The sequence below is a fragment of the Corynebacterium sp. HMSC064E10 genome (assembly GCF_001812505.1).
In the GTDB taxonomy this organism is placed as follows: domain Bacteria; phylum Actinomycetota; class Actinomycetes; order Mycobacteriales; family Mycobacteriaceae; genus Corynebacterium; species Corynebacterium amycolatum.
Window position 1 is genome coordinate 627052 of record NZ_KV809173.1, and the last position, 57070, is coordinate 684121.

A 57070-nucleotide genomic window follows, 5' to 3' on the forward strand; every position below is an offset into this window, starting at 1 on the left:
CGAGCAGGGGCGTCGTCAAGCGATGCGATGCGCGGGCGTAATAGGCGCGGTAGCTGGCCAGCGTCCACGCGGCACCGACTGCGGGAAGAACCCACCGTGGAGGTCTGCGATTGGGCAGGCGTGGTGGGCGTAGCTCCGAACTAGCGGCGACACGTAGTCCGCCGACGAGGAGCATGGAACCGAAGCCTGCACCGAGGCACGCGAGCGTTTTTCTCATCAGAGCTTCCACGTTAACTGTTCTGGGACGTTGATAGTCCAGTCGACGAGCTGTTGCGGATTGTGCTTGGCCATGTGCTGAGATTCCTGCTCGGCCCACATGTCCCAGTGTTCCTCGAAGTGGTCGTCGCGAGCCATGGCGCGGGCAAAGCGAGTCTGCGTGTCCAGCTCTACCCAGACTCCCCACGCGTTGCCGTCGCCGATGGCACGGGCAGCGGCAAGATTAGCTTCAGTGACAGCGCCGCAGCCTTCGACGATGAGAGAGCAGTCCGGTGGCGTCGGCACCCACTCAGCGAATTCGCCGGCGTACCAGTCCCAACGGCGATAACCACGCTCATCGGCCGGTAGCGCGGGGTTCAAAATGGTCTCCGCGACTGCGGCCGATGCTTTGTGCAGGCCGGACCAGCCCGGATAGACATCCTCCAAGTGGATAACTGGCCAGCCGAGGATACTGTGCAACTTTGCCGAAAAGGTGGTTTTGCCACTGCCGGAACGGCCGTCGATAAGCAGAATCATCGTGATCGAAACGCCTTTACTACGCCACGCCCAGGAAGCGGAACTCCCCGGCCCACACGGAAATACCGATTGCTGCGACGGCGATGGCGAGGCAGGCAGCCATGGTGACATAGTCACGCGCGGCCAATGTCGAGGTGTGCCACCACGTACGCTTAATCGGCGCGCCAAAACCGCGGGCTTCCATGGCGGTAGCCAGCTTGGTGCCGCGGCGCAGCGCAAACACCAGCAGAGCGAACACCTGGGAAATAGTGCGGCGGATTGCGCCGTGGTCACCCAAACCGCGTGCGCGACGGGCTCGGGTCAGCGCCTGCCAATCACTGATGAACAGACCGACGAGCCGCAGACTCGCCACCGTTGCCAGCACAAACCGGCTGGGCAGCTTGAGAACCTGCGCCAGCCCATTGCCCAGATCGGTGGGATCGATATTAGCTGTCAGCACGATAACTGGAGTACCGATAGCCAGCACACGCAACATGATCGCGATGGCCAGGGAAATGGAATTATCCGTCACATGCGCAAGCAGAAAGGAGAAATACTCTTTGCCCTCCGGGTTGCCGTAGAGCGCCATCGAGATGCCCGAGATGGGCGCGGCGATGAGAAGCGGCAGGCTGCGTCCTAGAAAACGACGAAAACCCAAACCCGACAGTGGCACCAAGAAAAGCGTGCAGACAATTGCCACCACTGCGGAGACCCAGTCGATGGAAATCAGCAGCGGTGTGGTGAGCAAGAATAGGCCCAGAACTCTCGCCACCGGGTTGACCGTCGCGAGGAAAGGCTGCTTGCTCTGCTCGGCGCTCTGCGTACCTTCAGCCGTACCGGCGGAACCGACTTCAGTCACGATTTCCCTCCTACTTCGCCCTGGCCGCGCGAACCGCTATTGCTGCTAGGACCGGCCTGCTCCCCCGAACCACGCTGTCCCGGCGCCACACGGCCTGACCGCTCCGGATGAAACGCATCCATGTCGACGACGTAGTCCCCCATTGCTTGGACCACCAACGGATCGTGGGTAATCGAAATAACAGTTCGACCGTCGTCTGCAAGTTGGCGAAGCAAAGTGAGCAGCTCGGTGAATGTCCGGCGGTCTTGGCCGAAGGTCGGTTCGTCGAGAAGCACAATATCCGGCGCTGTCGCCAGCATGGTCGCCACCGACAGACGTCGCTTCTCACCGCCGGAAAGCGAGAATGGATTCGCCTTGGTCAGGGCGGTTAGTCGCAGCCGCTCAAGTAATTCCTCGATGCGCTGATCAGTGTTGACACCGACAAGCTTGGGGCCAAGCTGCAACTCTTCCAGCACTGTGCCGGTGACGAATTGATGCTCGGGGTCCTGGAATACCGTGCCAATCCGAGTAGCCAACCTCTTCGATGGCCATTTCCACGGCGCGCTACCGCTGCCTGCCACTTGGACCGTGCCCGCCATCGGCTCAAGCAGACCGCCGAGCGTCAGCGCTAACGTGGACTTGCCGCTGCCATTGTGACCAACAATGCAGGTGGAAGCTTGAGATGGGATTGAAATTGATACACCGCGAGCAATCGGTTCAACAGTTTCGCCACCGCTGAACCAGGACTTCTTCGCGCCATAGCCGATGGCCAACTCGCGGGTTTCAATCGCGATGTCACCGCTAGGGTGCCCATCCTGGTCGCAGGCAACGGAACGCGCGTCCGGCAGCGCGGGCGGCGCATTCGGAATCCACACCCCAGCATCCGTCAGAGCCTGCCCGTGGTCTTCCAAGACTCGATGAGGCGCACCATCGGCAATCACACCTTCGCGGCCCAGCACGATGATGCGGTCGACCACATCGACCCACGCATCCACTCGATGCTCGACCACGATCAGCGCCGCACCGGTTCTCTCCGCCGCGGTAATCGCCGCATCGCGCAGTACCGGCACACCGGCCGGATCGATGTTGGCCGTCGGCTCGTCCAAGCAAATGACCCGTGCGCCCATCGCCAGCACACCCGCCAATGCGAGGCGCTGTTTCTGTCCCCCGGAAAGCCGGTGCGTGGGATGGTCCAGCGGCAAATCCAGTCCCACCACATCCAGGCTGGCGCGTACTCGGTTGCCGATCTCAGCCGGGGCAACGCCAAGGTTTTCCGCACCAAAGGCAACATCGTCGCCAACGCGGGCACTAATCGTCTGCGAGTCAGGGTCTTGCAGCACTAAGCCCACCGAGCCCCGTGCGGAAGCGGGAGTACAACCTTCAATCAGGAGCTCTCCGGTGGCTTCGCCATCGGAGTCGTCGCCAAGCACGCCAGCAATAGCGGCAAGCAGCGTCGACTTCCCCACCCCCGACGCGCCGAGCAACAGCACCTTTTCACCACGCTCGACGTCCAGCGTGATGTCATTCAGTACCGCAGCTTTGCGCCCCGCGTGCCGATATCCGAACCCCCGCGCGCTCACCGCAGGGACATTTCCGCTTGACGACGGCCCCCGCGTCAACTCCTCATCTGTCATCGATTTTTCCTAGACGTCGCCGTGCCGCTCTCGCCCGATGGCAAACCGATCCAGCGCTCCAGTTGCCGCCAGTGCCTTAGCCAGGAAGTAAGCCAGCAGACCGGCGAGGACGGCACCAGACAGCGCCGTGGAGATCAGGTAGATGATGTTGAATTCGAAAGTCTTGGCCAGGTTGCCGGTGAAAAACTCATAGGTCCACGCGCCGACACCTGCCATGAGACCGGAGATAACCACGGTGGCCAGGTTGTAGCTCTTATACGCCAGAATGAGGAACACCAGCTCCGCGCCGAGCCCCTGCGCCAAACCTGAGTACACGGTAGGGATACCCCACTGGTTACCGATTAGTGCTGAAACTGTCGCTGCGATTACCTCAACGAAGATAGCGGCACCTGGCTTGCGAATGATGTACGCGCCGAGTGGCCCACCGAGGAACCACATACCCGCGACCAAACCGCCAAGGCCAGGAGTAAGCGCGTTGACTGCTTCATAGCCCGCACCGCCGATGATGTTCCAGATAACAAAAATCAGGCCAACGGCCACGCCGATAACAGCTGCAATGATGATGTCAATATTGCGCCATGAGAAGTTAGCGCGTGCTGCACTCGCCGATTGCGTCATCTCACTTGCTCCCATTTTTTCTTTAACTCGAGCGATATTGCTCAAAAGATTTTGATGTATTCATTAGCGGCATATGGGGCCTGTGCCGACACGCCCTAAGCACTAACTTTTGCCTACCCTACCGCGCCCAGCAGATGGCCTAGATAACATAAGGAACCATGACTAAAGCCGAGCGGTCATCTACTGGAGATACCCCAACTGCCCAAACCCCTCATCCGCCGACAGTCGGCGATGAGAGGACAGCCGCGGATTCCGCAGTGAAAACTGCCGAGTTCCCTGGTGCTGACAACACCGCTGAGCAGGAAAGTTCTCGCCCATACTACATGCCCTCATTGACGTGGGGCGAGAGACTTGACCTGTCTGCGAAGCAGTGGTGGCCACTCATCGGAGTTGTTATTGCGATACAGCTTGTCGCTCGCATTCTGGTTCTGACTAGCCATGGTTTTTACTGGGATGACTTCATCATCGTTGGCCACCTTTACGACACCTCGCTGCTGAGCAAGGACTACCTGCTTCAGGATCACGACGGGCACCTTGCACCACTGGCCTTCCTGGTGCAAGGCCTCTATCACCTCATTGCGCCGTGGAACTGGTGGCTGCCGGCTATCACCATGGCCGTGATGTCGGTAGCGCTGACATACGCCACCACTAAGCTCTTTGAGCTTCTCACTGGCCGCACGCTGGTGTCGCTCTTCCTCATCACGGTCGTCGCCTGGACTCCGCTGATGCTTCCGGGAGACACCTGGTGGTCGGCTGCGGCCAATTCCCAGCCGTTCCACCTGGCATTCGTGGTTTTCATGATTGTCGCTATTCGCACCACTATGCGTCGTTCTTTCGGCCCCCGCCCGTGGGAAGCCGCTGGTCTGTTTGTACTGCTGGCAGTGGCGCTGGGATTCTTTGAGAAGTCCCTGGCTATCGCACCGATTTCGATGCTGGTTGTCATCACTTTGGCTTACATGGAGCGCAGCAATATCCTGCAGGTTCTCCGTCGCGGCCTAGTCATCTGGATCCCATCGATGCTGCTGACCGGCACCTGGGCACTGTGGTACTACTTCGGCCCCGCCGAAACTACCGGCTTCATTTCTGACAAGCTACAGCCCGAACTGTTCTTCAACGGCCTCGGCCAGATTTTTGCCGGCATCATCGGCGGGCCAACAAGCTGGGAACGTTGGGCCCCGGGACAGCCGTTTGCCTCCGCTTCGTCTCAGCTGATTACTCTCGGCGGCATTATTCTGTTGATTCTGTCTGCCACCCTCATTGGCCGCGACTACCGTGGCTGGGCTCCGTGGACGCTATCGGTGGCGTACATGTTCACCACCTTGTTCGCCATCACCCTGTTCCGCTCGGGAGAGAACACCTCCGGCGTGCTGGCGCACACTTTGCACTACTACTCTGATGTCGCGCTCGTAATCGCTATCTGTGTCGCGATCTCCCTGGCGGGACTCCCGCCAAAGGACGAGGCGCCGGCTCTGCTACCGGCTCGTACGCACATTCTGATTTGGTCGCTGGGTGTCGCACTGGCTGTCACCTCCTCGATTTCCGTGGTTACCTACCGCAATGCCTGGTCTGATGACATCGCAATGGAGTGGATCGGCAACACCAAGGCGTCGCTGTCCGCGCTGCGAGAGGAGGCCGACGCCGCTGGCCCCGACAAGGCGATCGACTACAACCTCATTGACCAGCCCGTCCCCTTCGAGATTCTCGTGCCCGTCGCCGCTCCGATGAACATGTACTCGCGCGTGTTTGATGCGGTCGCCGATCGCCCACCATTTGAGCGCGTCACCGGTCACCCACGCATGTTCAATACCGACGGTTCGCTTATCGACGCCAAGGTCTCCAAGATCACCCGGGTCACCGATGGCCCTGTCGAGCAGTGTGGCCATCACATCACAGTTGGTGAGGACGGCACTGCGTCGGAGGACATCAAGCTTGAGAACATCATCAAGCTCGGTGACTGGGTGCTTGAGTTCCCGGCCACCGCCTCTGAGGACATGGATGTGCGCCTGTCGCTACCCAATCCTTTCGAGACTGAAGAGCAAACCCGCGCTGGTTCCACGGTCGTGAAGATGAACAACGATCTGCGGCCACGCTATGCGTACCTCAACGGTGGCGGAAATACTCTCCGTGTCGATGTGGAAAAGGCGACTCCGGGGGCAACGCTATGCATCGGCGCGGGGGCGATTGGCCCCTTGGTTCCCGCAAGCCGTTAAGAATCCTCTAAGATATTGCTTTAAGATAATGTGAGAAAAGTTCATTAGCCCTTGTAGCTATTGTTTTTCCGACAGAGGAGCCACATCCATGCGTAACCGCATCGCCGGCGCTATCGCCGCATCCGCCATTGCCGCAGCAGCCCTGGTCGCTTGCTCTCCCCCGAACGAGGTTGACTCGGACGTAAAGGTCGGCGACCAGGCCAACCCGTCGGAGACCTTCGAGCAGAAGGCCACCACACCGGCACCCTCCGACGAGATGACTCCTGCTGAGACCGCAGAGATGTAACTGCAGATTCAATAATTGAAACTGCGAAAACCGAGGTAGTTAGCAAACAGAAACGCAGTCACTACCCCTTGTGCCCACTCATCGATGGGGCGCGAAAGAATTACCGCCCGGCCATGGTGTCCGGGCGGTTTTGGTTCTCTGGGGGGCAGCCTAGAGCCACGATGAGAGCCTAGGAAAACTCAAATTCCACGTGGTCACCATCACGGATTACCGCGCTGGTTGCGCCATTTTCCAGGTTCAGCTCGACAATGAGCGAGGGCATCTCGCCGGAAACTCCAGCCTCACCCGAGGCCCCGGCAGCATCGTCCACGAGCGCCGCATCGGTCGCGATCACGCGGTAGCGAAGGAAACCATTGCGCAATTCATCAGTCTCCACGCGAGCGGAGTGCAGCCATGGGAATCGGCGGCGCAACGCAACGAGCTGCTGATAGGAGCGGTAGAGAGCCTCGCCGAGCGTAGAGAGTTCCTCCGGACTATCCGGGAACACTGGACGAACCTGGTCGTCACCGCCGATGCGTTCCTCTTTGAGACCGGTATAGCCCTGTTCGTCACCGTAGTAGATCAGTGGCACACCGGCCACGGTAAACAGCACCGTTGCCGCCAGCACGGCCTTGTCGGCCCCTACCTGTGTCGCAATGCGTGAAACATCGTGGTTTCCCACAAACGTCACCGGCACAAAAGACTCCGCGAAGGTGTTATGGCGCTTCAGAGTCCAGTCCAACTCGAAGAAGTTTTCCTCCTTCAGCGCCGACCAGGTCGCTTTCCACAGCTCGTATTCCGTCACCGAGTCCATGCCGGACACCGACACAATCTCCGCATAGTCGCCGTGGATGACCTCCCCGTAGATAAAAGCGTGCGGGTGCTCAGCACGCACTCGCAGCAAAACCTTGTGCCAGAACTGTGGATCCACTGCGTAGGCCGCATCCAGGCGCCAGCCATCAATCCCCCGCGCCAGCCAGTAATTCATGACGTTCACGACAAAATCAACAGTCGCGTCACTGGTGTGATCGAATTCGACCAAACTCTCATGGCCCTCAAACACCGGCGCGGTCATGTCGCCATCTGAGTGCGTAAACGCAAAGAGCTGCGCTTCTTCAGAGTCAGGGTTTTCCTTCGCGGTCTTCAGCGCGGGTGCCTCTGACCCGATGTGGTTGAAGACGCCGTCGAAAAGCACTTTGATGCCGCGCTCATGGGCAGCTTCGATGACGGCCTTCATGTCCTCTTCGGTGCCCAGGCGCGAGTCAATGCGGTAGTAGTCCTCGGTATCGTAGCCGTGACTAGTCGACTCGAATACTGGCGCCAGCTGAAGGACGTTGAGCCCGAGCTTCTGGACGTACGGAAGCCAGTCAATCAGTTTGCGAATTCGATTGACCGGCGCGGCGCCTCGATCCTTCTCACGGATGGGCGCTCCCACAAACCCCAGTGGATAGACGTGCCATCCAATCGCCCACTTCGTCCACTCAGGTGCGGCGGCAGCGAGCGTCTTATCAGGGGCGTTGGGGGTAGTGGACATTGTCCTATGCATCCTCTCTAGGTGCCTGAGGCTGATTGGAATTATCTGGTGCCGTCGCAGCCTCAGGGGTCGGTGAGGTCTCCCCCGCCGATTCGCTTGACGACGCCCGCGCCTGGCCCGCATGCGACTTCGGCGTGCCAAGGCCTGCATTCCGCGGCCGTGGAGGCACGGAACCTGCTGCGGGCATGGTCGGAGATGCGACAGGGCGCTCCGGCGGTTGGCTCTTCGACGGGTTCAGTGCATCCAGCGCGATTTGGATTTCCGTGCGCATGCCGCTGACCATGGCTCTCTCCACAATTTTAAACTTGGAGTTGTGAAGAAAGAAGGGATTACCCGCTTCCGGGCCACCGGTGCCGAGGAACATGTAACAGCCCGGCGCTTCACGGGAAAAATACGAGAAATCATCCGAAGGAGCCCACGGATCGGCAGCGAACACCTTGGACTTGCCAACCGCCTTCGTCGCCGCATGCCAAGCACGATTGACCGCAATGTCGGCGTTGACCACCATCGGGTACGGAATCTGCCAGTCGAAAGTCGCCTGTGCACCGTGAGCCTGGCAGACGCCGTTGACGACGGCCTCGATACGCTGGCAGACAATCTCCCAGTCGGCCTCATCCACCGAGCGGATGGACACTTCCAGGTTGGCCGTATCCGGAATCACGTTGCCGGCCTCACCTGAATGCAGTGAGCCGACATTGACAATGTTCATGTGCTTCGGATCCACATCGCGGGAGACAATCGTGTTCAGCATGAGAGTCACCTCGCTGGCGATGAGCACCGGGTCAATCGACAGCTGCGGGTTCGAGGAGTGCCCGCCACGGCCACGAATCGCGATGGAGACGATGCCCGACATAGTTGTCACTCGCCCAGCGCAAATCCCAACATGCCCCACCGGATGCGGCGCGACGTGGAAGGCATAGACCTCATCTAAGTCATCGGCGGCGCCCTTGTCGACCAGCTCACGAGCCCCGCCCGGCAGCATTTCTTCGGCGTGCTGGAAGATGCACAGCACCTTGCCGTGCAGCTGATCGCGCATTCCGGAAAGCACCTTCGCAGTGCCCAGCAGCATCGCCGTGTGAACATCATGACCACAGGCGTGCATCACACCCGGCGTGCGCGAGGCGTACGGCAGTCCCGTTTCCTCCTGTATCGGCAGCGCGTCAATATCCGCGCGGTAGCCGATCACACGGCCCGTGCTGGGGTCGCCTGCTGTGCCCTCGATGACGCCAATTACGGACGTCGGGGTCAACCGGTACGTCGGGATGTCCCACTGGTTGAGCAGATCCTCAATCATGTCCGAGGTCCGGTACTCCCGGAAGCTCAGCTCCGGATTCTGGTGCAGTTGGCGACGCCATGCCACCGCCTCTTCGATGGGTACTTCAAGGCGGTGCGACGGCAGGGTGTCGTTAGCATCAGTCATGGTTCATAGCATGACAGAAAATGGACTCCACGACGAGCAGCTACGGAAATTCCCTCACCCATTTTCGCTTCACGACGGCCACAGCGCCCCGACATCTCCCCTGCTAGAGGTGGCTTAAGCGCTGCCAGCGAGCTGCTAGTTTCCGGCACCCCAAAAATCCACGGTGAGTTCTGCCAACCACCATGGATCAATCGTGCCGCACATCTCACGCGCCGAGTGCATGGAGACCATCGCAGCTCCGATATCGATGGTGTCGATACCCAGTCGCGTTGCAGTGATCGGGCCGATAGTGGAGCCGCATGGCTTGTGGTTCGCAGAGACAAAATACTGCACCGGCACTTCCTGGCCAATGCGCTTAGAGGTTTCCGCTGCAATTCGGACAACCTCGGCCTGACCAGCCGCCGTGGTGGCATAGCGCTGGTTGGCATTGATCTTCAGCACTGGGCCAGCATTGAGTTCCGGCTGGTGCCCCGGCTCGTGTTCACCTGCATAGTTCGGGTGCACACCGTGTGCGCCGTCGGCAGAGAGACAGATGGAACCGCGGTAAAGCTGCTGGGTGCGTTCCAGGTCAGCGCCTGTGGCCGCTGCGATGCGGGACAGAACGTCGGCAAGCAGTGGCCCTGCAGCGCCCGTGGTGGAGGCGGACCCGACTTCCTCGTGGTCAAAAGCCACCATGACGGGGATAGTGGTTGACGTGCTCCAGTCTTGGCGGAGCAAGGCCTCGAAGGCGACCAGGGATGAGTGAACACTGAGCAGGTTGTCGAGTCGACCTGAAGCCAGGAACTCATCGTGAGCACCGAAGGTGCGCGGCTGCTGAGTGTCGAAGGAAATGAGGTCCCAGGCGACGATGTCGTCGATAGACAGTCCCGCAGCATCGGCGATGACCTGGTGCACATCGGTGCCGAAGGTATCCATTCCGATAATCGGTGCAGTGTGATTCTGCTTGTGGAGCTTCAACCCCTCTTCGTTAACCGCACGATTGAGGTGGATAGCCAACTGCGGAATACGCGCGACCGGGCCGGTGCGAGCAAGGTGCTCATTGCCATTTTTATCAATTACACGACCGGCGAACTCAATTTCGCGGTCGGTCCAGCTCCCCAACAGCGCGCCGCCATAGACTTCGACGGCGACCTGTGCATAGCCTGCGGCGGAGGTGCGCGCGTTGGGCTTCACACGAAAACCGGGCGAATCCGTGTGGGAACCCACAATACGGAAACCGGTCAAATCGGCAGCCGGTGCCTCCGGGACGATCCAAGCAACGGCAGCGCCATCGCGACGCAGGACGTAGGCACCGGGTTCGCTTGGCCACTGTTCGTGCTCGTCGACGACCGTGGCACCGGCTGCACTCAGACGGTCAACGACCTGTTGTGCCGCATGAAATGAGCTTGGCGACGCAGCCACAAAATCAATTAGATCCTCAACGTGACTGAGCGCTGCCGCCGGAACGCTGCGCGATGCCGCGTCCGAGGTATCCGCCGAATCCGGAGACTCAGGGGTGAGTGCCGAAGAAATAGCCATAGCCAAACTCCTACTTCAAATTTGATTCCGCATTTCATTGTATTGGAGGGCACAACTGTATTGGAGCCCACAACTGACCGCGACCGAGTATTAAGCCGGTCCACAGTGTGATGCAGCTTTCATGTTGGGAACGGTATCCGCTTAGTCACTTTTGCCCGTTTTAACTCGATATCGGGCATATTCAGACATATAGTGGCAACCGCATCAAAGAAAACCATTTGAATACAGAAACTCTCAAACCGGAGTCCCGACCGGATTCCGACCACAGAAAGGGTTTATACCGTGAGCCTTGAAAACCTGTTCCCCCGTTCTTTCACTACCAAGCGCGCCTTCTTCTCTCAGCCGCTGCGCGAGGCTCTTGCCCGCGACACCAGCAGTGACGCTAACGCAGTCCACTTCGGCCACCAGGTTAAGAGCACCCGGAACGAGATCTACAGCGACATGTCTCCCCGTGACATCGTCTCTATGCTGAGCCGCTAAATCTAGCGCTTCCTCAAGTCGAATAAGACCATTGGCTCTGGCTGAGGAAATTTCAACGTCTCCACAGCAGCTAATTCACTGCCAAAACCAGGTCCAACCTCGCCTGTATCACCATCGCCATACCGATGTACCGCAAACGCGTGGCAGCCACCAATAACTAGCATCAATGCCAGCGTCAAGAGCATCGCGGTAATCCCCGAATACATAAATCCGCCGGTATATGGCGTAGCAGCAATCGGGTTTGTCACAGGAAACGTCAGCAGGACCACTAGCAACGCAATACCGATATACGGCCACTGTCTGGTCAATCGGGTCCGCGCCATGGCGACCAAACCGAACACAGACGTGACCAGCATCAACATGTAATGGGTCCAAAGAATCGATGAGAATGTGGCTGCAATAAGCCACGCGCCCGTGATTAGGAATTCAAACCGGTAGACCGAGTTCAACCACGCAACTGCCGTGACCATCAACACCACGCCAAGCGCAATACACAGTGGAATCGTTTTCACATGACTCGGATAATCACGAACCACTGTTACTAATAAATCAGGTTTTCCCAGGTCTGTGGCTAAAGTCGACGCCAACGACTGATTCGCACCGCCGACCAAGACCGATGAACCAATGTCGCCGATTCGATCAATCCAATCCGAAATCACCGCCATATCAACGCGGATAAACATCCAGACCGCCAGTACCGCCGTGGTGGCCAGCGACCAGAGGGCTGCGCGCCGTCGATAAGCGAAAAAGAGCATCACAGCGATGAGCGCATACGGAGTCAATTTAATGGATGCGACGATGCCGAGCACGATGCCCGCGAGCCAAGGACGAGTGTGCGAGGCAGCAAGACCATAGGCGACACCCGCGACGATCAGCGGTGTCGTCTGACCGATCCAGAACGAATTAATAGTGGTCGGCAGAGCGAATACGCATGCGGTAACCAGCGCTGCGATACCCCAGGGCATGGTGGACCGAAACCACAGGTGGTAGGAAGCTACGACGAGGACCACGACGGCCATTCCGGAGAGAAACAGCAACCAAGCAACCGAGGTTTCAAAGCTCATGACGTGGGATATCACTCCCAGAGCCTTTGCGAACAAAGGGTTTTGCACAAAGGGATGCGTAAATGGCGCAGACACTTCCTGCGCCAGGCGTGGCCAGACCTCTCCACTCATGGCAGTGAAATCGATTGGATCGGCGTCATAAAGATGGGACTCAAGTCCCCTGTCCATAAGTAGCCCGCCTACCCAGAGCGAAGCCCAATCGTCCGGCTGAGTACGACCATTCCAGGCCAACAGCGAGGCAAGACCACCGAGCAGCGAGACCAGAATAAGAGGCCAGCTCATCACAGGCGATTGCGCCAGCGCGGGGGTCTGACTGGGTTTGCGAGCCCGCATTTTTCGCGAGACCTGTGACCGAGACTTCGCAGCAGCACGTTGCGACTCCGCAGCCTGTGACGATGCGCCATCCTGTGACACAGGTCCTTCTGCCTGACTATGCCGTCCCACGTTCCTCCTCATCGCTGGTAAGCGCCTCTATCTAATGTAGTGATTCCAATACGGCAGTGGTTACACCCCGCAAGAACCCACAAGGTATGACGGCTTACTTTGAACAAAGTGCCAGGAGGACGACAGTTGGCGGCCGTGATGGCCGGAGGACTATCGAATCTGTGAAATAGTGCCGATGGTCGTAATCAGCTGATCTCCATCGCTGTCGACCACGGCGGCTATGGGCATGCGCTCCATCTCATCCGGGCCGACATCGTAGCCCTGCGAGACCTCTGCCGTAATAATCTTTCCGGTCGGGCCTTCCTCAATGCGCGGATTACGAACGACCACATGAACCAGACTGAACTTCGCGGTGATGTGAACTTCTCCGCGGTAGCTCTCCCCTTCGACATCACTGTTGTCATTGTCGCGGGTGAATGAGACGACACCGGCCTCAGGCTCTAGGGCACCGTTCTTGGCAGTGACGCCACCACCCAGTGCGCCGAATACCTTCTCCAGCGCAGATACAGAAATTACTAAATCCTCGCTGGAGGGAGCCGGGGCATTCTTGCCCGGAGCATCCGAATAATTCAACGGGATGTAGATTTCCTCGGCCTCATTAATGGAGCCGGCTGCCGGGTAAACATAAATGCCCCAGTTTTCACCAGCTGGGGTCTCTGGCGGGTCAACAACAATGCGAGCCTCAAAGCTGCCGTCATCTGTCATCGGGGTAGCCTGACGAGCGATAGAACGTCGCATGTCGACGCCCTGGTTCGGTATCGCCTCGAGAGTTCCAGCCGGCGTGACCCAGGCAATGTTGTCGTGCGGATGTTTCCGCGACGAGGACGGAGCACCTTCACTTGGCTTCCAGGAGTCTGGGAACGCACTGTAGAGAACGTAAACGCCATTGGGCACACCCGGAGGAATTGGAAGCGGGTAACCACCACGGTTGGCCGACGGATTAAAACCACTGCCGCGAACAATGAGAACATCGCCGCGATGAACTGTGGCGCCTTCAGCTGGTGTGCCGTCCTCAAAAGTGACAGAAACTTCCGGGGATTCGACATACTGCGGATCCTGCGGCTGGAAGTTCTCCGCTGGATTAATCACATTGGGAAAGTTGTCTGGCACGATTGGCTTCGCAGTTTCAGCCATTGCTGGGGACACAAACGCTGAAAGGACCATGGCGCCGGACAGCGAAACCGCAGTAACACCTCTGCGCGCACTCTGCCTCACCGGTCGACGCTTGCCTTCTCCAACGGGCGATGATTCGGAGCCGGACGAAAGGCGAGTTTCGTGAGCCCCCGCAAGATGGCGGTGGGAATGATCGAAAGTCAAGAACTTCAGACTGTGCATACAAGCAATGTACACCTGCATATTAGGCTCACCTAACGCATTTATTAAGGCGCGCCTTATCCACCCCCGTTTGAGTCTCAACGCTGGGATTGGAAGAAATGGTTGAGAGCAAAAGAAAACCGCGGCCAAGCCCAATAGAGCTCGACCGCGGCTTGCTTCAGCAGCTTTGACGCAACCAATTACTCCGCGGTAATCGGCAGGTAGACGCGACCACCCTGATCAGTGAACTCCTGGGACTTCTCAGCCATGCCGGCCTCGATAGCTTCAACGGAGTCCAGGCCGTGTTCCTTCGCGTAGTCCTGCACATCCTTGGAAATACGCATGGAGCAGAACTTCGGACCACACATGGAACAGAAATGCGCGGTCTTTGCCGGCTCTGCGGGCAGGGTCTCATCGTGGTAATCCAGCGCAGTGTCCGGATCCAGAGCCAGTGCAAACTGGTCATGCCAACGGAACTCGAAGCGGGCCTTCGACAGCGCGTCGTCACGCTCCTGAGCGCGCGGCAGCCCCTTTGCCAGGTCAGCGGCATGCGCGGAAATCTTGTAAGTAATCACGCCGACCTTGACGTCGTCGCGGTTCGGCAGACCCAGGTGCTCCTTCGGCGTGACGTAGCAGAGCATGGCGGTACCAGCCTGCGCAATGATTGCCGCGCCGATAGCCGACGTGATGTGGTCATAGCCCGGTGCGATGTCGGTTGCCAGCGGGCCGAGGGTGTAGAACGGAGCTTCCTCACACCACTCCTCTTCCCACTTCACGTTGTCAGCGATCTTGTGCATCGGAACGTGGCCTGGGCCTTCAATCATGACCTGGCAGCCGCGGGACTTGGCGATCCTGGTCAGCTCGCCGAGGGTCCGCAGCTCAGCCAGCTGGGCCTCATCGTTAGCGTCGGCAATGGAGCCCGGACGTAGGCCGTCACCGAGGGAGAACGTGACATCGTACTGTGCCAGAATGTCGCACAGCTCAGCGAAGCGCGTGTAGAGGAAGCTCTCCTGGTGATGCGCGAGGCACCATGCGGCCATAATCGAACCACCGCGGGAGACAATGCCGGTAACGCGGTTGGCGGCCAGTGGCACGTAGCGCAGCAGCACACCCGCGTGAACGGTCATGTAGTCCACGCCCTGTTCGCACTGCTCAATGATGGTTTCGCGGTAGATTTCCCAGGTCAGCTTGGCCGGGTCACCCTTAACCTTCTCCAGCGCCTGGTAAATCGGCACCGTACCAACCGGCACCGGGGAGTTACGCAGAATCCACTCGCGGGTTTCGTGAATGTCCTTACCGGTGGACAGATCCATGATGGTGTCCGCGCCCCAACGGGTCGCCCACACCATCTTCTCCACCTCTTCGGAGATGGACGAAGTCACAGCCGAGTTACCAATGTTGGCGTTGATTTTGGTGGCAAAGCGCTTGCCAATAATCATCGGCTCGGTCTCCGGGTGCTTGTGGTTGGCCGGAATCACGGCACGCCCCGCAGCAACCTCTTCGCGAACAACTTCCGGATCCACATTTTCACGAGCGGCAATGAATGCCATCTCCGGGGTGACAATTCCCGCTCGGGCCCATGCCAGCTGCGTCTTGACCTTCGGGGCCTCCTCAGAGCCTGCAACCGCCGGCACTGCCGGAGCCTTCGGCCAAGAGTCACGAGTCTTAGCCAACCCCTCCTTCAGGTTCAGTTCCGGGTTTTCCTCGGTGTAAATACCCGAGGTGTCGTACGCATCGAAGTGAGTACCGTCCGTCAGGTTGATTCGACGGACTGGAATGCGCAGGTTCGCCTCACCGAAATCGTTGCTGAACGCAACCTCGTCGTAATGCTTGTTGCTGCGGTAAATCGGGCCAGTTGTAACCTCGCCCTCTTTCGGCGGAGCGGATACAGATACACGTGCGGCCATGAAGCAACACATCCCTTTCCTACGCTGGTATTACCCAGATTCAGGTTCGTCCGGTCGACGCTCGATCCCTAGCGTCCTCTCAGTGCCGGAATTTCGGTTGGCACTCCCGTGGTTTTGTAATGCGCCTCATAGTCTAACCAATCGTTCGGATTACTTCGGTCATTACACCCGCGCTGTCCACCAACGCTTAACGACGCCCCGGAGAACGCACCCCAAAGGTGCAGGTGGTGGCTACGCAGAGGCGTCGTTTTGCACGGCGACCGCGTTGTCCACACCCCTAAAAGTTATCCACAGCCGGTCTATTTTTTCGGCTTCTCAGCAAGCGCAATTACGACCGCGGTGTTATATCTTTCTCACACAAATTCTTTGGGGAGGGAAAATTGAAAAAGGCGACTACTGCCGCCCTACTGTCAGCACTTCTATGGGGAATAACGGGGACTAGTTGCGCATCGACCGAGGCATCCGGCAAAGACGTTCAGCCTGCCGGCGACAATGCGACAACCATCACTACTGACTCGGGCGTGACGTTACCCGCGGGTGTGCTTCCACCCAACAATCCGCCGGAGCCCGGTGATGCTCCACTTGGTCCCGATGGGCACTACAACTACGACGCACCCGAATTCGTCCTGACCAATCCGTGTGACGACCCTGAGATTATGGGGCGCCTCGACAGGCTGGGGTTCCGGGAGCAGACGTACATGGAGGGCCGAATCGAAGGTAATAAACAGATTGGCTGCGTTATCGAATCCGACGCTTCCGGCCTGTTGAGCATCTGGCATGCCGCGGTCGCTCACTCGCAACTCGAGCGCTACAGTGCCGAGCCTTTGGCTCATCACGAAGGAATTTTCAATTGGGTGACATTCACTCAAACAGAACCGCTCGGAAGCTCTGCCTGTATTGCTTCTGTCGAAACAGAACAAGGGGCTCTCGGATTCGTTATCGACACAACCGGACAAGATAGCCCTGACCCACAGCACCGACGATGCGCTCCCGTAAATGAGCTGTTAATTGATTACTTGGGGGAAGAATCATGATGCATGCCGTAATTCCAACAATCGACTCTGCAATTCAGAAGTTCAGTATTACGAATGTTCTAGCAAGCGGTTCCAGATTTATGCAGCCCAACTTGGCCGGCTACTCACAGGTTCCGTCACTCCAGCTGGTGGCGACAGAACACAGTCTCGCAATTTCCGGCAGTTCAGGAAGCTCTGCCGCCGTCGGCTTGTCTCTGGGCAAACAACTCACCTGGGCGCAAACGAATCTCGCTGACTTCCGTCGCGTGATCACTGAGCACGAATCCACCATGAATCGGATTCTTCGAAGCATTAACCCGTTCAATGGTGACGGCGCTTCCCTTGCTGAAGTAGCGCGCACAAGCGGTGTATTTCAGCGTCGGCCGATGTTTGAAGCTGGAAGTCTCACTTTCGCGCCAGTCACTCTTTCTGCGGAACTTGGTCTCGATGCGAAGTCCCTACTATCCATGTTTTCCTCGACAAATGACGGTGCCGTAGCCGAGGCAATCGCCTACTGGAACAACTTCGCCGACACTATGACCACGTTGGCCAGCAATCTAACCTCCATCTCATCCGGCTTGGTGTCGAGCAACAGCGGTGCTGTCTTCTCTGCTGCTGACTCAACAATGAAAGGTCTGGCCGCACGCGCTACCAGCATCGCCACCGCATCGGAGGTCATGGCCGGGCACCTTGCCGTATTGCCATCTGTGAAAGCGATGGCCGTCAATGCACTATCAGCGATCGAAGCCGAATCCAAGGCACTCCCAAACCCTGGCGCGCAAAAGGCTTTTGAACAGGCCGAGGTAGCAGCCTTTCTCTCTGGTCCGTATACCGCACAGCTACAGACAGCTATTCCCCGAATTCCTAACCTGGTTTCTGCCGATGCGGGAAGTGGTGTGACTGCCGAGGTGTCCGTTGGGGCCACAGTCGCCGGGCGTTCTGGAACTAGCCAGTTCAGCCTTTCGCCTGCGGGGATGACTGGAAGCATGCAGGCCGCCAGCACACCAGTTGGTGCCACCTCAACTGTTCCGGATTCTCCGACACCGCAATCCACAACCGCGAGCCCTTCCGCTCCTTCGCACTTGCAACCGAGCGCTTCGACTTTGTCGAACCCTACTAATCCGTCTGCTACCCCTGTGCACCCCGCATCACCTAGCAGCCCAACGAGCTCCACAATCTCGCCAACATCCCCGACCGGTAAATCAGCTATGGCTCAACCGAATGCGGCGAATCCAGCCATGGTCGCTCCTTCGGGGGCGAGCACCCCACTTCAACGCTCATCACCGCAAGGAGTTTCGCCTTACGGAGTTCACGGCAACCGGCCGGCTGGCTCCCTCGGTGCAGGACGCACTGCGGGACTCACACCAGCGGGCAATATCCCGGCACTGCCGTATTCTGGAAACTCAAGCCCCCGTCCCCCGGCCTCGGGATTTCCGGCTTCGAGTCCCGGTCGTATGCCAGCGCCGACAGCGGGTCGCGGGATGGGAACCGGCTTGGGTCCCGGGGTCGCTGGTTCTGCCTTGCCAACCGTCTCGAATAGCTCTGGACAGCGCGGAAGTGGATTGATGAATTCCCTAATCAGTGCGCGCAACAGTACTGCTACCGGAGCTACGGGTGCTGCTGGCGGAACCGCGGGCGCCGCTGCTGGAAACCGTGGCGCAGGGGCTTTCGCGGCCACCACTGCGGGCAGCCGTGGTGGATTGCTCCAAAAGGGTTCCGCACCGTCGGCACGCAAACTGACAAACGTGGCCACGATCAGGGATAACGATGCTGGCGCTTTCGAGCAGAACGAATACCAGAAGGAGCTTTTCGGGGATGCACCCATTACTATCCCGGCGGTGATTGGCCACAACGTCCGAGCGTAAAGTCAGCGCGTAAGCCTCCGAGCATAAAGTCAGCGCGTTCATGCTGACTTTTACCCGCTCGGGCGCCACGGGGGATCGAACGGCGTCCGTGAATTCGCACCTCAACAACGCCTGCAACTTAGACACTTTTTCACCGGCTCCTTGGGCGGGATCGGCTTACTTTTCTTGAAGTTTTAGGTCTAAATCAGCACCCTTTAGAGGTTGTAACTAAACCGAACGTTCGTTACAGTTACTGGAATGACAAGTACTGACCACGCCGCTTCCACGAGGGCTAATCCGCCCACTTCAGTCACCCACAGGTGGATCTTCCTCGCTATCATCAGCGCCGGCCTACTACTCATCGGCATAGATAACTCGGTGCTCTACACTGCTCTGCCGGTTCTGCGCGAGCAGCTCCACACAACCGAGTTAGAGGGCCTGTGGATCATCAACGCCTACCCACTGGTGATCTCCGCACTCCTCCTCGGCACAGGCACCCTGGGCGACCGCATCGGTCACCGCAAGATGTTTCTTGTGGGCCTGACAATTTTTGGCTTCTCTTCCCTGGCCGCGGCCTTTGCGCCGCACGCCTGGGCGCTGGTCATCGCCCGCGGCTGTCTAGGACTGGGCGCCGCGACCATGATGCCGGCGACCCTCGCACTGCTACGTGAGACCTTCCACCACCCTCGTGAACTTGCCACAGCTATTGGCATTTGGTCTGCCACGGCAACACTGGGTGCCGCCGCTGGCCCCGTCGTTGGCGGTTTCTTATTGGAGCACTTCTGGTGGGGCTCAATCTTCCTTATCAATATCCCTGTAGTAGTTTTCGCAATCATTGGCACGCTGATTTTTGCTCCGCCGAATCAGCCCAACCCAGCCAAGCGCTGGGATTTTCTCACCAGCCTCTACGCGATGCTGGCCATGCTGGGCCTGGTCTCGCTCATTAAGGAACTCGCTGGTCATCACTCCTCCACCGTCATCGTCGCGGCTATCGCCTGCGGGCTAGTGGGCGCGGTACTGTTTCAGCGTCGTCAGGCACGTCTCACTGAACCCCTCATCGACTTCTCCGTCTTCCGTTCGCGGATGTTTTCCGGTGGCGTGCTGGCAGCCGCGCTTGCCATGTTTGTCCTGGCAGGCGCCGAATTGATGACGACGCAGCGCTTCCAGATTTCCGTCGGATACACACCACTCGATGCGGGCTTGCTAGTTGCCACCGCGGCACTGGCGTCCTTGCCAGTTGGTGTCATCGGCGGCATGGTGCTGCATCGAGTGGGTTTCCGCACACTCATCACCGGCGGATTCCTCCTCAACGCCATCGGCCTGGCAGGCATGTACTACGGTGTTTCCTCGGGCAATTTCCCGCTCATGATCGCAGGACTGATACTGCTCGGCGCGGGCGCAGGTTCTGTGATGTCGGTGTCGTCGACCGCGATTATCGGCTCAGCCCCAAGGTCAAAGGCCGGCATGGCGGCGGCGATGGAATCCGTGTCCTACGAATTTGGCACACTGATCACCGTCGCAATCACAGGCAGCCTCCTACCCATGTTCTACGCCTTGTTCACGCCTGTCGACGCCAGCATCTCACTCACCGATGCACTTCACACGCCAGCGCTTAACGACGGCGCCCGCGCCGGCCTCGACAGTTCCTACCTGGCCATTTTGATTATGCTGGCTGTCGTTGCTGTCATTGCAGCGATTGCGACTGCGGTGGCATTCCGCGGCAACCCGAAGGAGACTGAATATGCGCACGAGTAAGCGCACTGCCATTCTCGACACAATCGTTGAGATTATCGAGACAAACGGCTTTTCCGAGGTCACCTACGAAAATGTCGCAACTCAATGCGGAATGAGTAAATCAGGGTTGATTTACCACTTCCCCTCCCGCGAAGACATGATTCGCAGCGTCCATGAGCACATGGCGCAGTTATGGGAAGAGGAGCTTATCGAAGCCGCGGGTGGGCCTGCGGAGGAGGTATCCCCCGCCAACCGCCTACGCGCAAACCTCCAGGTCTCGCTGGAGACAGCAACAAGGGCCGAGCTACTCATGTCCATCGACTCTGCCGCCGAACCGGAGCTGCGCGAGATCTGGACGCGCCTTTTGCGCCGGTGGAATCCGCCGGTAGAACAGATTGCCACCGATGAGGAAGCCTGCATGGCCTACGTTGTCCAAATGATTTCCGATGGACTCTGGGCCAACGACTATCTCAACGGCAATCAGCTCACGAAAGCACAGCGTAAGGCAATCGCCGAGGCCGCGGCAAAGCTGATTCCAGAGTCGATGGAGTAGCCAGCTCTAAACGCCCTTGCGCTGAACGTCCTTGAGCTCGGAGTCAGTAGCCAGGCCGTAGTTAGCACCCTCATAGACGGCCTTTGCTCGACTCGTTCCGCCGAGCACATACTCACTAAAGGACAGCACCAGCGAGCCAAGCACATTCTTAGACGGATCATCCAGGTAGGTGCCGTGGTAGGAACCGGTGACTACCGCTTCCCAGGCGGGCCCTTCAGCATCGCGGTAACCACGTCGATCCGCATCAAAAGGAACGATGTCCTCGTGCTCCGCAATGGCCACCAGGCTTGGAATCTCCGGCGGTGTGGAGATTAGTCCAGCGTCGGAAGGCCCTGGGGTGATGGCGACCAGACCGCGGGTGACCATATCGATACCCGCAGCCTGGAAGGCTTTATCCATCCTGTTGTTCAGGAAGATTGCGGAGCCACCACCCGCAGAGTGCCCGACCAACATCGTGCGGGAGAAATCGATCTTGCCTGCAAGTGGTGTGGACTCGTCCTCATTGGCCGCTGCGGCAACCGAAGCTGCCAGCACCATCTGTGGCGCGAACCAGTTGGTGAAGTTGTAGCCAAGAGCCACGACGTATCCGTGGCTTGCATAGAGTCGCGCTTGCGCGTCGTACATACCCGGCTCAGTACCAATGCCAGGGCTGAGAACCATCAGTGGCGCAGACTCCATGGAGTCAATATCCGCCGGGTAGATAAGCTGCGCGCCAACTGGGGAGGCGTTGGCCGATTCTGGCAGTACGTCATAACAGCCGGTGGTGCCGTGGAGACCGTGGAGGTCCCGCAGTACGCGGTTATAGATGGTGTAGACGACACCATCACATGGCATTGCTTCGCGGGTTGCGGCAACTGGATGGGAGCCCATCGCTCCGAACTCCTTGCGCAGCTGCCCCGCCTCTGGGGCGAACGGCTCGGTGATATGGCCACTTTCGCCACCGGAGATGACACGGTTCACGCCACCCATGACATCCACCAGACCACCGCCAATTTTGTCCACGGTTTCCGAGTTCTGGTAGTCAATAGTGCTTTCGCGTGCAGTGATGTCCGGTAGCTGACCAATGCGCGGTGCCGCCTGCGCTGGCACCTGTCCGCTGAGAACTACACCAGCTGCGAGCGAGAGAGCAACCACCTTCGAGAACGTACGCCCCTGCCCTCGGCGGGATGCCAACACGGTCTTTCCGGCGGCACTTAGTGAACCAATCATCGTTTTCCTTAACTCTTGCCAAAAACCTTGGAATACAAATCTACCTAATGCGTAACGACGTACGTAAAGACAGAAATATCCTCCCCCATACTTCACCCCTCAAACAATCATTCAGGCCGCTACAAATGTTCACTCTCGCTCAAAATTAACACCCTCACCCCCATTTCCTACCCCCTTTGCAAGAGTGTGCAAATTCAGAAAACCCACCTCACCACCGTTACCCACATATTTTTATTACCTTTTTCCACAAACGCCTCCGCTGCCTCCCCACCAGCGCATACCTTATTGGCACCAAGGAGAAAGCGGCCACGCCCACACTCACTGTTAACCGACAACCGAGTGCGCATGGCCCTTAATAAAACCCCCGAACAGAAAAGAACTCCCACAATGAGAATCGGCATCCCTTTAGAACCCGATCCCCAGCAAACAATTGTGGCTGCGACCCCGGAAACCGTCGGCAAACTCGTCAAGCTTGGCTACGAGGTCGCCGTGCAGGCTGACGCCGGCCTGGCTGCAAAGTTCACCAACGCGGACTACGAATCCGCCGGTGCCACCATTGTCGACGAGTCTGTCTGGCACAGCGATATCGTCGTAACGCTCGACACTCCGCCGGAGCAGTTCCGTGCACTGCTTAACGACGGTGCCATGCTGATTAGCCGACTTGCACCAGGCCGTAACGAAGAGCTGGTCGAAGAGCTCGCGCACTGCAACATCACTGCCCTTGCTATGGATGCAGTTCCCCGCATTTCCCGGGCACAGTCGATGGACGTGCTGTCGTCGATGGCCAACATCGGCGGCTACCGCGCAGTAGTCGAAGCGGCTTCTGCATATGGTCGCCTTTTCACTGGTCAGGTGACTGCCGCAGGCAAGATGCCACCAGCTACCGTTTACGTCATCGGCGCTGGTGTCGGCGGACTTGCCGCAATCGGTACCGCCAACTCTATGGGCGCGATTGTCAAGGCAACAGACCTGCGCCCTGAAGCCGGTGAACAGGTCGAATCGATGGGTGCAGAGTTCATCCCGATTCCGGCTGCCACTGAGAAGTCCGAAGATGGCTATGCCAAGGAAATGACCAATGATCAGGCTGCCGCTGCCGCGAAGCTCTACTCCGAGCAGTCCGCGCAAGCTGACATTGTCATCACCACCGCGAATATCCCGGGCCGCCGCTCTCCGCTGCTGCTGACTGCTGCCGATGTTGCAGCTATGAAGCCAGGCAGCGTCATCGTCGACATGGCTGCCGCCGGTGGCGGTAACTGCGAGGTGACCGTTCCAGGCAAGACTATTGTCACTGACAACGGGGTGACCATCATCGGTTACACCGACCTTGCAGGACGTCTGCCCGCACAGGCATCGTCGCTGTACGGCCAGAACATTTTCAACCTGTTCAAGCTGATTACGCCAGAAAAGGATGGCTCTCCAGTTCTCAATCTCGAGGACGAGATTATCCGTGGCATCACGGTGACAAAGGCTCGCCCACAGAATGGTGCCGGCGCTACCGGAGCTGAGATTCTCTGGCCACCACCGCCAATCAAGGTCGCTGTCACCCCTGCTGCCCCGCTGCAGGAACAGCAGGCTCAGCAGGCTGCATTAGAAGAGAATGCGCCGGAGAAGGTTTCTTTCATGGGATCGGGCCTGGGCTCGAAGATTGCTCTGGGTCTGACGGCACTGCTGGCAATTGTGGTTATGCTCAGCGCGCCGCACAGCGTGAGCGCCAACTTCATGGTTCTCACCTTGGCTATCGTGCTTGGCTTCTACGTGATCTCCGCGGTTACGCCACGCCTGCACACACCGCTGATGTCTGAGACCAACGCGATTTCCGGCATTGTTCTGGTGGGTGCGATTCTCCAGGTGGGAAGCTCCAACCTGCTGGTTTCCGGTCTCGCGTTCGCGGCCATCGTGGTCAGCTCCATCAATATCTTCGGCGGTTTCGCCGTCACCGACCGCATGCTTGGCATGTTCGTGAAAGAGGAGGCATAAAGTCTAATGGCTAGCATTGATACTGCTTCGCTTCTGGACTGGACCTACCGCCTGTCCAACGTCGGCTACATTGTCGCCGCTGTCCTGTTCCTCTCTGCCCTCTCGGGCCTGTCTAAGCCGGAGACCGCTCGCCGCGGAAACGCCTTCGGTATTGCCGGCATGGCTGTCGCCGTTGTCATTGCCATCTTTCAGGCACTCGTCACCGCTGACACCAAGCCGGATACTCACTTCTCCCCGCTGATTACCCTGATTCTCATCGCTGTCGCTATCGGCATCGGTGGTGTCATCGGTATCACCCGCGCACGCAGCGTTGCCATGACTGGTATGCCGCAGCTGATTGCACTGTTCAACGGTCTGGTTGGACTCGGCGCTATCTTCATCGGCTTCAACTCGTACATCTTCGCCGAAGATGTTGACACCGATGCCCTGAAGTTCCACTTCGGCGAGGTCTACATTGGCGTCTTCATCGGCGCTGTGACCTTCACTGGTTCCATCGTCGCTGGCCTGAAGCTGTCTGAGAAGATCAAGGGCTCGCCGCTGCTACTGCCGGGCCGCAATGCTCTGAACATTGCCATTCTGGTGGTCACTCTGGTTCTCCTGGCTGTCTTCATCGCAACCGGCACCGAGGGCGGCGCCATCGCATGGGCATGCATGGTTGCTGTGACTGCTTTGGGCCTGTTTTTGGGCTGGCACTTGGTCATCGCCATCGGTGGCGGCGACATGCCGGTTGTCGTGTCCATCATGAACTCGTACTCCGGTTGGGCCGCTGCTTTCACCGGCCTCATGCTTGGCAACCCGCTGCTCATCATCACCGGTGCGCTGGTTGGTTCCTCCGGCGCCTACCTGTCGTACATCATGTGTGAGGCCATGAACCGCTCCTTTGCAAACGTTATTCTGGGTGGCTTTGGCTCCGAGGCTTCGTCGGCAAGCGCTGTGGAAGGCTCCCACACTGAGGTCAACCACGAGGACACTGCAGAAATCCTGCGCAACGCGGACAAGATTCTCATTGCTCCGGGCTACGGTATGGCTGTGGCACAGGCTCAGTACGCCGTCGCCGATCTGGTACGCAATTTGCGTGCCGACGGTAAGGAAGTGGTCTTCGGTATCCACCCAGTCGCTGGCCGCCTGCCGGGTCACATGAACGTGCTGTTGGCAGAGGCCAAGGTTCCCTACGACATCGTGCTGGAGCTGGACGAGGTCAACGATGACTTCGCTGATGTGGATGTCACCCTGGTCATCGGTGCAAATGACACCGTCAACCCGATGGCAGAGCAGCCGGGCTCCCCGATTGCGGGTATGCCGGTACTGAAGGTGTGGGAATCTGAGCGCGTGATTGTTCTCAAGCGGTCGATGGGTTCGGGCTACTCGGGCGTGCAGAACCCGCTGTTCTTCAACGAAAACACCGACATGCTTATCGGCGATGCGAAGGCGAGCATCGACTCCCTGAATCGCATCCTGGCGGATTCGAAGGTCACCGCTTAAACCCGAAGTAAGCAACGCCGTACAAACCGGAGCCTAGGCGATTAGTTCCTAGGCTTCGCCACGGGCTGCATCACGAACCATGGTGATGTGCTCAATGCCGGCTTCCATGAAGGTCTCCCCGACCTCATGGAAGCCGGCTTTTGCGTACACAGCCTTCGCCTGCGTCTGGGCATGAAGAATCAGCCCCGTATCCGGGTGGTCAGCGATGACCTGCTGCAGCAGTTTCGAGGACAACCCCCTACCCCGGCTCGCAGCATCGACGACAACTCGGCCGATGGTGCGCGGGTAGCTCGACGAGTACTCATCGAGCGTGTCAATTACACGCAAGTACGCGATAATCTTGCGGGAGTCGTTGTCGTCGCGGATGAAATAGTGCTCTGCGGTATCTTCCAGGTCGCGCCAATCCATTTCCGGCTCCTCACAGGACTGCTCAAGATAGAACACGTCGGTACGCAGCGCCGAGATGGCATACGCATCGGTCGCACTGAGGTCGGAAAAAGAAGCTCTCTCAATCATGGTGGCTGATTTTACTGCGAAGTGCTGTGCGACTCTGACAGCTGGCAGACTTTGTGGCGCACCATCGCGCAGGATGACGCCGCAGACCTATGCCGCCCGCACCCGGCGGAATTTTACCTTCGCGCCGGGCACCAATTGCCCAGCTCTCGACAATGACGGCTCCGTCAGCACACCAATGACCGGATATCCACCCGTCGCCGGATGATCAGGACCGAAAATAATCGGCTGCCCCGATGCGGGCACTTGTATCGCACCGGGAACCATTCCCTCGCTGGCCAACTCATGGGTGACCTGGCGCTCAAGAGTAGTCCCACTCAGCCGAAGTCCGACGCGGTTGGCCTCTTGCGTCACGGTCCATGTCTCGTGAAAGAAATCACTGACACTTTCCGACGTAAACCAGTCCGCCCGAGGCCCAGGAACAACATCAAGACGGGCAGCCTCGCTCGACCAATGAGGAGCGGGATAAATTGCGATTGACGAACCCGTCGAATACTCCGGGTCGCCGACTGGCAAGACCTGACCAGCCTGCAAAGGCGCTGGACCGAGCTTGCCAAGCGTATCGTATGACCGCGACCCCAACACTTCCGCGACATCGATGCCCCCTCGAATCGCGACGTATCCACGAAGACCCGCATCGAAGGTACCAAGCCTCACAATCGCCTTCGCCCCGACCACAATTCGGCTATTCATCGAGGTTTTGATGACCTTGCCATCCTGCTCGACGGTCACCTCACCGTGGGCTCCTGCAAAGGAGATAATTGCCCCCTCCGCTACTTGGAACTCCAACCCGCCGACGACGCATTCGAGCACAGCGAGGTTTTCTTCGTTGACAACCATCCGGTTAGCAGCTGCCGCGGACTCGCGGTCGAACGCACCGGAGGTACTCACCCCCAAGCTCCCTTGCCCAGCACGGCCCCAATCCTGAATAGTCGTCAAAATACCGGGTCGAATAATCTCGATAGAATTCTTCATCTCTTCCGCACCCTTTTTCTACGCCGCACTCGCCGTAGAAGTCGCCTCAAATTGAACCTCAGCCCCGGGCTCAAGCAGCGCCGGATTGAGCCGATTTAAGTCCCACATCTCCACATCTGTATGCCCCAAGAGTTGCCAGCCACCGGGCGAATCGATGGGATACACACCTGCGAATTGGCCTGCAAGTCCGACAGAGCCCTTGGGAACTCGGGTGCGCGGCGTCGCAAGGCGGGGAATATCAAGCGGCTCTGGCCATCCCTGACCGCTCCCCCGCACCATGTAATAAAAGCCCGGCGCAAATCCACCGAACGCGGCCGTCCAAGGGCGCTCGCAGTGCCAATCAATTAACGCTTGGGGGCTCATCCCAAGGCTTTGTGCCAAGGATTCAAGGTCCGCGCCGTCATAGTGAACGGGAATCGTCACTGTCTTTCGCTTGTCGACGGTGTGCCTCTGCGTATTGTTGCCCTGCAGCGCGGTTTCGACTGCGCTGAGGTATCGACGAGCCGGCCCGCGAAAGCGAAGTAGGAGCGTTTGGGCTGCGGGTACCCTGTCAACGAGTCCCTCGATCTCAGCCGCCGCAGAGTGTGCACGAAGTACCTTCGCCAACGGATTGGCCGATGATGAATAGTCGATAAGCAGCGCATTTGTTCCCATAGGGCGAATCTCGGCCATGGCGGTGCTGATCCTTTCTTTCTTGCGAGGTTGAAAAACTGCGGTCGATAAGACCGGTGTACGAGTCCGCGCTATACGTGGGCAGCGACGGTAACTCCCGCGTCGACGAGACCTTGGCGAATCCTACGGGACAGTTCGACCGCGCCAGGGGTGTCTCCGTGCAAACAAATAGAGTTAGCCTGCACGGTCAACAGTGAACCGTCGTAAGCGGCGATTGGTTCCCCACTGGCCATTGCAATGACACGTTTGACGGCGGCATCGGGGTCTGCAATGACCGAGCCCGCGAGCGCTCGGGAAACTAGCGTTCCGTCGGAGTTGTATGCGCGGTCAGCAAAAGCTTCCCGAATCACAGGGAGGTCCGCATCGAGGCTGAGCCGTTCGATGACCGACCCCGGCTGCGCCATAATGGCAAGCCCATCTCCGCAGGTGGAGCGAGCGAGCAGGAGCGCCTCCACCACTGCAGTGGCCTGATTTTCGTCCACTGCGATGCGGTTATAGAGGGCACCGTGGGGTTTGACGTAGGAAACTTCGGTACCCACCGCCCGTGCACATGCCGATAGGGCACCAATCTGGTATACAGTTTCGGCTCGCAATTCTCGATGTGAGTAGTCCATGCGACGTCGTCCGAATCCGGCGAGATCGCGGTAGGCGACGTGTGCGCCGATGCGAATTCCGCGCGCGGCAGCTGCCTCACAGGTCTCCATCATGACGCTAGCGTCACCCGCGTGATACCCGCAAGCAACATTCGCACTGGTCACAATGTCCAGTAGAGCGATGTCATCCCCCATCTTCCATGAGCCGAAAGCTTCCCCGAGATCAGAGTTGAGATCGATAATGGCGCCCATAAACGTCGCCGCCCCTTCCAGGTAGTAATGCTGGTCTTTGTACCGTTGATATGTTGGTCCTCATCTGAGCTGTACGAAAAACCGGCCGATTAGCCGAGCATTTCAAACACGCCGCCGAACGAGCGCCACGCCAAGAACCAAGCGACTGCGACACCCACGATTCCGATAGCCGCTAACCACTTCGGGTACTTGTAGCCATTCATGAGGTCCGCACGGAACAGCGCGATGTAAATCAGCACAGTAACACCAATTGGTAGAACCAAACCGTTGAAGGCTCCGGCGAAAACCAACAGCGTCGCTGGAGCCGTACCGATGACACCGAAGAGCAGCGTGGAAATTGCAATTAGGACAATGGTGATCGTGTTTTGAGTCTTGGCACCAGCACCCGAGGAACGAGTCAGAAACGTTGCCGAGGTGTAGCTGGCACCCACAATCGACGAGATTCCCGCAGCCCACAGGACAACGCCAAAGAATCGCATACCCCAATCGCCTGCCGCAGCTTGGAATGCCTCTGCAGCGGGGTTTCCATCCGTATTGAGGACCACGCCACCCGCGACCACTCCCAAGACAGCTAGGAAAAGTAGGAAACGCATGATAGCCGTGACAATGATGCTCGTAACAGATGAGCGAGTGGTCTGCGCGAGGTGCTCCACACCGCTGGCGCCAGCGTCAAGCATGCGGTGAGCGCCAGCGTAAGTAATGTAACCGCCTACAGTGCCACCGACCAGCGTGATGATTGCCAGCAAGTCAATCGTGTCGGGCATGACCGTGTTCTTCAGTGCTTCTCCTACTGGTGGGTTAGAACTGAACGCCACAATTGCAGTGACCAGAATCATCACTACACCAAGCACGACGAGTGCCTTGTCCAGCGCCATACCCGCCCGTCGGGAGAGAAAGAAGCCAATGGCGAGGATTGCAGTAACAATGCCGCCAATCTTTGCGTCCACGCCCAACATCGCGTTCGCGCCAAGTCCAGCTCCGCCGACGTTGCCAATATTGAAGACCACACCACCGATGACAATGAGAATTGACATAAGCCAGCCCAACCCCGGAATCACGGCGTTGCCGAGCTCCTGTGCGCGGCGTCCAGAGACGGCGATTACTCGCCACACGTTGAGCTGAATCGCGATATCAAGAAGCACCGAGACCAAAATGGCAAAGGCGAAAGCCGCGCCAAGCTTGGCCGTAAAGGTTGCGGTCTGGGTGAGGAAGCCTGGCCCGATAGCACTGGTCGCCATCAGGAATACAGCGCCGAGGAGTGCCGTTCGACGCGCCTTGTGGGCAGATGTTGAAGCGTCCATAGCGTAAGGCCTTTCCCTACAAATCTGACAATCCCCACGTTGAAGGATTCCTACGTTGAAGATCGTCTGCACCGAGATTGTTGAACAATGTCTCGTATGTTAATTGGTGATGGCCGCCACACAAAAGTGCTTTAGTAGTCTGTATTACATGACTACCCCCGGAAACATCCTCGACGATCAGACCCACACGTCCTCTGGGGAAAAACAACATGACGTTTCAGTAGCGGATGCCACCGCAACTGTCCTGCGCCGAGAGATTCTCGCCGGAAAGCACTACAGCGGCGAGCAGCTCCGTGAAACCCAACTTGCTGCGCGACTACAGGTCAGTCGCAACACCATCCGACAGGCGTACCGGAAGCTGGAATCTGAGGGGCTACTCACTCACATCCCTCATCACGGCGTTTTTATCGCCTCCTTCGACAAAGAACGCATCCGCGAACTGTATGCTTTTCGCCATGTCGCCGAATGCGGAACACTGCGGTCGCTAAGCAAGAGCCAAGCAAAGCTCCTCGGCAAAGAGATTCTTTCTCTTTGTGGTTCGCAGTCATCATTGAACCTTCCCGAACGGAATAATGCCTTTCACCTCGCCATCGTCAGGGCTTCCGGGTCTCCCGACCTGTTAGCAACCGCCGAATCCATTCAGGCCCAACTCCGTCTTTGCTTCCTCTCCTACCCCCAAAGCATCGAACTCCATGCCCGATACGCCGATCGCCACATCAGTATCGCCAAGGTTCTCATCGAAGACACCCCGCACCACGCCGCCGACCTCCTCAGCGCCTACCTCAACGAGTCCTTCGACGCCGTCACCGCTGCCCTCCCACCTGCCACCCGTTCATAATTAGCAGCTAGGACTACAGTGATGGACATGGCAGCAAATTCAGGCAACGCATACGCAATGACCATTACGGAGTTCGGCCCCGCTGACATTTTCACCAGGACACCTATCGAGCCTGCAGAGCCCGGCCCCGGTGAAATCCTGGTCAAAACCACAGCCATCGGCGCAAACCCGCTGGACTACAAGATGCGCGATGGATCTTCCGGCCTGTGCGCAAAGTTCACCCCTCCCGCGGTGCTCGGACGTGAAGCCGCTGGCGAAGTCGTTGCCGTCGGCGAAGGTGTGGACAGCTTCGCCCCCGGCGACCGTGTCTTCGGCATGCGCAGCTTCGACGACTTCCGCGGCACCTACGCAACGCACAACGTCTTCCCCGCCGACGGTGTGGTCCGAACGCCCGATTCGCTTGACGACGTTACCGCTGCGGGCCTTGCCCTAGTGGGAATCACGGCGACCGTGGCTGTCGAGCAGCTTGCAAAGGTAAAAAGCGGTGACACCGTACTAATTCATGGTGCCGGTGGCGGTGTTGGCCAGCTGATGACGCAGCTGGCGGTCGCCCGTGGCGCAACTGTGTTGGCCAGTGCGTCGTCACGCCATCATGAAAAACTAGTGGGCTTTGGCGCGCAGCACATTGATTACACAGCGGAAGATGTATTCAAGGCTGTGCGCCAGCAGTTCCCCGAGGGCGTGGACGTTGTCCTTGACGGCGTGTATTTCGATACTTTCCTCCCCTCGCTGGATGTGTTGGCATCGGATGGTCGGATTGTGGCGCTGCCTTCGCTGGCCGATTTAACACCGGCGAAGGAACGCGGCATTGAGGCACACATCCCGGCTATTTCGAATGACACGACTATTTATGCAGACCTGGCCGACCGCGTGGTTGCCGGTGAGATTTCGCTTCCTATCGGCCTGACTAAAAATCTCACCGAGGTCGCGGAGGTCCACCGGGTATTGGAAGACGGACACGCTGACGGCAAGGTTGTGATGACCGTCGACTAATTCAAGTGCGTTACTACAGCTCGCGACGAGCGTTCTGATACGTCTTCGTCAGCGAGCACCAGAGCTCGTCGGCATCAGAGATGGCTTCCACCAGCTCCCGGTTAGTCATAGTTTCGCGCTGCTCGCGCAGTCGGTTGTTTAGCTTTCGAGCTCGAGAGAGCTCACCGCGTAGTTCGATGAGCTCCGGCGTAGCCTCTCCGGAGGCAAATACATCTTTGTAGATGGTGCCGACCCCCATTGTGGTGTTCACGTTGTCCCAGGCAGAGAGGATTGCGGTGAGCTGGTACTCGGTGTCCATGGCAATCTGCTGTAGCTCAGCGTGATTACGCTCGGCGAGCTCGTGCGCCTCAGCGCTGCGGCGCACACCGACCCACGCCTGGTATGCAATGAGAATCGCAAGCACCAAGCCCGCAACTGGCAATGCATATTGCAGAATCCACAGCGTGACACCGAAGAGCTGAACAATCAGGCCGAAGAAGAAAAATACGACAATGACCGTCGCGCACCCGTTGTCGGAGCCTGAGCGTTTACTCATCGCGGCGTCACCTCCGCCGCAGCATTCAAAATCGCATCGGCCCCCAGGTGGCTGGCGTAGCCAAGTCCGATGGCTGCTGCCAAAAGGAGTATTGCCAGCAACGTATAGACGATTGCCTCTTTGACGGTGCTAGTGACCGCAATGCGCTGCTCTTCGTAGTCCAGCAGTGCCCGCATATCTTTGGTCGAGGCATTCAAGCGGCGTTCGAGATTAGCCATGTGTTCCTGCTGCTCAGCAGGCGAGATAGCGATGGCATTGAGTGGCACATCAACGCTCTCGACACTGGCATATGCCTGTCGACGAGCACTCTTCACGCTGTCGAACGAAACTGACGGTGCGGGTGGCACTTTAGTTGGCCCAGTGAGATTCCGCGACACCTTATAGTAAGAGCGCGCTGCGGCCCTCGTCAGTTCGTTGTTGGAGTCGCCTTGATTGCCCATAGTGCCGAGTCTGCCACATGAATTTTCTTTGGCTCGGTATCGTCCACCTCATCGAGGATGGCAAAGACATGCATGCCTGCATATGGTGCGGCTTCGGCTCGGAGCACAGTCCCCGGTCCTACCCCTGATGTCGCCAAATAGCGCAGTAGTTCAGGGTCGGAGTCATTAATGCGATCGACTACCACCATCGCGCCGGCTTCGATATCCGTCAGGTCGGTGCGCACTGCGCTGGCGATGGTACCGCTTGCGCTGGGAATTGGATCGCCATGCGGATCGCGCTCAGGGAATCCCAGCATTGCATCAATGCGACTAATGAAATCATCCGAGACCGCATGTTCAAGCTTTTCGGCTTCCTCGTGAACCTCATCCCAGGTGTATCCCAGAGTCGAGACCAAGAAGCTTTCAATCAACCGGTGGCGACGCACCATGATTAGCGCAATGTCTCGCCCACGGTCCGACAGGCTAATGCCCCGATACGGCTCGTGGTTGACAAGGCCACGTGCAGCTAGCTTCTTTACAGCCTCGCTGGCGGTGGGCTTCTTTTCGCCCATCCGCTCAGCGACGTCGCCAAGTGCCACTTTTTCACCGGTGCGCTCGTGCAAATCCCAAATGACCTTGAGGTAGTCCTGGGTCTTTGCTGGTAAATCCTCCACGTGCATTCTTCAAACTCTAGCGCTATTGCGTGTTGACGCAATCTTGAGGGGGACATAGAAACAGCCGGCGCATACACCAATGCAGCCACCAACTGACAGATTCGCCGCCACCGCAATGAATAGCCCCACCAGGCCAATCGCGATACCCATCAATGGCGCCAACACGAATAGCAAACGGGTATCGTTCACTACCCCAACGAGCGCAGCTGCCGGGGCAGCTAGCAGCGCGATGGATAGAATCGTGCCGACAGCCGGAATCAGCGCCACCAGAGTCAGAACGATGAGCCCGCTGATGACCAGCTGTGCTTTTCTCCTCGAATGCGCGACTCCGAAAGACTCCGGGTCGAAGGTGAAGTAAATCAGCTGCCGCCACCGAGCCACCAGCACCAACGCCACCAGCAGCAAGAGGCCACCGGACAGCGCAATATCAATCTTGTTCACGTTGAGTACGCTGCCGACCAGGAAACTCTCTACCTTCACCGGCAACGGGGCGAACCACTTGTTCAGGAAGTAGCCCAGTGCGAACCCAAATGTCAGCACAATTCCCGCCGCCGAGGACGTCGTTCCCACCTTTGACAGACCGAACAGCGCCCCAATCGGAATACACATCAGAAATGCTCCGATAAAGAGGAACACCGAAATCCACGAGTGGCTCAGGCCGAGCGCTGCCGCAATAACAACGCCCACAACCGCGCCGGGAAAAGTCGCATGTGTAATCGCTTCTGCGAAGAACACTTGTTTTCCCAGCACCGCGAGCACCCCAACTACTCCAGCCAGGGCTCCTACCAGTATCAGTTCGATAATTGGCAAAATCAGGATGCTAGACACGGTCGCCTCCCAGCACGACGCGCAGCCCCAGTGCCATGAAATACAGTCCCACCGAGGTCAGCGCGACGACTGCCTGAGGCGACACCGGCCCCAAAGGCACCAGTGCCAAACCAACGATTCCGCTGAGGCAGCCCACTGCAATCGCGATCGGCACCATCACATGAACTCGGCGAGTCAGCAGTCTCGCCGCCGCTCCCGGCACGACCAGATATCCGACTACCAGCAGCACGCCCACTGCGCTTGCCGACGACACCACGACCGCAGCAATCGCCGCGTTAATGGTGAGGTCGGCGCCCCACACATTGACGCCTGCGGCTTTGGCACCGAAGCGATCAAAGGCAACAAACACCTGCTGGCGCCAGGTCACTGCGATAAGAACCAAGGCGATGGCACAGACAATCAGGGCGCTGGTGAGACGGGAGTCAGTGACTTCCAGCAGTCGCCCGAACATGAGCGCTTCCAGCTGTCCTGACTGGTCACCTTTCTTCAGCGAGAGAATCACACCGATGGAAAAGAAGCTGGTCAGTACAACTGCAACTCCGGCTTCCGACATGTGCGAGCGCGATACTAAGGTCAGTGCTACTGCCACTACCACCGCAAATGCTGCAGCCACCGGGATAATCATGTCGATGCCGCCGAATACGGCACCGGCCACAATTCCGGGAAAAATAGAATGCACCATGGCCTCGGCATTGAACTCGAGGCTACGCAGGTTCACGATGACACCGACCAGGCCAGAGACCGCCCCGAGGGCAATCAGCAGCACTAGTGGCCTAAACATGAAAGGCGCTACCCCAAGCTCATTCGCAAGCTCAGTCCACATAGGCTGGCACCAACTTCGAGGTCGCACCAAAAGCTGGCTGCTCCGCCACGATTAATGTGTTTTCGCAGGTTTCCTCGGCAAGCACGAGATCATGGGTGGCCGCGATAATTGCCGTGCCATTTTCCTTCAGTTCGTTGAGGAGATTCAGCAGCATCGCCCGATTTTCAGCGTCGAGGCCGTTAAACGGCTCGTCGAGAAGCACGAGTTGCGGACGTGCGACGATGGCACGCGCCAACAGAACGCGTTGCTGCTGACCACCGGAGAGGTTGCCGAAACGTTCACTGGTGCGGTCGGCAAGCCCGACTTTGGCTAGCGCTGCGTGGATGCGTTCTTTGCGGTGTCCAAGCGGTTGGAAGGGGTGCAGTTCGTGCAGCACCCCCATGGCGACGACATCGAAAGCCGTGACCGGAAAAGTGCGATCGAGGTCTGCCGACTGCGGGACGTAGGACACAATCTTCGCGTTGTTGTGCATCTCACCAGCGAGAATACGAGTCCCACCCAGGATTCCGCGCAGCACAGTCGTTTTTCCAGAGCCATTGGCGCCGATGAGTGCAAGCCCGGTACCCGGTGCGACATTGGCGGTGATGTGATTGACGATGGGTACCGCCGTGTAGCCGAATGAGGCATCGCGGAGCGTGACTATGGGTTCGGCAGACATGGGGTTAGCTAAGCGGTTACGGCTCACTTGATGCCCTCTGGCAGCGGCGCGACAGTTCCGTCCCATGCCGTCACAACCTGAGTGACGTTGTGGATGATGGAACCGATGTAGGTTTCGCCATCACTGCCAGCCGGACCAAGGGAGTCGCCGTAGAGTGCGTCCTCACCAACGATGGCCTTGACACCTGCGGCCTTAGCGATCGCCTCAATTGATTTCGAGTTGTTCGAGTTCTCCGCAAACAGCGCAGTTGCACCCGAGTCCTTCACGGTCTTTGCCGCCTCGGCGATATGCGCGGCCGTGGCATCCTGCTGCTCGTTGAAATCAGACAGCGCTGCACCGATGAAGTTGATATTGAACTCGTGGGAGAAGTATCCAAAGGCATCGTGGCTGGTAAACAGCACAGGGTCCGACACGGTGGCGATGGACTTATTTGCCCACTCATCCAGCTGATTCAGCTTGTCCTGGTAGGCCGCAACGTGGTCGGCGATGGTGGACTTCAGCTCATTGTCGCCACGTTCCTCAGCGACCTGTTCCAGTGCGTAGCCGATATTGGCAACCTGAACCTTGGCGTTCTTCGGCGAGGTCCATACATGCGGATCGAAGCGGAATTCCGCCTCCTCACCGGGTTCTTCCGGCGGGAAAGGCCATGGGGCGACATCAATCTTTTCCACCCCTCGGTCGATGGTGTAGTTACCATTCTTCGCCTTCTCTGGTGGCAGCGGCTTGGTTTTGTCCGTGTCCTTGGCTGCCTTCATGGCATCTACGTCACCTGCAGTGAGAACGCCACTGGTTACTGCCATCGTTCCGGAAAAACCCGAGGACTCAATCGCCTGGTCCAGGAAGTGCTCCAAATCGACTCCGTTGACGAACAAGAGATCGGCGTTACCAGTCTTGGTCAGCTGCTCATGGGTCATTTCCAGCTCATGTGCTGTTGCATTCGGCGCCAACAGACAGGTCAAATCAACTTCATCGATGTCCAGCTGCTTCACGTAATCACAGATCTGTGTCGTGGAAGCCACGACGTTGATTGGGTTCTCGCCGCTGGCTCCCTCACTGCCATCGCCACACGCTGCAAGGCCAGCGCCCGCTAGCAAGATTGAAAGGCCCGCACACATGGACTTAGCTGATCGCGAAAGCTTTCCGGAAATTGTCATGTTGGTGTCCGCTCTTGATTGTTTGTTATTGCTTTACGACGGCTACGCTGACCGGCCGCTTCAGTAAATCTGGTCACCTTAGGGGCGGTTGGGGCGCACTTCGCCGTTCACCTATCACGTGCGAGAGTAAACCTAACGACAACTATTTTCAACCTATTGAACTTAAGTGTTGTTGGCTTTACGGCCCTTCAAGATAAATAATGAACAAGGTCTCACCACATATAGTTACGCCGCTCCGTCAACCGTCACACCACAACATCAGCCATGATGGAGACATGGAAGCGAAGATTTACCACAACCCCCGCTGCTCAAAGTCCCGCCAAGCTCTCGCCGTACTACGCGAGGCCGGAATCGAGCCGGAGATCATCAAGTACCTAGACACTCCTCCAACCAAGACCGAGCTGCGCTCGCTAATCGAGACGGCCGGCCTGAACGTCATCGATGCCGTGCGCACCAAGGAAGCAGAGTTCAAGGAACTGGGACTCTCTAAGGACTCCAGCGACGAGGAACTGCTGGACGCAATGGTCACACACCCACGCCTGATTGAGCGCCCGTTTGTCGTCACCAATAAGGGGGTAAGGATAGCGCGCCCCACCGAGGCAATTAATGACATTCCCTAGGCAGTGACAAGCATTAATTGCTTTTACGCCAACCCCCCTCAAAGACCCCCAAGGCCGGGAGGTTAACGCCCCATTAATAGAGACTGAAGTCTCTGTAAACTCAACGCTGAAACGATAAAGCTCTCCGCCTGCTGCCCTAAGCATCCACACAGGTTGCATTAGAGGCAACGGCGGCCTTCAGCGAAAGGACTGTCATTATGAGCAGTCAGAGGCTCGGCTGGCTCAGCGCACCCGGCCCAGCAGCTCCCCTCCCCGAGGAAAAATTGCCCCGACCTACCGGACCTGGCGATTCAACGTCTTCATGGGCATCTTCATCGGCTACGCGGGCTTCTACCTCATCAGAAATAACATCCCCCTGGTGTCCGCCGTACTGGAAAAGCACGACCTACTTGGCGCAGCCGGAATCGGCATCGTAGCCAATGCAGTTCTGTTCTCCTACGGCCTATCCAAATTCTTCATGGCCATGCTCTCCGACAGAGCCAATGCCAGGTACTTCCTCCCACTTGGCCTAGCACTGTCCGCGGTCGTAAACCTCTTTGTTGCGTTCGTCCCAGCCATCAGCGCCTCTGTTGCAATATTCGCGACAGTCATGTTCATCAATGGTTGGTTCCAAGGCATGGGCTGGCCTCCCTCTGGACGAGTTGTCGTCCACTGGTTCTCGACATCCGAGCGCGGCACTTTGATGTCGATCTGGAACACTGCCCACAATGTCGGCGCCGCCGTCGGCGGTGCTCTGGCAGCCTGGGGCTTGCATTCGTTCGCCACTTCCGACGCCGACTGGACTCCCGCATTCTGGCTACCGGCAATTGTCGCGCTCGCGATTGCCGCCATCGCATTCCTGCTGATTCGAGATAACCCGCAATCCATGGGCCTGCCTCCGGTCGAGGAATACCGTAACGACCCGGACAAAGTCGAAGGAACTAATGACGAGGCACAAGAACCCTGGTTCACAATCGTCAAGAACCATGTTCTTACCAATCCGGTTATCGTCATGCTGGCACTTGCCAATGTATTCGTCTACGCACTCCGTTACGGAGTTCTTAACTGGATTCCGATTTACTTGACAAACGAATTGCACAAGACCAACGTCACGGGCGGAATCATCGGATTCATGCTCTACGAGGGCGCAGCAATTGTTGGCACCCTGCTGTGCGGATGGGTCTCCGACAAGGTCTTCAAGGGTTGGCGCTCAGGCGCCGGCATGCTCTTCCTGGTTGGCACCGGCATCACCATTTTCGCATATTGGCAGCTACCCGCCACGGCACCATTGTGGATGTTCTACGTGCTCATCTCCCTGATCGGCGCACTCATTTACGGTCCAATCATGCTTATCGGACTGCAGGCCATCGACCTCTCGCCTAAGTATGTTGCGGGAACCGCAGCTGGTTTCACTGGATTGTTTGGATACCTTCTCGGCGCAACACTCGCCTCCACTGGTGTCGGCCTCTTGATCGACTTCGCAGGCTGGAATGTTACATTCGCGACCCTCATTGGCGTTGTCGCTATAGCGTTTGTCCTCATGATTTTCGTCGGCAAGTACGAGCGCGATGTCATGCACAAGGCAGATGAAGCCCGCACCAAAACAGCTCAATAACTGTCAGTCACGGTGTTGCTAGTCGAATATCAACTTCACTCCGTGGGGCCAATACGGTCGCAAGGTCACCAATTCATCGGTACACTCTATGTCACAAACGAAAAAACGCGAGTAGACATTACGAATGGAAGGAGACTTCACCATGGGACTTATGGACAAGGCCAAGGAAGCACTGAGCAACGAAGAGAACACCGATAAGGTTCTGGACAAGGCTGAGCAGCTAGGCAAGGAGAAGCTCGGCGAGGACAAGGCCGACCAGATCAAGAAGGCTCGCGACATGGCAGACGAGCGCCTGGGCGACGAGAAGTAAGCTACAGAGCTTTTCACCCCGCATTAGCACCCCACTTTCACAGGGGAGCTGGTGCGGGGTTTTGTTGTCCTTAGGAGATCCCACAGGACCGCTGACGCGCCTTTATTGACAATTATTTTCACATTGTCCATCATTAGCCAAGTGAAAACTATTGTCGATAGAGCTTCTCTTCCGCGTCCTCGAAACCAAAAACTTCGATCCCGGCTCTTCGGCTTTCTGTTTTTCCTGGCCGTCCCCGCCACAATCCTCTTGGCGATCTCCATCGGCCCCGCGGGAACCGGTTTCAGCAACGGCATCGTCGCACTGCTCACTCCGCTCATCAATACGCTTTCCGACGACCTCCCAGCTCTCAACCACCTTCTGCCAGAGATATCCCCTGCCACGCAATCACTTGTCTGGAGCATTCGACTACCGCGCGTCCTCCTTGCGGGACTGGTCGGCGCCTCGCTCGCTGTCGCAGGCGCAACCATGCAGGCAGTCTTTCGCAATCCACTGGCGGAACCCGGTGTTACCGGTGTCTCCTCCGGTGCAGCAGTGGTAGCCGTTATTCTCATCGTCACTGGCGTGGCCGCGAAAGCGCCGTGGGTTCTCTCGGCAGGCGCGTTCATAGGCGCGTTGCTGGCTGTCATATTTGTCCAGATCGTCGCCGGTCTCAATGGCGGCAGCGGAGCCACCCTGTTGCTCGTCGGTATTGCACTCAACGCATTCCTCGGCGCAGTCATCGCCGCCACCATCGCAAACGCACCACACAGTGATGACGCACAACAGGCCATGTTCTGGCTCAACGGCGATTTAACTGCTGCCAATTGGCAGGACATTGCGCTGGCAGTCGGCCCCATTACCGTCGGCACGGTTATCTTGATGATGCTCATTCCCGAACTCAACCTGCTCCTCCTCGGCGAAGAACAGGCCGCTGCCACTGGTATGCGCACAGTCTGGATCCGGCAACTGCTACTCGCCCTGGCTGCTTTAGTCACGGCAGCGGGCGTCGCTGTCACTGGCGTTATTTCCTTTGTCGGATTGGTCGTCCCGCACCTGATTCGCCTTGCCATCGGCCCCGATCACCGCAGCCTGCTGCCCATTTCTATGTGCCTCGGCGCAGTGTTTCTCATTCTCGCCGACCTCGTCGCCCGCAGTCTCTTTTCCCCAGTTGCTCTGCAAACTGGCACAGTCACCGCGTTCCTTGGCGCACCTGCGCTACTCGCGTTGATTCTTCGGCAAGGTGGTCGCCAGTCATGAGTCAGCAGACGCAAAATCTCACTGACCACGTCACTAAGCCAGACACCGACAGCACCGCGCTGCTGCGGGCTACCGACCTCAGTGTCGGTTACCGCAATCGGACCGTCGTAAGTGGCGTGAACCTTGCTATTCGACCTGGCGAAGTCCACGGCATCATCGGCTCCAACGGCACCGGAAAATCCTCCTTGCTCCGTGCTATGGCTGGCATTGTGACACCGAGTTTGGGGCAGGTTGAGCTCCTCGGCACGCCGCTGACGAAGCTTCGTGCCCACGAACGCGCCACTCGATTGGCGTACCTGCCACAGCACACACCGGCCGATGCTGCTATTGACGTTCGAACTGTCGTGGCACTCGGCAGGTACGCGCACCACCGTCGGCGTGACCGTTTCCGCAGCTCACTAAACTCCACGGACCACGACATCGTCGCCTACGCGCTAGACCGCGTTGGTGTCACCGCACTCGCCGACCGCCCTATCACGGCTCTGTCCGGCGGGCAGCGGCAATTGGTGTTCATCGCAAAGCTATTGGCACAACAGGCCAAGGTCATGCTTTTCGACGAACCCACTGCAGCCTTGGACATCGGGTTTCAGCTGGAAATCCTCGAGCTCGTCGGCGAGCTTGCCGACGAAGGCCACGGTATCGGAGTCGTCCTTCATGACCTCAACCTCGCTGCCCGCAGCTGCCACCGGCTCAGTGTGATTCACAACGGCGGATTGGAAGTCACTGGTTCCGCCGAAGCGGTGCTAACACCTCCCCGAATAGATGCGATTTATCGCATCTCCAGCGCTGTCGATACCGATCCGCACACCGGTTCGGTGCGAGTGACGGCGTTGGCTCGGGCTCGCCCGGCTGACTGATTGCGGCTAACTGATTCAGACTGACTGATTCCAGCTAGCGATAACGCAACTGAAAACTTTCCCGACAATCAAAACTCAACATTCAAGGAAGTACTTTCGTGTTTTCACCAACTTCTCCTATCTCTGCCTTGAAGCGAAACTCTAAAAAGGCCTTCGCTCTGCCGTTGATTGCAGCGCTCCCACTCGCTGCGGTCGTCGCCTGTTCCTCTTCGGAGGAGGCGTCGCAGCAGCCGTCGTCAAGCGAAACTTCGACAAACCAGCAGGCGCAGTGGCCGCGGACTGTGACAGTCGGCGACCATGACGTTACGGTGCAGAGTCAGCCGAAGCGCATCGTTGCACTGTCGACCGAGGTTGCAGATCTGGCGCTGGAACTGGTTGGGCCAGAGCGTGTCGTCGCGGTGACGAAGAACGCGCTCGATGAGACCTCTGGTAATCAGGTTGAGCTGGCGCGTAAGGTGCCTAATGCAATTGCCAACTCCACGAAGCCGGATCCGGAGCAGATTCTGTCCTATGAGCCGGACATGGTGTTGATGACTAGCCGCCATGATCAGGAGCAGTCGGCAAGCAAGCTGCTGGGCGCCAGCGATGTTCCGACCGCTGCGTTTTCCAGCAGTGATTTCGCTTCGCCGAAGGCGCTGGCAGAATCGGTGACCACGCTCGGCAAGTTGCTGGGAGCTGAGGACAAAGCGGCCGAAATGGTTGCCAAGATTGAATCGGAAACCGAAGAGATTCTCTCGGGAATTGATTCCACAACTAAGCCAAAAACGCTGGTCCTGTTTGCCCGCGGTGGTCAGAAGATGATTATGGGAATGCAGTCGGCGACGACGAATCTCGTTGAGCTGGCCGGTGGCGAGCCGATTTCGCCAAAGGGCAAGCGCCCGGGTGCCGTTCCCGCTGATCCGGAGACAATTGTGCAGCTCAATCCGGATGTCATTTTGATTCAGGATTTCCACGGACAGGGCAAGGCTCCATTCCAGGAGTTGCTGGATAATCCGGCGCTTGCCGACGTCGCTGCGGTCAAGAATGATCGAGTGCAACTGATCGATGCGAAGACGACCTCTGGCACCGCCGGAATGCACATGCCCGATGGACTGCGTGAGATCGCTGACGCGCTGGCTAAATAGAAAATAGGTTTTCACGTCGCTATGTGGATTCATGAAGCACTGACTTCGCCTCCCCGCGGAATGCACTGGGTTTTGTTATCCAGCTGGGGGCGTAGCTTTTCCTTCGCTCTCAGTGCCGTGTCTCTTGGACACGCGCTCGATGCTCTCAGCAGTTTGCACGGCGGTATGACATTCACCAGTGGCGGCAATTGGTTTGGGGATTGGGGGCTTCATGAATCCCTGGCCGCTACAATTGTGGCGGTCATTCTAGGAAGCCTCTGTGCTTATGTCACCGAGGCACTACCACCACGGCTAGCTGGGGAGCAGGAAAAGCTGTGGCGCTCGCATGTGGTTGGCAGTGTGCTGAAGCCGGAGTTTTCTGCTCCTGAACAGGTCACGAAGCACGCAGATGGAAAAGGGCACGGTGGCGGGAAATCCGGTCACGCACACCGAAGCGCCTCTAACACTGGCGAGGGCCTACTCTTCGATGCAGCGACCGCAAGCGTCGAACAGACCGCGAATTACCGAGCGACATTTCTCGCTCCCACGTTGGCCTCGTTTAGTGCTCCACTGATTATTTTGGTGGTCTGGGCTTTGTGGGTGGATACGAAAACCGCCTTGTGGCTGGCACTATTTTTCATTTCCACGCCGTTGATCATTATTGGGGCTGGAAAAATCCTGCGGAAATCCAATGCGACGTATCGCCGAAAGCAAGCGAAGGCCACACATGCGTATTTGGAAATGCTCGAAGGGCTGGGCACATTCAAAGTTCTTGGAGCAATTGACCGGGTCATGACGCGTTTTGCCAGCCAAACTCGCACCGCGATGGCTGAGCTTACCGCCCTGCTCGCCCGCAATCAGCTGATGATTATTGTCAACGATGCTGTTTTTGGAATTGCAATGTCGACTACAGCAATCGGCCTTGTCCTGCTGCGTTTACAGGCCGGCGCAATCAGCGTAGGCACTGCTCTCGCAGGTGTTTTTCTATCCGTTCTGCTCTACGAGCCCGTTAATCGTGTCGGTCGGACCTTCTACATCGGACTCGGTGGACGCACCCATCGAAATGGAATTGTGGAGATGTTCGGTGAACCTCCAGCTGAAGCGTCCACAGCCGCAACAGCGCATTCCACCGATGCCTCCGCGCCGCAGGCACCGCACGCACAGCACGCACCGGAGATTTCCCTCCGCGATGTCAGCGTTGACATCGGCGAAAAGCGCATTCTCTCCGATATCAACCTGACAATTCCAGCCGGCAGCAGAGTCGGCATCGTTGGCCCCAGCGGTTCCGGAAAAAGCACACTCCTGCGTGTACTCGCAGGCCTGCAGCCACATTCCGGGGAAGTCTCCCTCGACGGCCACGCTCTTTCAACCCCGGAGTTGCTCGCCAATTCGCTACTCATCTCCCAGCAACCAGCCATTTTCGGCACCACCGTCGCGGACAATCTTCGCATCGCATGCCCGGACGCAACGGCCGTCGATATGCGAAAAGCACTTCGCGACGTGCACTTACTCACCGAAATCGAACAGCGCCCTGGTGGTCTCGATTCGGAAGTCGGCGATCAGGGCAATTGGCTCTCGGGCGGGCAACGACGCCGCCTGGCCATTGCGCGTGGTCTGCTCGGTACTGCTCCGATTGTGCTTCTCGACGAGCCGACAGCGGACATCGATCGCCGGACGGAAGGTCTCATCAAGGAGTCCTTGACCCGCCTCGCTGAAGGTCGCACGAGCATCATGGTCGCTCACCGAATGGAGGCACTATCGGACGTTGACCTGGTCATTGTCGTCGCTGAAGGCCGGATTGTGGCTGCGGGCAAACCCGACGAATTGAGCACAAGCAATGAGTATTACGCACGGGCGCTGACCGAGGAGAGCTGACATGAACAACATCATCTGGTTGCTGCGCTTTTCCGCACAGGCTCGCGGGGCGCTCAGCGCATCTATCCTCGCACGCGTGGTTGGGCACATACTGGGTGCATTAATGCTGGCCGTGCCTGCCTGGGCAATTGCCACAATTGCGCTGTTGAAGTGGGACGCAACCGGCTCGTCGCAAAGCAAGGGCATGACGTGGACCTGGGCGGTCATTGGCGTGATTGCGGGGCTGGCGCTGCTGAAAGCGATTCTGCGGTATGTCGAGCAGTACCTCGGACATTTGGCGGCATTTCAGCTGCTCGGCGAGCTGCGACTGTGGATCGTCGAGCGCCTTATCCCGCAGGCGCCCGCGATAACCGATGGGCTGGGTACTGCCAGAATCCACACGATTGCGATTCGTGATGTTGGCCGCGTGGAAGTCTTCTTTGCGCACACAATTGCGCCCGCGGTGACGGCCGTATTAATTCCTCTGCTGGCGGTCGTGACGGCGGCATTAACGGCCGGAGCACTGCCTACGATTGCTCTGGCACTGACCTTTGCGGTTGGCTTTGTGATTGCGCTCGCAGGCTCTAAGAAGGCGACGACGGAGGCCTCCGCAACGAACTCCACACGCACGGAGATTGCGCAGTATATCGCCGATACACTGCGACTTCGGGAGGAAATCCTCATCTACGGCGCAGCCGAGCAGCGGCTGCGGGGACTGCGCGAGCTCGACGAGCAGCTCACCCAGAAGATGCGTGCAGGCGGCAAGCGGGCTGGACTGCGCTCTGGTGCGACTGGGCTTCGGATTTGGGGCGGCAGCATCGCTGTCTTTTGTGCTGGTATCCCGGCGCTTTCAGCCGATTACCGCATGCTGCCCGCAGTTTTGGTGGCGACGTCCCTGGTGGCGGGAACAGCTGCATCGATGGATTCGATCGAGCGCCTGGCATCTTCTCTGCCAGCAGGGCTCAATGCAGTCACTCGGATTAGGGAGCTGGCCGCGCAGCCACCGACTGTGGAAGAACCGCGGCAGCCGGAGCAGCTGGAGATGCCGAATCAGTTTGAACCGCGACATGCGCAGGGCGCCCGGGCCAACTCCGTCGACCCTGTCCCTGCCCTCGAACTGAGCGATGTCAGCTATCACTACCCTGGCGCCGATAACCGTGCTCTGACCAAGATCAATCTGCGCATTGCCACAGGCCAGTTCATCGGTGTGGTCGGCCCCACCGGTTCGGGCAAGTCCACGCTTTCCCGGCTAATCCAACGGCATGTCGATCCGGATGCGGGAGAGGTCATCATCAATGGTCACAATGCCCGTGACCTCGGCTCAACCAATGTCTGCCGAGCTGTTGTTGTCGCAGATCAGAATCCTTTTCTCATGGAGGCCACTGTCGCTGAGAACTTGTGTCTCGGCGCACCTGATGGCTGCGAGGTTCCCGAATCGCTGATGCACTGGGCACTCGAACTCGCTGCCATCAACCCTGCTGAGCTACCGCTGGATAGGCCCATTGGCCGCCGCGCGCAGCGGCTTAGCGGTGGTCAGCGTCAACGTCTGGCGCTGGCTCGCACCTACTTACGCGCGGTACTTGCCGACGGTTCCGTGCCCAACGGCCCCGGTGCCAACCTCGCCGGAAAGATTGCCATTTTCGACGAAGCCACCAGCCACCAGGATCCACTGACGCAGGCTCGTATCGTCGACAATGCCCGCGCATGTGGCGCGACCTGCATCTTCATTGCACACCGGCTTCAGACTCTGACCGAGGCCGATGACATCCTGGTCATCGAAAACGGCCAACTCATCGAGCGCGGCACTTATGACAACCTCTTGCGCGCCGACGGCGCCTTTGCTCGACTTGCGCGCGCACAGGTCTAGGCTCGGTCGAGCTCACCGCGCTAAGACTCAGCGCTCGGATACTCGCCTAGTGATCCTCGACGAGCTCGCGGAGCCGCGCAAAGATTGCCGCGCCATCGTGGCGAATACCGTCATGCTGGAATGCATTGGTCACATGTGGTCGCAGATCTCGGTAGCAGTTGGCTGTCCCCATCGAGTAATCGAACGGTACGAAAATGTCGTCAAGATAAACCGCGGCTGCCGAGGTCGGAGCGTCGGCAAGCAAGCGCGCGGAATCATACGGCGAGTTTTCCCAGGTGTGCTGCGCCAATTCTTCGGCCTTTTCCTTGAACGGAATGAGCGCAGGGTCTTCGTCGAATTGCCAGGGGAAAATGTGCTCGCCGGTGAGGTAAAACAGCTCGTCACCTGCGGGATTGGCATTTTCTTCGAAACCTGGAATCTCCTCGCGAATGCGGTGCGCTGCCCAATTAGTTGTGGGCTGCTCCCCGACACCGCCATAAATGGATTCGTGAATCGCGGCGTATAGCGGCCCCTCGGCGAAACTCACGCGGGATCCGACATCGGCTAGGAAATCAATGCGCAATTGCTTTTCACCATTGCGAATGTGGAATGGCTCTTCCAACAAATACGCCAGATTGTGGAATCCATCTCCGCGGCCCAATTCAATTCCGATGGTTCGGAATCGGCGAGAACTCAGACGCTCACCGGTGGGGAGAGTTTCTGCAGATTGCTCCAGGTGCGCGCAGATTTCTCGAATGCGATTCTCCACCCACGGGTATTCGCGATAAAAGCGCTCGTGGCGGGTGCGCAGCTTCGCATATGTCGTGCGATAAAGGTCGTCAGCGCCACGATCCAGAACGGGCAAACCACCCGTGAGGTAAGCGTGCTCCACGGATTCCGGATAGCGGCTGAGATATGAAGTAATGCAAAAACCACCAAAGGACTGCCCATACAGTGACCATCTCGCAATGCCCAAATGCTTTCGCAATGCTTCCGCATCTTCGACAATGTATTCCTGACGCAATTGCGCAAGCCGCGCGCCCGGAATATCCGCAATATTGGCCGCATCAATTCGATGCGAGCGCCCCGTGCCACGTTGATCCAAAAGAATCACGCGGAATTCCTTCAGCGCCTCACCAATTACTCCGCTAGTTCCCACCGGACGCGGTGCCGGGAAGCCTGGACCTCCGTGCAAATAGACAATTGCCGGCGCGTCCTCATTTCCTGGCGTATAGATCTCCCTTGCGAAGAGCTCAAATGTCGCAGCATCCGCAGCCCCGGTAAAAGGATCCCAGGGAACCTCAAGGGTGTGTTCCTTAATAATGTGCCCAAAATGCCTGCTCGCAGTACTCGTCGATGCCATGTCTCTACCGCTCCTCTAATCCCGCTGGTCGTATTTCTTCATTAGCTTTGCGACGAGCAAATCGGTCGCCTCATCGTCAGCAAGAATTTGATCCAACATCTCCCGGTATTCCCGCTGCCGCAGCGCAGTATCTTCCCCGTAATCGTCATAGGAATCGCCGGATAGGTCCACACCGAAATTGGATTCATCGCTTTCGTCTTGCTCTGTCTCCTGTTGTGCCGACGGAACTTCCAGATCCGCTGGGAAGTCCGCATTGAACTCCTCCAGGAATTCCTCCGCGTTGGCCTCTGCGTCGGAACGCGATACTCCCCTATCGACCTCAGCCTGAATGCGACGCTGCAGCGCCTTTTCCATCTGGCGGTGGCGCCAACTGCGCAGGCGCGCGGGCTCGAAGCGTCGACCGACCTCACGGCTCTTGCCCTCTGCGCGACGCGCGAGGACCGCAATCTGCGACGCGGTGTCGTTCAATGGTGCCCACTCAGAGCGTGCCGATACGCGCCAATTGCCCCAGTACCCCAGCAGCGACAGCAGAATGCTGACGACGGGACCGACGACCATGGACACGGCCATAAAACCCAGATGGTGGCCTCCGATGACAATAATTGCGCAAGCCACGGCGGGGATGACCGTGGGCTGATTGCCGCCGAAAACAGCGGGTACCCGCCCGGTAACAATGTCACGAATCATGGAACCGCCAGTGGCTGTGAAAACGCCCATCATGATGCACGGCAGAATGGGCAAGCCATACGTGACACCTTTGACCGTTCCCGTAGCGGCCCAAAGACCCGAAACCACAGCGTCACCGTGAACCTGAACGTATTCCCAGGTCTTACCTTTGAAATAGAAAAATCGCGCGATAAGTGCACCGGTGAATGCCAGGATTAGGTACTCCGGCTGACTCATTGCGGCGACGGTGCCCTGGTTAATCAGAACATCGCGAATCATGCCGCCACCCAGTGCGGAGAACAGCGCGATAAAGAAGAACCCGATGATGTCGTAGCCTCGTTGCCGGGCGATGGTGCCACCGATGATGCCCATGAGCAGGACACCACTGACATCGGACCACCGGTACATCGACTCGATGAGCGGATCTACTTCTGCGACGTTCATGATGTTCAAGCTTAGACGCTGCTATTTTTCATGCATCAACGAAAGGTCGGGATACCCATGGAAAACGCTGACACCTTTGCTTCGACACGCCCCAGTGGCAGGCTCATACGCGGCATCGCAACTGCTTCCCGCGCGCACGATGGGCACTACCGAAAGGGATCTGGCGTTCCCTATATCAGCCATCCAATGGCGGTGATGTTGATTGCGGCGAGCGTGACTAACGACGAAGACGTGCTGTTGGCAGCCCTCTTCCACGACATTTTGGAAGACGTGCCGGAAAACTACTCACGTGCCGAGATGGAAGATGAGTTCGGACCTCGCGTGGCCACGATCGTCGAGGGCGTCACCAAGAATTCTTCCTTGCCCTCCTGGCAGGAGCGTGCCGATGCCTACCTGGAGCAACTTTCTCGTGGCAGCGCGGAGTCAATCATCGTGGCCGCCGCGGATAGGTTCCACAATCTCAGCCAAACTCTGGAGGATTTAGACCGCGAAGGCCACTCCCTGTGGCGACGCTTTCGTTCAACTCCGAGCCAGCAATTGTGGTGGTACACGAATGTCCGCAACGTAATCGCCGAACGACTGCCCGACATGCCTCTGTTGGACGACTTGGACATTCTAATTGAGCGCCTCGATTCCTGGGTACAAGCGGCGTAACCTGCGTTTTTCCAATCGCTTTAAGTTATAAAAACATGTTTGGACATAGCCCGGAGCACTCAAGCGACGGTACAGTGGCAGCCTACGTGGCTCGGATATTTATCACGATATAGAGGCCACGCAACAACAATCCGACAATAGATCCAGGAATACGCAACAGGAGAAAAACAGTGACTTCCACTGATGCATCGTCCACAACCGAACTGCCCACCACCACTCAGCAGTGGGTTCTAGCTTCCCGACCGACCGGCCTGCCGACTGACGAGAATTTCCGCCTCGAGACCGTCGATTTGCCAGAGCTTAACGACGGCGACATTTTGGTAGCCAACTCGGTCGCTACCGTCGATCCCTACATGCGTGGCCGGATGAACGACACCAAGTCGTACGTTCCTCCTTTTCAGCTTGACCAGCCAATGACTGGCGGCGCTGTGGGCACTGTCCTTGCGTCCAAGTCGGATAAGTTCCAGGTTGGCGACGCTGTCCGCCACTCTTATGGCTGGCAGACCAATGCTGTTATTGCCGATTCCGAGGCAACACCGGTTGACCTCAACGTTGCACCGGCTGCTGCCCACCTGGGCATCCTTGGTCTTACTGGACTTACTGCTTACGTTGGCCTGACTGCTGTCGGAGAGATGAAGGAAGGCGACGTCGTCTTTATCTCTGGCGCTGCTGGTGCGGTCGGCTCGGCTGCTGGTCAGTTCGCCAAGCAGATGGGCGCAGCCCGTGTCATTGGCTCCGCCGGCTCGGACGAGAAGGTTGAGCGTCTACTCGAACTCGGCTTTGATGCCGCCTTCAACTACAACGACGGCCCGGTTGCAGAACAGCTGGCAAAGGCCGCTCCAGAGGGCATTGACTTCTACTTCGACAACGTCGGTGGCGACCATCTCGAGGCAGCCATCGGCGCGATGCGCACCTTTGGCCGCGTTGCTATGTGTGGCGCAATCTCCCAGTACAACAACACTGGAACTCCGACCGGACCACGTAACTTGGCTCTGGCGATTGGCAAGTGCATTACTCTGCGCGGCTTCGTCTTGGGCAAGTACCTGCACCTGGCAGATGAATTCCAGGAGCGAATGGCTCCGCAGGTCGTCAGCGGTAAGGTCGCCTACGATGTCACCACTCGCCACGGTATCGAGAACATGCCAGCTGCATTCCTCGAACTGTTTAGCGGAGGCAATACCGGCAAGATGGTCGTAGAGTTCTAAATAACTGTCATCGAGTTTGGAGCTAATTCGTGAACACACAGAAACCTCGACTGCTTACGACCGACACACTGCTAGTTCAAGAAACACGCAACGTTATGCGCAGTGAATACTCTATTTTCGATGACAACGGCACCCAGATTGCCCAAATTACCCAAGCAGGATCACTGGGTCGACGCATGTTGGGCATCGGTGTCAAGTACGACATCTTCGATATGGACGAGGATGGCAAAGAGGGCGACAAGCTCCTCACCATCACCGACCCCGCGAACGTTTTCGGCGACACATACAAGGTTCTCACACCCAACGGCGCTAAGATCGCCACAGCCAAGACCAAACGATTCAGCCTAAAATCACGGCTAACTTTGTCCGTCAAAGGGCTTTCCGACGTCGATGTTGACGGCGGCTTCCGCGGTAAAAATTACGCACTGACCAGCAAGGGACGCCCGATTGCGAAGATTGACCGGAAGTACCGTGGTCTCAAAGGCGCTATTACCGGCAAGGACACGTACGCTCTGCATTTGGAGCCGAACTTGAACGAGGAAACGCGGGCTGCGGTGATCGGTACTGCGCTGGTTATTGACATTGTCAGGCGCAAGAACGATGAGGCTGTAGCGGTTAGTGTGAGCTAGCGCTTCCGCCTTGTTAAAGAACTGCCCTGCTAAGGCGTCACCTTGTGCGGCGCCGAGACTTCCTTCAGCCTGCTGGACATAGCGACACCAACCAGTCCCATTAGTGCCAGGAAGATTAAAGCTGCCGCAGGGCCGAAGCTGGCGATAACACCCGAAAGCGCACCGACGATGAGCAGGACAACGCCCATGATGGTGTTGGCTGCTCCGACATACTCGGTGCGCTTGTCTCCTTCTGCCATGTCCACAACATAGGTCGAACGAGCCACGCGAACACCGGCGTGGACGACGGACATCGCGAAGAAGCCGAGCGGGAAAATCCAAGCGTTCGCACCGGCGGAAAGCCAGTGAGCACTTGCGACCAACAAAAAGAGAACAATAGAACCGACCAGCGAAGAGTAGGTCAACACCTTCTTCGAGGATTTATCCGACCAGATTCCGGCGACTTTTCCACCAACCAAAGAGGCGAAGCCTGCGGCGAGCATGAAGATACCGACATTGGCGCTTACTCCCCCGCCGCTACCGTCAGAGGCTTCCAGATCAGCTCCCACCTGTGCACTTAGGGTTACGATGAACGACGTGGATAATGCTGTGACCAGCAACAAACTACGGACGATCACAAAGTCGCGGAAGTTCTTATCCTCTTTAAAGAGCCGCCAGGTGTCCTGCCACCAGGTTTTATTCGGTTCTTCCTTGTCCCCCTCGTTGGTGGGCTCAACAATCCCACGGAAAATCAAAACTGCTGCTACCCACGACAGTGCCGCAACAAAGATGAGCCCCGCCACGATTGGTTTGGTGACGTTGTCGCGGAGAATCCACAACACTGCACCAACAATAATTGCGGCGACACCGCCCAACATCGCAGCTCGGCCACTAATCTGCCCGCGCTGCCCCTTCGGAATCGTGCGGCCCTGGACATCCTTTGAGGCCATCGAGCACAGGGCTCGGGCCGTTGCAAAGCCTGCAAGCGCGACGATGACAGCGACGCCGAGCGCGGTGCCTTCTAGGAACAACGCAGCCAGACCAATCAGCGCTGCTGCGATGGCTTGCCCCAAAGCACCAGCGATCCAGACGGTTGTGCGGCGCGGGCGAGATTTCACCCAAGGTGTGAGGGCGGCCTGCGGAAGCATCGAACCGGACTCGCGCACCGGCACAAGCATGGCGATGAAGAAGCCCGGCGCGCCAGCCGAATGCAGCAGCCATGGCAACAGCGTCTTCGCCGCGACGATTTGATCGCCGATATTCTGTAGTCCGTTCGCCCAAACGTAACGCTTGGCATTCGCGCGGGCGTGTTTTTGCACCGACTCTGGGGTGTTCCCTGCGTCCGTGGGTTTGTCAGCTTCCGAGCTATCAGTCATGGCTCTCACGCTACCTGCCTGTAGCAACGGCGCTACCGTATGCGGCAGCCCCGCTGTGTCGCCCGACGGCAATTCTCATCCGGCGCTCAGTCGCTACACTCGCGGGAAGAACACCGAATTCCCTCAACGAAAGTAGCAATATGCCCGCTGACCTTTATCGACGTCTCTCCAACCTCGATGGCAAGAGCTACGGCGCATACAAATCTCTTCGTGGCTCCCACGACCTGCCGGATCTGGACGCGACGCTGTTTGTCGACAAGGTCCAATCCGACCCTTACGCTCCAGCATCACGGGCACGCGTCCACATTCCGCTGTCAGTGCTGGACTATCGCGGAGCCTCCCGCTCACAACCCGGCAGGTTCAGCACGGCAGAGCTCGATTTGTTGAACCGCAGCCTCGTGCGAGCTTTTAAGAAGTATGGCCGCGGGCTGTTTATCGATTCTCCGGGGCAGCAGGTCTTGCGCCGAACAGCTGTCGCTGAGCTCCGTGGGGATGCGCACGACGTCGATAAGCATGATGATGCCCTCCAGATCTGCCTGGAAATCCAGCTGCCCGCCCGCGGCCGGCGCATTCTCGGGCGTGAGGCGGCGCGCTTGATCTGTGAGGATTTGTTGGACGCGTTTGACGACGCCATTGTAAACGCACCCATCGATGCGCTCGAGGCAGCCGCGGAATTGGAGTATGACCAGCTCTTTTTGCGCCGTGCGGTAGCGGACGCGGACCTGATTGGGTTTGTGACAGACGGGTCGGTGTTGCCCCGTCAGGCGGGCAATAGCCAGCTGCCGAAGCCCGGCGCGACTGCGTTTACCTCGCCGGAATCGTTGCAGCACAGTTTTCAGTTGCCGTCGGGTAAAATGGTGCACGGCATGGGCATTCCGCGGGGCGTGACGTTGATTGTCGGCGGTGGCTACCACGGCAAGTCCACGCTACTGTCCTCCCTGGTCACTGGCGTGTATGACCATGTCGCTGGCGACGGCCGCGAGTTTGTGGTCGCTGACGAGACTGCGGTTGCGCTGCGTGCCGAGGACGGCCGGGCCATCACTGGTGTGGATATCTCGCCGTTTATCAACGGTCTTCCCTCCGGTGATGACACGACCCGGTTTTCCACGGCGAACGCGTCGGGGTCGACCTCCCAAGCTGCGGGTCTGATGGAGGCGCTGGGTTCCGGTGCGCGCGTGTTGCTCATCGATGAGGACACCTCCGCAACTAACTTCATGATTCGTGATGAGCGCATGCGCCGACTCATCCCCGATGACCGGGAGCCGATTACTCCACTGGTCGCACGGGTCCGCGAGCTCTGGGAGGACCACGGGATCTCCACGGTCATCGTCGCTGGTGGTTCTGGTGCGTTCATCGATGTCGCGGACACCGTGATTGCTATGGATGCGTACACGCCTTACGACGTCACCGAGCGCGCCCGTGAGCTCCGAGAATCTGCCACTCCGGCTGCACCTTCGCCAGCTTTTGCGCAGATCGGTGAGCGTTTTCTGCAGGCTGACTTCCCTGCCGGTGAGAGCCGTGGTGGACATGGTGGTCGTGGTGGTCATGGGCATGGCAGTCGCGGTGGGCGCGGTGGTCGTGGCAGTCGCGGCGGGCGCGGTAGCGGCGCGAAACCGCCTAAGCCACCGCGTGCTCGTTGCCTCGAACTGATTCAGGTGGGCAAGGACAATCTTGACCTGCGCGCTGTCGGCCAATTGATGGATTCCTCCCAAACAGAAGCCATTGCCCGGATTCTGGGCGCCGTTGTAAAGCAGCTCGATGGACGTACTGACCTCACCGAGCTAATTCAGCGTGAGTACTACAACTTTTGTCATTCGCTCTTCGACGCGGCAGCTGCGTCTACCAATTCTGGTCATCTGGCGGAGCCTCGTTTCCAGGAGGTTGTGGCGGCAATCAACAGGCTTCGGCTCTTGCGGTCGGGCCCCGCAGATTGACAGTCGCGGGAACGGCACACCTACGGCTGCCGCAACTAACTTCTTCGACGGATTTCGGCGTCGGGTCTTGACCTTGACGCGACGTCAAACAGAAAGATGATTCCCGTGAGCAACAACGACAACGAGTACACCATCGGCGAGGCAGCCGAGCTCCTGGGCGTTACCACGCGCACGCTGCGACATTGGGATGCCATCGGGCTGCTCAGCCCGCAGTATCGCACGTGGTCCGACTACCGCCTCTACACCGATGAGGACATCGACACCGCGCTGGAGATCCTGGTCTATCGCGCCGCTGGTGTGCCGTTGAAGACTATCGAGGAGTTCATTCACGGCGATTCCTCCCCGAGAAGTCGGAAAGATCGTTTGCTCGCTCAGCGAACTGTTCTCACAGAGAAGATCGCTGACCTGCACCACATGGTGCAGTCTCTGGACAAACTGATTGAGGAAGGACACACAATGGAAGCAAAGACGAAGGCAGAGCTCTTGGGCCGCGATTGGCAGAATCTAGAAGCCGAAGCTGAGGAACGCTGGGGCGACACCACCGAGTGGGAGCAATCCCAGCAGGCTCAGGAAAAGATGGACGACAGCGACTGGGCCGCTCTTGAGGCAGAGGCTAAGGATTTTGCCGATGCGCTTGCCGACGCTGCTGAGCGACACGTGGAGCCAGGTTCCGAAGAGGCGGCCGAGCTAGTTGACCGTCACTTGGCCTCTATTACCCGCTTCTACGAGGCCGGTCGAGAAAAGCAGATTCTGCTGGCTCGCATGTACGTCGCTGATTCCCGGTTTGACCGGTATTACCGCGGCAATGCTGGCTACCTGCTGGAGTTGATTGAAGCTCAGGCCCGTAAGGAAGGTATTGACCCGGCAAGTGCCGAGTGGCGGTAGGTAGCGCTAGACACCGGACGGCAGCCGTTCATCCAGGCCTTTCCACTCGGGACGAAATCCGCTTAGAATTGGCTCATGAAATTCATCGAAGCCGCAGACTTCACCGCTGATCGCCCGTGGGGTGCACTGAATGTTGTCACTATGACTGGCGCCACAAGCGTCCGGCTCCACTGGAGCGATCAGCCATACAAGTGGCACATCAATGATGGCGAAGAGGTCTTTGTGGTTGTCGACGGAGCCGTCGACATGCACTACCGCGATGCGGGACAGGAATGCGTACGCACATTAACGCCTGGCACTATCTGTTTTGCAGAAGCCGGCGACGAGCATGTCGCGCACCCGCAGGGCGAGGCGCGCATGCTTGTCATTGAAAAAGAAGGCTCAGTCTAGCCCACAGCAACAGCAGCCGACAGTGCGCACTTCGGCATCCCCATAACTGCGTCATAACCCCGACTCGGGAAGGAATTAACTATGAAGTTCTCTCGCTCTCTCGCCGCTGTTATCATCGGCGCCGCTGCCGTACTTGGCTCCGTCGTGGCTTCCCCGACAATTGCACAGGCGATTAACTGCCCATTTGCTCCGGTGCACAAATACGAACAGCACCGTTTCTCAGGATCTTCGACTTCGGCCGATGCTTTCCAGGTTTGGTTTGACGGTGGCGTGTACGTTGAACCAATTGTCGAAACACTGGATTTGGTTGAGCTTCAGGTCAACGATACCCAAGTCGCTCAAGCTGGTGACATCATCTACAAGGACGAAGACGGCAATTTCTGGGTGAAGTAGCCCAGGGCCAGAAACAATACGCCCCCAACACACTCAGAGTAACGCCAACTGTGGCGTTGCCCTGAGTGTTTTTCGTTGCCCGGAAGAAGTTGATAAACAAGAAAAACAGAGTGTAATTACAGGAATTAACCAATGGCAGATTAACCTCGTCTGAATAGGGCTGTAGCGCCTAGCGTTGTGGAGTCACTAGAATTCTGCCCCGCCCCTTTTCATTTTCTGCCACGAGCCCTCGTTTTCTGGAGTGTTCCACCATGGAAATCATCATCGTCGATTCTGAGGCTGAAGTCGCGAGCATCGCTTCGGATTACCTCGCGCACTACGCCAACAAGGGTGCAAACCTCGGTGTAGCAACAGGATCGACCCCGCTTGCGACGTATCGGGAGCTGATTCGTCGCCATCGGGCTGGTGAAGTCACTTTCAAGGACTGCAGCTTCTTCGCACTCGACGAATACGTGGGCCTGCCCATCGAGCATGAGCAGAGCTACTACCACGTGATTCACAACGAGTTTTCCGATCACGTGGATGTCGACCCGGCGCGGGTCCATATTCCCGATGGTCTCGCAGACGACATTGGCGCTGCCTGCGAGGACTACGAACGCAAGATTATCGAGGCCGGCGGCATTGACATTCAGTTACTGGGCATCGGCACAAATGGGCATGTCGGTTTTAACGAGCCCGCCAGCTCTTTCGGTTCCCTGACTCGCATTAAGACGCTGCACCCGCAGACCGTGC

53 protein-coding genes, 1 pseudogene and 1 riboswitch (2 of these 55 running past the window's edge) are annotated in these 57070 nt (G+C 58.1%); of the genes and pseudogenes, 27 read left to right on the forward strand and 27 right to left on the reverse strand.

Going from position 1 to position 57070, the window contains the following annotated elements; genetic code table 11:
- The 5 genes in view from HMPREF2860_RS04525 to HMPREF2860_RS04545 are tightly spaced (at most 19 nt apart) and all read right to left on the reverse strand, a layout consistent with a single transcriptional unit that may run on beyond the window.
- On the reverse strand, nucleotides 1-217 hold the 5' end (the start) of the coding sequence (locus HMPREF2860_RS04525) for a YdcF family protein (protein WP_038628300.1). The gene continues 629 nt to the left of window position 1, outside the view; the window shows 217 of its 846 coding nt (coding positions 1-217); it begins with the start codon at nucleotides 215-217; its stop codon lies off the left edge, out of view.
- Entirely contained in the window at nucleotides 217-732 is a 516-nt protein-coding gene (locus tag HMPREF2860_RS04530; RefSeq protein ID WP_070560620.1) for a nucleoside/nucleotide kinase family protein, read from the reverse strand. The genes HMPREF2860_RS04525 and HMPREF2860_RS04530 overlap by 1 nt, the downstream gene beginning before the upstream one ends.
- 19 nt (nucleotides 733-751) lie before the next feature.
- Nucleotides 752-1570: an energy-coupling factor transporter transmembrane component T family protein gene (locus HMPREF2860_RS04535; protein ID WP_070560619.1), complete on the reverse strand. Its 819-nt coding sequence runs from the start codon at nucleotides 1568-1570 to the stop codon at nucleotides 752-754.
- Entirely contained in the window at nucleotides 1567-3183 is a 1617-nt protein-coding gene (locus HMPREF2860_RS04540) for an ABC transporter ATP-binding protein (RefSeq protein ID WP_070560618.1), read from the reverse strand. Before HMPREF2860_RS04540 ends, HMPREF2860_RS04535 begins: the two co-directional genes overlap by 4 nt.
- Before the next feature lie 9 nt (nucleotides 3184-3192).
- On the reverse strand, nucleotides 3193-3801 hold the full coding sequence (locus tag HMPREF2860_RS04545) for an ECF transporter S component (RefSeq protein ID WP_049180869.1): 609 nt from the start codon (nucleotides 3799-3801) through the stop codon (nucleotides 3193-3195).
- 158 nt (nucleotides 3802-3959) lie between these two features.
- Between HMPREF2860_RS04545 and HMPREF2860_RS04550 the strand changes: the two genes are divergently transcribed.
- Together HMPREF2860_RS04550 and HMPREF2860_RS04555 are read left to right on the forward strand one after the other, a co-directional pair.
- On the forward strand, nucleotides 3960-6011 hold the full coding sequence (locus HMPREF2860_RS04550) for a DUF2339 domain-containing protein (protein ID WP_070560617.1): 2052 nt from the start codon (nucleotides 3960-3962) through the stop codon (nucleotides 6009-6011).
- An 88-nt stretch (nucleotides 6012-6099) separates the two neighbouring features.
- A complete protein-coding gene (locus HMPREF2860_RS04555) occupies nucleotides 6100-6297 on the forward strand; it encodes a hypothetical protein (protein WP_038628285.1) in 198 nt (65 codons plus the stop codon).
- A 169-nt stretch (nucleotides 6298-6466) separates the two neighbouring features.
- Here the strand turns inward: HMPREF2860_RS04555 and HMPREF2860_RS04560 are convergent, their stop codons facing one another.
- The 3 genes from HMPREF2860_RS04560 to HMPREF2860_RS04570 all read right to left on the reverse strand — a co-directional run bounded on the left by HMPREF2860_RS04560 (nucleotide 6467) and on the right by HMPREF2860_RS04570 (nucleotide 10748).
- Nucleotides 6467-7810 (reverse strand): alpha-amylase family protein, encoded by a 1344-nt coding sequence (locus tag HMPREF2860_RS04560; RefSeq protein WP_070560616.1) that lies wholly within the window; start codon nucleotides 7808-7810, stop codon nucleotides 6467-6469.
- 4 nt (nucleotides 7811-7814) lie between these two features.
- Complete coding sequence (locus HMPREF2860_RS04565) at nucleotides 7815-9230, reverse strand: M20 metallopeptidase family protein (protein WP_049180840.1); 1416 nt, start codon at nucleotides 9228-9230, stop codon at nucleotides 7815-7817.
- A gap of 135 nt (nucleotides 9231-9365) precedes the next feature.
- On the reverse strand, nucleotides 9366-10748 hold the full coding sequence (locus tag HMPREF2860_RS04570) for a M18 family aminopeptidase (RefSeq protein ID WP_070595824.1): 1383 nt from the start codon (nucleotides 10746-10748) through the stop codon (nucleotides 9366-9368).
- A 282-nt stretch (nucleotides 10749-11030) separates the two neighbouring features.
- Here HMPREF2860_RS04570 and HMPREF2860_RS04575 point away from each other — a divergent pair, with 282 nt between their 5' ends.
- Entirely contained in the window at nucleotides 11031-11228 is a 198-nt protein-coding gene (locus tag HMPREF2860_RS04575) for a hypothetical protein (protein ID WP_049180842.1), read from the forward strand.
- A gap of 2 nt (nucleotides 11229-11230) precedes the next feature.
- Here the strand turns inward: HMPREF2860_RS04575 and HMPREF2860_RS04580 are convergent, their stop codons facing one another.
- From HMPREF2860_RS04580 to thiC, 3 genes are all read right to left on the reverse strand, one after another.
- Nucleotides 11231-12706, reverse strand: coding sequence for a glycosyltransferase family 87 protein (locus HMPREF2860_RS04580; RefSeq protein WP_239392940.1), 1476 nt, complete (start codon nucleotides 12704-12706; stop codon nucleotides 11231-11233).
- Between the two features lie 180 nt (nucleotides 12707-12886).
- Entirely contained in the window at nucleotides 12887-13870 is a 984-nt protein-coding gene (locus HMPREF2860_RS04585; protein ID WP_224784255.1) for an HtaA protein, read from the reverse strand.
- A gap of 380 nt (nucleotides 13871-14250) precedes the next feature.
- A complete protein-coding gene (gene thiC / locus HMPREF2860_RS04590; protein WP_070595825.1) occupies nucleotides 14251-15957 on the reverse strand; it encodes a phosphomethylpyrimidine synthase ThiC in 1707 nt (568 codons plus the stop codon).
- Nucleotides 15956-16077: riboswitch (TPP riboswitch) on the reverse strand. (Overlaps the previous gene by 2 nt.)
- 260 nt (nucleotides 16078-16337) lie before the next feature.
- Here thiC and HMPREF2860_RS10870 point away from each other — a divergent pair.
- From HMPREF2860_RS10870 to HMPREF2860_RS04610, 4 genes are all read left to right on the forward strand, one after another.
- A complete protein-coding gene (locus tag HMPREF2860_RS10870) occupies nucleotides 16338-16991 on the forward strand; it encodes a hypothetical protein (RefSeq protein ID WP_083309501.1) in 654 nt (217 codons plus the stop codon).
- Nucleotides 16988-18835 carry a hypothetical protein gene (locus HMPREF2860_RS04600; RefSeq protein ID WP_070628626.1) on the forward strand — a complete coding sequence of 616 codons (1848 nt, stop codon included), beginning with the start codon at nucleotides 16988-16990 and terminating at the stop codon, nucleotides 18833-18835. Before HMPREF2860_RS10870 ends, HMPREF2860_RS04600 begins: the two co-directional genes overlap by 4 nt.
- Before the next feature lie 237 nt (nucleotides 18836-19072).
- Complete coding sequence (locus HMPREF2860_RS04605; RefSeq protein WP_038628262.1) at nucleotides 19073-20569, forward strand: MFS transporter; 1497 nt, start codon at nucleotides 19073-19075, stop codon at nucleotides 20567-20569.
- A complete protein-coding gene (locus HMPREF2860_RS04610; RefSeq protein ID WP_038628259.1) occupies nucleotides 20556-21101 on the forward strand; it encodes a TetR/AcrR family transcriptional regulator in 546 nt (181 codons plus the stop codon). The genes HMPREF2860_RS04605 and HMPREF2860_RS04610 overlap by 14 nt, the downstream gene beginning before the upstream one ends.
- A gap of 6 nt (nucleotides 21102-21107) precedes the next feature.
- On the opposite strand, the gene HMPREF2860_RS04615 is transcribed toward HMPREF2860_RS04610, so the two are convergent.
- Complete coding sequence (locus tag HMPREF2860_RS04615; RefSeq protein ID WP_038628255.1) at nucleotides 21108-22310, reverse strand: alpha/beta hydrolase; 1203 nt, start codon at nucleotides 22308-22310, stop codon at nucleotides 21108-21110.
- 387 nt (nucleotides 22311-22697) lie between these two features.
- On the opposite strand from HMPREF2860_RS04615, the gene HMPREF2860_RS04620 reads away from it, so the two are divergent.
- Together HMPREF2860_RS04620 and HMPREF2860_RS04625 are read left to right on the forward strand one after the other, a co-directional pair.
- The gene (locus HMPREF2860_RS04620; RefSeq protein ID WP_038628253.1) at nucleotides 22698-24287 is read left to right on the forward strand and encodes a Re/Si-specific NAD(P)(+) transhydrogenase subunit alpha; all 1590 of its coding nucleotides are present in this window, start codon (nucleotides 22698-22700) and stop codon (nucleotides 24285-24287) included.
- A 6-nt stretch (nucleotides 24288-24293) separates the two neighbouring features.
- Complete coding sequence (locus HMPREF2860_RS04625) at nucleotides 24294-25769, forward strand: NAD(P)(+) transhydrogenase (Re/Si-specific) subunit beta (RefSeq protein ID WP_038628251.1); 1476 nt, start codon at nucleotides 24294-24296, stop codon at nucleotides 25767-25769.
- Between the two features lie 48 nt (nucleotides 25770-25817).
- Here the strand turns inward: HMPREF2860_RS04625 and HMPREF2860_RS04630 are convergent, their stop codons facing one another.
- The 5 genes from HMPREF2860_RS04630 to HMPREF2860_RS04650 form a co-directional block, all read right to left on the reverse strand.
- Nucleotides 25818-26285: a GNAT family N-acetyltransferase gene (locus HMPREF2860_RS04630; RefSeq protein ID WP_038628248.1), complete on the reverse strand. Its 468-nt coding sequence runs from the start codon at nucleotides 26283-26285 to the stop codon at nucleotides 25818-25820.
- Between the two features lie 87 nt (nucleotides 26286-26372).
- On the reverse strand, nucleotides 26373-27257 hold the full coding sequence (locus HMPREF2860_RS04635) for a 5-oxoprolinase subunit C family protein (RefSeq protein ID WP_038628245.1): 885 nt from the start codon (nucleotides 27255-27257) through the stop codon (nucleotides 26373-26375).
- 18 nt (nucleotides 27258-27275) lie between these two features.
- The gene (locus tag HMPREF2860_RS04640; protein WP_038628241.1) at nucleotides 27276-27929 is read right to left on the reverse strand and encodes a 5-oxoprolinase subunit B family protein; all 654 of its coding nucleotides are present in this window, start codon (nucleotides 27927-27929) and stop codon (nucleotides 27276-27278) included.
- Between the two features lie 71 nt (nucleotides 27930-28000).
- Complete coding sequence (locus HMPREF2860_RS04645; protein ID WP_038628238.1) at nucleotides 28001-28774, reverse strand: LamB/YcsF family protein; 774 nt, start codon at nucleotides 28772-28774, stop codon at nucleotides 28001-28003.
- Between the two features lie 89 nt (nucleotides 28775-28863).
- Nucleotides 28864-30075 (reverse strand): NRAMP family divalent metal transporter, encoded by a 1212-nt coding sequence (locus tag HMPREF2860_RS04650; RefSeq protein ID WP_038628234.1) that lies wholly within the window; start codon nucleotides 30073-30075, stop codon nucleotides 28864-28866.
- A gap of 148 nt (nucleotides 30076-30223) precedes the next feature.
- Here HMPREF2860_RS04650 and HMPREF2860_RS04655 point away from each other — a divergent pair, with 148 nt between their 5' ends.
- A complete protein-coding gene (locus tag HMPREF2860_RS04655; RefSeq protein ID WP_038628232.1) occupies nucleotides 30224-30913 on the forward strand; it encodes a GntR family transcriptional regulator in 690 nt (229 codons plus the stop codon).
- 27 nt (nucleotides 30914-30940) lie between these two features.
- Nucleotides 30941-31906, forward strand: a complete 966-nt coding sequence (locus tag HMPREF2860_RS04660; RefSeq protein WP_235191238.1) for a quinone oxidoreductase family protein — start codon at nucleotides 30941-30943, stop codon at nucleotides 31904-31906.
- A 13-nt stretch (nucleotides 31907-31919) separates the two neighbouring features.
- On the opposite strand, the gene HMPREF2860_RS04665 is transcribed toward HMPREF2860_RS04660, so the two are convergent.
- The 7 genes from HMPREF2860_RS04665 to HMPREF2860_RS04695 form a co-directional block, all read right to left on the reverse strand.
- A complete protein-coding gene (locus HMPREF2860_RS04665; protein ID WP_038628219.1) occupies nucleotides 31920-32441 on the reverse strand; it encodes a hypothetical protein in 522 nt (173 codons plus the stop codon).
- Nucleotides 32438-32755, reverse strand: a complete 318-nt coding sequence (locus HMPREF2860_RS04670; RefSeq protein ID WP_038628215.1) for a hypothetical protein — start codon at nucleotides 32753-32755, stop codon at nucleotides 32438-32440. Before HMPREF2860_RS04670 ends, HMPREF2860_RS04665 begins: the two co-directional genes overlap by 4 nt.
- 92 nt (nucleotides 32756-32847) lie before the next feature.
- On the reverse strand, nucleotides 32848-33540 hold the full coding sequence (locus HMPREF2860_RS04675; RefSeq protein ID WP_038628213.1) for a metal-dependent transcriptional regulator: 693 nt from the start codon (nucleotides 33538-33540) through the stop codon (nucleotides 32848-32850).
- A gap of 3 nt (nucleotides 33541-33543) precedes the next feature.
- Complete coding sequence (locus HMPREF2860_RS04680) at nucleotides 33544-34362, reverse strand: metal ABC transporter permease (protein WP_038628210.1); 819 nt, start codon at nucleotides 34360-34362, stop codon at nucleotides 33544-33546.
- Nucleotides 34355-35185 carry a metal ABC transporter permease gene (locus HMPREF2860_RS04685; protein WP_070560612.1) on the reverse strand — a complete coding sequence of 277 codons (831 nt, stop codon included), beginning with the start codon at nucleotides 35183-35185 and terminating at the stop codon, nucleotides 34355-34357. Before HMPREF2860_RS04685 ends, HMPREF2860_RS04680 begins: the two co-directional genes overlap by 8 nt.
- A complete protein-coding gene (locus HMPREF2860_RS04690; protein WP_222867335.1) occupies nucleotides 35175-35843 on the reverse strand; it encodes a metal ABC transporter ATP-binding protein in 669 nt (222 codons plus the stop codon). Before HMPREF2860_RS04690 ends, HMPREF2860_RS04685 begins: the two co-directional genes overlap by 11 nt.
- 23 nt (nucleotides 35844-35866) lie before the next feature.
- A complete protein-coding gene (locus HMPREF2860_RS04695) occupies nucleotides 35867-36997 on the reverse strand; it encodes a metal ABC transporter substrate-binding protein (protein ID WP_070560610.1) in 1131 nt (376 codons plus the stop codon).
- 275 nt (nucleotides 36998-37272) lie between these two features.
- Here HMPREF2860_RS04695 and arsC point away from each other — a divergent pair, with 275 nt between their 5' ends.
- The 8 genes and pseudogenes from arsC (at nucleotide 37273) to HMPREF2860_RS04735 (ending at nucleotide 46441) form a co-directional block, all read left to right on the forward strand.
- Nucleotides 37273-37617 carry an arsenate reductase (glutaredoxin) gene (arsC, locus tag HMPREF2860_RS04700; RefSeq protein WP_070628627.1) on the forward strand — a complete coding sequence of 115 codons (345 nt, stop codon included), beginning with the start codon at nucleotides 37273-37275 and terminating at the stop codon, nucleotides 37615-37617.
- A 197-nt stretch (nucleotides 37618-37814) separates the two neighbouring features.
- Nucleotides 37815-39211: pseudogene (locus HMPREF2860_RS04705) on the forward strand (MFS transporter).
- A gap of 142 nt (nucleotides 39212-39353) precedes the next feature.
- Nucleotides 39354-39521 carry an antitoxin gene (locus HMPREF2860_RS04710; RefSeq protein WP_080969535.1) on the forward strand — a complete coding sequence of 56 codons (168 nt, stop codon included), beginning with the start codon at nucleotides 39354-39356 and terminating at the stop codon, nucleotides 39519-39521.
- Between the two features lie 249 nt (nucleotides 39522-39770).
- Nucleotides 39771-40760, forward strand: a complete 990-nt coding sequence (locus tag HMPREF2860_RS04715) for a FecCD family ABC transporter permease (RefSeq protein WP_239392939.1) — start codon at nucleotides 39771-39773, stop codon at nucleotides 40758-40760.
- On the forward strand, nucleotides 40757-41617 hold the full coding sequence (locus HMPREF2860_RS04720) for an ABC transporter ATP-binding protein (RefSeq protein ID WP_038628188.1): 861 nt from the start codon (nucleotides 40757-40759) through the stop codon (nucleotides 41615-41617). The genes HMPREF2860_RS04715 and HMPREF2860_RS04720 overlap by 4 nt, the downstream gene beginning before the upstream one ends.
- Before the next feature lie 98 nt (nucleotides 41618-41715).
- Nucleotides 41716-42741, forward strand: coding sequence for an ABC transporter substrate-binding protein (locus HMPREF2860_RS04725; RefSeq protein ID WP_038628185.1), 1026 nt, complete (start codon nucleotides 41716-41718; stop codon nucleotides 42739-42741).
- Nucleotides 42742-42858: 117 nt separating this feature from the next.
- Complete coding sequence (locus tag HMPREF2860_RS04730; RefSeq protein ID WP_239392938.1) at nucleotides 42859-44595, forward strand: ATP-binding cassette domain-containing protein; 1737 nt, start codon at nucleotides 42859-42861, stop codon at nucleotides 44593-44595.
- A gap of 1 nt (nucleotide 44596) precedes the next feature.
- Nucleotides 44597-46441 carry an ABC transporter ATP-binding protein gene (locus tag HMPREF2860_RS04735; protein WP_070560606.1) on the forward strand — a complete coding sequence of 615 codons (1845 nt, stop codon included), beginning with the start codon at nucleotides 44597-44599 and terminating at the stop codon, nucleotides 46439-46441.
- A 46-nt stretch (nucleotides 46442-46487) separates the two neighbouring features.
- Here the strand turns inward: HMPREF2860_RS04735 and HMPREF2860_RS04740 are convergent, their stop codons facing one another.
- Both HMPREF2860_RS04740 and HMPREF2860_RS04745 read right to left on the reverse strand, forming a co-directional pair.
- Nucleotides 46488-47783, reverse strand: a complete 1296-nt coding sequence (locus HMPREF2860_RS04740; RefSeq protein WP_070560605.1) for an alpha/beta fold hydrolase — start codon at nucleotides 47781-47783, stop codon at nucleotides 46488-46490.
- A 15-nt stretch (nucleotides 47784-47798) separates the two neighbouring features.
- On the reverse strand, nucleotides 47799-48893 hold the full coding sequence (locus HMPREF2860_RS04745; RefSeq protein ID WP_038628175.1) for a trimeric intracellular cation channel family protein: 1095 nt from the start codon (nucleotides 48891-48893) through the stop codon (nucleotides 47799-47801).
- 57 nt (nucleotides 48894-48950) lie between these two features.
- On the opposite strand from HMPREF2860_RS04745, the gene HMPREF2860_RS04750 reads away from it, so the two are divergent.
- The 3 genes from HMPREF2860_RS04750 (at nucleotide 48951) to HMPREF2860_RS04760 (ending at nucleotide 51381) form a co-directional block, all read left to right on the forward strand.
- Nucleotides 48951-49547: an HD domain-containing protein gene (locus tag HMPREF2860_RS04750; protein ID WP_070560604.1), complete on the forward strand. Its 597-nt coding sequence runs from the start codon at nucleotides 48951-48953 to the stop codon at nucleotides 49545-49547.
- Nucleotides 49548-49717: 170 nt separating this feature from the next.
- Nucleotides 49718-50752: an NADP-dependent oxidoreductase gene (locus HMPREF2860_RS04755; protein ID WP_168162099.1), complete on the forward strand. Its 1035-nt coding sequence runs from the start codon at nucleotides 49718-49720 to the stop codon at nucleotides 50750-50752.
- 95 nt (nucleotides 50753-50847) lie between these two features.
- Nucleotides 50848-51381 (forward strand): LURP-one-related family protein, encoded by a 534-nt coding sequence (locus HMPREF2860_RS04760; RefSeq protein ID WP_224786560.1) that lies wholly within the window; start codon nucleotides 50848-50850, stop codon nucleotides 51379-51381.
- 29 nt (nucleotides 51382-51410) lie between these two features.
- Here the strand turns inward: HMPREF2860_RS04760 and HMPREF2860_RS04765 are convergent, their stop codons facing one another.
- Nucleotides 51411-52736, reverse strand: coding sequence for an MFS transporter (locus tag HMPREF2860_RS04765; RefSeq protein ID WP_222867337.1), 1326 nt, complete (start codon nucleotides 52734-52736; stop codon nucleotides 51411-51413).
- Nucleotides 52737-52876: 140 nt separating this feature from the next.
- On the opposite strand from HMPREF2860_RS04765, the gene HMPREF2860_RS04770 reads away from it, so the two are divergent.
- The 5 genes from HMPREF2860_RS04770 to nagB all read left to right on the forward strand — a co-directional run.
- Nucleotides 52877-54670, forward strand: a complete 1794-nt coding sequence (locus tag HMPREF2860_RS04770; protein ID WP_070628629.1) for an ABC-ATPase domain-containing protein — start codon at nucleotides 52877-52879, stop codon at nucleotides 54668-54670.
- Between the two features lie 96 nt (nucleotides 54671-54766).
- Nucleotides 54767-55555 carry a MerR family transcriptional regulator gene (locus HMPREF2860_RS04775; RefSeq protein ID WP_070429483.1) on the forward strand — a complete coding sequence of 263 codons (789 nt, stop codon included), beginning with the start codon at nucleotides 54767-54769 and terminating at the stop codon, nucleotides 55553-55555.
- A gap of 75 nt (nucleotides 55556-55630) precedes the next feature.
- Entirely contained in the window at nucleotides 55631-55945 is a 315-nt protein-coding gene (locus HMPREF2860_RS04780) for a cupin domain-containing protein (RefSeq protein ID WP_070429484.1), read from the forward strand.
- Nucleotides 55946-56026: 81 nt separating this feature from the next.
- Complete coding sequence (locus HMPREF2860_RS04785) at nucleotides 56027-56338, forward strand: hypothetical protein (protein ID WP_016422332.1); 312 nt, start codon at nucleotides 56027-56029, stop codon at nucleotides 56336-56338.
- A 251-nt stretch (nucleotides 56339-56589) separates the two neighbouring features.
- Nucleotides 56590-57070, forward strand: partial view of a glucosamine-6-phosphate deaminase gene (gene nagB / locus HMPREF2860_RS04790; protein WP_016422331.1) — the 5' portion only. 305 nt of this gene lie beyond the right edge of the window; 481 of the gene's 786 nt are visible here — the first part of the coding sequence; its start codon is at nucleotides 56590-56592; its stop codon lies beyond the right edge, outside the window.

Excerpts from the sequence above, each read along its gene's own strand:
- HMPREF2860_RS04530 (WP_070560620.1), bottom strand. The coding sequence starts at position 732 with ATGATTCTGCTTATCGACGGCCGTTCCGGCAGTGGCAAAACCACCTTT.
- HMPREF2860_RS04540 (WP_070560618.1), bottom strand. The coding sequence starts at position 3,183 with ATGACAGATGAGGAGTTGACGCGGGGGCCGTCGTCAAGCGGAAATGTC.
- HMPREF2860_RS04545 (WP_049180869.1), bottom strand. The coding sequence starts at position 3,801 with ATGACGCAATCGGCGAGTGCAGCACGCGCTAACTTCTCATGGCGCAAT.
- HMPREF2860_RS04550 (WP_070560617.1), top strand. The coding sequence starts at position 3,960 with ATGACTAAAGCCGAGCGGTCATCTACTGGAGATACCCCAACTGCCCAA.
- HMPREF2860_RS04555 (WP_038628285.1), top strand. The coding sequence starts at position 6,100 with ATGCGTAACCGCATCGCCGGCGCTATCGCCGCATCCGCCATTGCCGCA.
- HMPREF2860_RS04560 (WP_070560616.1), bottom strand. The coding sequence starts at position 7,810 with ATGTCCACTACCCCCAACGCCCCTGATAAGACGCTCGCTGCCGCCGCA.
- HMPREF2860_RS04565 (WP_049180840.1), bottom strand. The coding sequence starts at position 9,230 with ATGACTGATGCTAACGACACCCTGCCGTCGCACCGCCTTGAAGTACCC.
- HMPREF2860_RS04570 (WP_070595824.1), bottom strand. The coding sequence starts at position 10,748 with ATGGCTATTTCTTCGGCACTCACCCCTGAGTCTCCGGATTCGGCGGAT.
- HMPREF2860_RS04585 (WP_224784255.1), bottom strand. The coding sequence starts at position 13,870 with ATGGCTGAAACTGCGAAGCCAATCGTGCCAGACAACTTTCCCAATGTG.
- thiC (WP_070595825.1), bottom strand. The coding sequence starts at position 15,957 with ATGGCCGCACGTGTATCTGTATCCGCTCCGCCGAAAGAGGGCGAGGTT.
- HMPREF2860_RS04600 (WP_070628626.1), top strand. The coding sequence starts at position 16,988 with ATGATGCATGCCGTAATTCCAACAATCGACTCTGCAATTCAGAAGTTC.
- HMPREF2860_RS04605 (WP_038628262.1), top strand. The coding sequence starts at position 19,073 with ATGACAAGTACTGACCACGCCGCTTCCACGAGGGCTAATCCGCCCACT.
- HMPREF2860_RS04610 (WP_038628259.1), top strand. The coding sequence starts at position 20,556 with ATGCGCACGAGTAAGCGCACTGCCATTCTCGACACAATCGTTGAGATT.
- HMPREF2860_RS04615 (WP_038628255.1), bottom strand. The coding sequence starts at position 22,310 with ATGATTGGTTCACTAAGTGCCGCCGGAAAGACCGTGTTGGCATCCCGC.
- HMPREF2860_RS04620 (WP_038628253.1), top strand. The coding sequence starts at position 22,698 with ATGAGAATCGGCATCCCTTTAGAACCCGATCCCCAGCAAACAATTGTG.
- HMPREF2860_RS04625 (WP_038628251.1), top strand. The coding sequence starts at position 24,294 with ATGGCTAGCATTGATACTGCTTCGCTTCTGGACTGGACCTACCGCCTG.
- HMPREF2860_RS04630 (WP_038628248.1), bottom strand. The coding sequence starts at position 26,285 with ATGATTGAGAGAGCTTCTTTTTCCGACCTCAGTGCGACCGATGCGTAT.
- HMPREF2860_RS04635 (WP_038628245.1), bottom strand. The coding sequence starts at position 27,257 with ATGAAGAATTCTATCGAGATTATTCGACCCGGTATTTTGACGACTATT.
- HMPREF2860_RS04640 (WP_038628241.1), bottom strand. The coding sequence starts at position 27,929 with ATGGCCGAGATTCGCCCTATGGGAACAAATGCGCTGCTTATCGACTAT.
- HMPREF2860_RS04645 (WP_038628238.1), bottom strand. The coding sequence starts at position 28,774 with ATGGGCGCCATTATCGATCTCAACTCTGATCTCGGGGAAGCTTTCGGC.
- HMPREF2860_RS04650 (WP_038628234.1), bottom strand. The coding sequence starts at position 30,075 with ATGGACGCTTCAACATCTGCCCACAAGGCGCGTCGAACGGCACTCCTC.
- HMPREF2860_RS04655 (WP_038628232.1), top strand. The coding sequence starts at position 30,224 with ATGACTACCCCCGGAAACATCCTCGACGATCAGACCCACACGTCCTCT.
- HMPREF2860_RS04660 (WP_235191238.1), top strand. The coding sequence starts at position 30,941 with ATGGCAGCAAATTCAGGCAACGCATACGCAATGACCATTACGGAGTTC.
- HMPREF2860_RS04665 (WP_038628219.1), bottom strand. The coding sequence starts at position 32,441 with ATGAGTAAACGCTCAGGCTCCGACAACGGGTGCGCGACGGTCATTGTC.
- HMPREF2860_RS04675 (WP_038628213.1), bottom strand. The coding sequence starts at position 33,540 with ATGCACGTGGAGGATTTACCAGCAAAGACCCAGGACTACCTCAAGGTC.
- HMPREF2860_RS04685 (WP_070560612.1), bottom strand. The coding sequence starts at position 35,185 with ATGTGGACTGAGCTTGCGAATGAGCTTGGGGTAGCGCCTTTCATGTTT.
- HMPREF2860_RS04690 (WP_222867335.1), bottom strand. The coding sequence starts at position 35,843 with ATGTCTGCCGAACCCATAGTCACGCTCCGCGATGCCTCATTCGGCTAC.
- HMPREF2860_RS04695 (WP_070560610.1), bottom strand. The coding sequence starts at position 36,997 with ATGACAATTTCCGGAAAGCTTTCGCGATCAGCTAAGTCCATGTGTGCG.
- arsC (WP_070628627.1), top strand. The coding sequence starts at position 37,273 with ATGGAAGCGAAGATTTACCACAACCCCCGCTGCTCAAAGTCCCGCCAA.
- HMPREF2860_RS04710 (WP_080969535.1), top strand. The coding sequence starts at position 39,354 with ATGGGACTTATGGACAAGGCCAAGGAAGCACTGAGCAACGAAGAGAAC.
- HMPREF2860_RS04720 (WP_038628188.1), top strand. The coding sequence starts at position 40,757 with ATGAGTCAGCAGACGCAAAATCTCACTGACCACGTCACTAAGCCAGAC.
- HMPREF2860_RS04735 (WP_070560606.1), top strand. The coding sequence starts at position 44,597 with ATGAACAACATCATCTGGTTGCTGCGCTTTTCCGCACAGGCTCGCGGG.
- HMPREF2860_RS04740 (WP_070560605.1), bottom strand. The coding sequence starts at position 47,783 with ATGGCATCGACGAGTACTGCGAGCAGGCATTTTGGGCACATTATTAAG.
- HMPREF2860_RS04745 (WP_038628175.1), bottom strand. The coding sequence starts at position 48,893 with ATGAACGTCGCAGAAGTAGATCCGCTCATCGAGTCGATGTACCGGTGG.
- HMPREF2860_RS04750 (WP_070560604.1), top strand. The coding sequence starts at position 48,951 with ATGGAAAACGCTGACACCTTTGCTTCGACACGCCCCAGTGGCAGGCTC.
- HMPREF2860_RS04760 (WP_224786560.1), top strand. The coding sequence starts at position 50,848 with ATGCGCAGTGAATACTCTATTTTCGATGACAACGGCACCCAGATTGCC.
- HMPREF2860_RS04765 (WP_222867337.1), bottom strand. The coding sequence starts at position 52,736 with ATGACTGATAGCTCGGAAGCTGACAAACCCACGGACGCAGGGAACACC.
- HMPREF2860_RS04770 (WP_070628629.1), top strand. The coding sequence starts at position 52,877 with ATGCCCGCTGACCTTTATCGACGTCTCTCCAACCTCGATGGCAAGAGC.
- HMPREF2860_RS04775 (WP_070429483.1), top strand. The coding sequence starts at position 54,767 with ATGATTCCCGTGAGCAACAACGACAACGAGTACACCATCGGCGAGGCA.
- HMPREF2860_RS04780 (WP_070429484.1), top strand. The coding sequence starts at position 55,631 with ATGAAATTCATCGAAGCCGCAGACTTCACCGCTGATCGCCCGTGGGGT.
- HMPREF2860_RS04785 (WP_016422332.1), top strand. The coding sequence starts at position 56,027 with ATGAAGTTCTCTCGCTCTCTCGCCGCTGTTATCATCGGCGCCGCTGCC.